The following is a 57,298-nucleotide window of genomic DNA, read 5'->3' on the forward strand; positions in this document are numbered from 1 at the left end:
CTTCGGTGCCGCTGGCGTGATTTACCTGATCGTCAATGGCTTGCTGACGTTGATGATGCGCCTGATCGAACGTAAAGCTCTGGCGTTTGAACACCGGAATTAAGTCGATGGCGCGACGGTTAATGCGCCGATGTCGGCCGGATTAGCTGCCAGCGCCGCCAACCGAAAAATGTGCATAAAGCAAAAATATAAAGACGGACAACATTCTAAATTGTCCGTCTTTTTTTATGCCAACAAAAATATTTAATCATTTTTATTGCATATAAATTCATTAAATGGCATTGTAAATCCACGCCGCAGACACGGTAAATAATCATAAGATTGACAGACGGGAGTTCCACCATGAAAAAGTTAGTACTGGCCGCATTACTTGCTACTTTCGCCGCTGGCGCCGCAGCTGCTGATAAGATTAGTTTCGGTGTATCCGCAACCTACCCGCCATTCGAATCACTGGACGCCAGCAATAAAATTGTCGGTTTTGATATCGATCTGGCAACAGCATTGTGCAAACAAATGCAGGCTGAATGTACTTTTACTAATCATGCTTTCGACAGCCTGATCCCCGCGCTGAAATTCAAAAAATATGATGCGGTGATTTCCGGTATGGACATCACGCCTGAACGTAGCAAGCAGGTTTCCTTCACCCAGCCGTACTATGCCAACTCAGCGCTGGTGATTGCGAAGAAAGACACCTATAAGAGCTTTGATAATCTGAAAGGCAAACGTATCGGGATGGAAAACGGCACCACGCACCAGAAGTACCTGCAGGACAAACATCCTGAAGTGAAAACCGTGGCCTACGACAGCTATCAGAATGCGATTATCGACCTGAAAAATGGCCGTATTGATGGCGTATTTGGCGATACCGCCGTTGTTAACGAGTGGCTGAAAACTAACCCGCAGTTAGGCGTGGCTACCGACAAAGTGACCGATCCACAATACTTCGGTACTGGTCTTGGCATTGCGGTTCGCCCGGATAACAAAGCCCTGCTGGAAAAACTGAACAGTGCGCTGGCCGCCATCAAAGCTGACGGCACGTACCAGAAAATCAGTGACCAGTGGTTCCCACAGTAATCTCTGTCTTGTTTAAAAAGCCGCTACCCGCGGCTTTTTTATTGCTATTTTCCCATGTGGGATACAACGTGAACACCTGACCTCACCAACAATGTCGGCCACGCCATCAGTCCGTTGTGCTCACAGGGATACCAAAAACAAAGCCCGGTTTCCCGGGCCTTGAAGACGCAAAACAGATCAGTTGTAAGCATTGAGCGTCCGCTGACACAGTGCCGAGCGAACGCAATCATCTTTGTTGAATCGAACGATCCCAACCATGTCATCTTCTTCGAAACGGGCCAGCGCATCGCTTAGCCCTGAACGAACATGAGCAGGGAGATCGCACTGGGTAATGTCCCCATTCACAATCACCGTCACATTCTCTCCGAGGCGAGTCAAAAACATCTTCATTTGCGCAGCAGTCACATTCTGAGCCTCGTCCAGAATGACAACGGCATTTTCAAATGTACGTCCCCGCATATACGCGAACGGCGCGATTTCTACCTTACCAATCTCAGGTCGCAGGCAATATTGCATAAAGGAGGCTCCCAGACGTTTTACCAGCACGTCATAAACCGGACGAAAATAGGGAGCGAACTTCTCAGAGACATCCCCAGGTAAGAAGCCGAGATCTTCATCAGCTTGCAGAACTGGACGGGTTACAATGATCCTGTCCACATCTTTGTGGATCAGGGCTTCTGCTGCTTTCGCCGCGCTGATCCAGGTTTTACCACACCCTGCTTCACCCGTGGCGAAGATCAGCTGCTTACTCTCGATAGCATTCAGGTAGTGCGCCTGAGCTTCATTTCGCGCCGTGATCGGTGAGGCATCGCGGCTATCACGCGCCATACCAATCGCTTCAACACCGCCCATCTGCACAAGCGAGGTGACCGATTCATCTTCGCGCTGTTTATGGCTACGCGAATCCCGCCTCAGCACACGTTTTGCTTCGCGACGAGCTTTGATCACTGCTTTTTGTCTTCCCATGGATAGCACCTTGAGTTGTAGGTATACATCACACGCGCCGTTGGCGGCACGATTATGCGCACGAACATCTGAGGGTTGGCTTCCTTGTAAGCCATTACCTGCCTTCGGATAAGACGCCATACACGGCTACGCGCACCGTACAGGGTGTCAGTTACAAGGATAAGAAGTGAAAGGGAGAGAGATTTAACGGTGACGAGATGGCTACCGGAAGAGAAACGTCCGCGTAAGGGACTGCAATAACTTTGAAAAACGTGTCCAGTACAGGACTTTTCCATTCGCGATCTCCATAGTGAATGACTATCACCGCCGGGAACTACCGCTATTACTTATAATTACATCATAACCTTTCGTTAATGCAACAATATTTTTACTTGTTGTTAACTTAATTTCATCTTATCGCCAGCAACAGTCTCTTGCAGAGAGATGACAGAATTATTTCAGTCGCCGCCGATCATGAAAAATAATTTTTTCATTCATCAGAGTGTCAGGAAATGCCCCGCAGCACTGCGGGGCACAATCATCATGCTTCGAGCAGGGCTTGCCCCAGATAGTGGTCGGCGGTTTTGACACCAGGCAAAGCAAAAAAGTAGCCCCCACCAATAGGTTTGACATACTCCTCAAGCGCTTCACCGTTCAGGCGTTTCTGAACCGTCAAAAACCCTTTTTCCAGGTCGTGCTGATAGCAAACGAACAACAATCCCATATCCAATTGCCCGGAATTGGTCACGCCAAGCGAATAGCTGTAGCCACGACGCATCATCAGGCTGGTCTCCGTTTCTTTCGTGCGCGGGTTCGCCAGACGAATATGGCTGTCGAGTGCAATCACCTCGCCTTCGGGATCGTTGGCGTAATCCGGAACATCATGCTCGTGCTGCATTCCCAACGGTGCGCCGGTATGTTTATCGCGGCCGAAAATCGTTTGCTGCTCTTTTAGCGGCGTACGGTCCCAGAATTCCACGCGGAACTGGATGAGCCTGACGGCCTGATAGCTACCATCTTGTGCCCATGCCGGTTCTCCCTGCTCCGCAGTGACCCACACCACGTTTTGCATCAGCGCGGCATTGGCAGCGTCGGGATTCGCGGTTCCATCCTTAAATCCCAGCAAATTGACGGGAGTCTCTTTACCTTTACTGCGTGCGGCATGATCAGAGATAAACCCTTCACGTTTCCAGCGTACGCTGAGCAGATCCGGCGTGTGCTTAATGATATCGCGCAGCGCATGGATAACGGTGTCCTGCGTATTGGCGCAAATCTGCAACAGCAAATCGCCATGACATAGCGCCGCATCCAGTGAATCATTCGGAAAACGGGTCATTTTTTGCAGTTTTTTCGGCATCTGTGCTTTCAGACCATAACGATCATCAAACAGTGAAGATCCAACCGACAGCGTCATCGTCAGATTATCCGGCGCTATGTATGTCCCAAGAATACCGGAATCCATTGGCGGTAAACGTGGATTCGGCGTTTCTGGTGCCGGCCCTCCGGTTGTCAAAAATGCAAACCGGCGGGTCAGTAAACGAAACAGACGCTCAAGGTCAGCTTTATCGCTGGCGAGCACATCAAACGCCACCAGCATCATTGAGGCTTGCTGCGGCGTCAGGATACCGGCCTGGTGCTGGCCATAAAACGGTTGTTTCTCACTGCGTGCATCAGGTGACAGTGTTCCCGGCGCACTTTGCGTTTTTTGCGCGTGAGCGACCGGGCATCCGCCCGCCAGCGCCAGTGCCCCACCCAGCGCCCCCATCCCTTTCAGTAAACGTCGGCGTGACGGTTCGCTCACGCCGTTTTCATTATCGTGCTGCATAGTGCTTAATCCAGACCCAAAACACCGCGTAATTGCGACAAGTCTTCCGCCAGCGTCGTGATTGGCCCTTTTAGCGCATTACGATCGGCATCGGTCAGTTTGTCATAGGTTTCAAAGCCGTCTTTGGTACGGTACTTGCTCAGAATGGTATCGACTTTTTTGAAGTTCGCGTCCACCTTCGCCAACAGATCAGCATTGGATTTTTGTAACTGAGGACGCAGGAGATCGACAATTTTCTGCGCGCCATCGACGTTGGCCTGGAAATCCCACAGATCGGTATGGCTGTAGCGATCTTCTTCCCCACTGATTTTGCTGGCAGCAACTTCTTCAATCAGCCCTGCTGCCCCGCCAACCACTTTAGACGGCGGGAAAGCCAGCTCGCTAATACGCGTTTGCAGGTCAAGAACATCGCTGTTTAATTGGTCGGCGTACTTGTCCATACCTTTGGTGGTATTGTCGCCAAACAGCGCTTTCTCCAGGCGGTGGAAGCCGGTGAATTTAGGATCGGCGGCTTTTTGCTCATAATCATCTTCACGCGCATCTATGCTGCCGTCGAGATCGGAGAACAGTTCAGCAATCGGTTCAATACGCTCATAATGCTGACGGGTTGGCGCATACAGCGATTTCGCTTTTTCCAGATCGCCCGCTTTAATGGCATCCGTGAAGGCTTTAGTGCCCGTCACCAGTTGCGCTGTTTCTGCCGTTACATAAGCTTTGTATTCAGTAATTGCACCACTCAGGCTCAGCAGAGCATCGCTGTGCGTGGCATCTGCCGTTGCCGTCCCCTTGACGATCAGCTTGCCTTTCGGGTTGGTCAGCAGACCGCAGGTCATATCATATTCACCTGGCTGCAAGTTAGCCGTCATTTTCTGGCTAAAACCGGGCGCAATGTTTTCACGCTCTTCGACCACCATCACGCCTTTGAGGATCTCCCACTCCAGCGCTTTTTGACTGTGGTTCTGAATGATGAACTGAGTCTTCCCGGCATTCACCGTGATTGTCATCGGTTCACACTGTTTGTCATTTACCGTGACTTTTACCTGCGGGATATCAGCAGCGTGAGCGGTAAAAGCAGAAGCAAACAGCGCGGCAATACCCAACTGCAGCGCACTACGGCGGAAATTAATCGTCATGACCCATCCCTATAAAAAGTATGTTGTAACTAAATGATATTCTTGCATCACGTTTTATCAGGGTGCAGTCCGTGATGCCGTAGTGCCTGAACGAGGTGGCAGTGCAAACATAATCAATGCCGGAATCAGATAGATAAACCAGACAGCAACTTCACTAACACTTGGCGCTTCCTGATAACCGAAGATCCCTTCCATCAATGTGCCAAACAGCGAATGCGTTGACAGAACGCTGCTCATATCAAACGCCACGTCCTGAAAATGATTCCATAACCCGGCTTCGTGGAATGCACGAATGGCCCCCGCAGCAAGACCTGCGGCAACCAACAAAATGAACAGACTGGTCCATTTAAAGAAAGCCCCGAGATTGAGGCGGATCCCACCGAGATAAATCAGATAACCCAGTACCACCGCGGTTGCCAGTCCCAGCATCGCACCTAGCGGTGGCCAAATACCCACATCCTGCTGAAATGCCGCCAGCAGAAAGAAGACAGACTCCAGCCCTTCACGAGCGACGGCAAAAAAGACCATCATCACCAGCGCCCAGCCATGATGATTGCCTTTCTGTAACGCGTTATCGACAGCCTGTTCCAGTTGAACTTTGACGTTGCGCGATACTTTACGCATCCAGAAGACCATCCAGGTCAGGATCACCACGGCAATAAGCGCCACGATACCTTCAAAGAGCTCCTGCTGTTTTTGCGGGAATTCGCCCGTGGTTTCATTGATGAAAATTCCCAGCGAGAGGCACAGTGCCGCCGCCAGCAACACACCAATCCACATCACGCCAATCCAGCGACCACGCTGAGTTCGTTTCAGGTAGCTGGCAATCAGGCTGACAATCAGCGCGGCCTCTAACCCTTCGCGCAACATAATTAGAAATGGAACAAACATGCGAAGTACCCTTTAACGTTATTCTCAGTCAACTGATGCAAAGAAAAGTAAATTACAGTGATAGTGATTATCATTACAGCAAAGAAAAACTCAAGCAGAATGTTTTGAGAATGATGACTTAATGTAAACAGTTAGGTGGGTAACAGTTATTCCACGTTGGATCGAAGTGCGGGAGACATAAAAAAGCCCGCTCACGGCGGGCTTTAAAAACAATACGGCGATTATTCTTCCTGCAAACGCGACGGCGGTGCTGAATGGTAATGAGCATCAGCCTCGGCAAAACGTTTCTGCATTGCTGCTGATGGCGCTTTCCCCCACAGACTGAAGACCACAATCCCGATACTGCCGAACACGAAGCCCGGGATGATTTCATACAGACCCAACCAGGCAAACTGCTTCCAGACGATAACCGTCACTGCGCCAATGACCATCCCTGCCAGCGCGCCGTTACGGGTCATACGCGACCACATTACGGAGAACAGAACAACCGGACCAAAGGCAGCACCAAAGCCAGCCCAGGCGTAGCTCACCAGACCGAGTACACGGTTCTCTGGGTTTGCCGCCAGCGCGATGGACACCAGCGCCACGACCAGCACCATGATACGCCCAATCCATACCAGCTCTTTCTGGCTGGCATTTTTACGCAGGAACGCTTTGTACAAATCTTCGGTAATCGCACTGGAGCATACCAGCAGTTGGCAGCTCAGCGTCGACATCACCGCTGCAAGGATCGCAGACAACAGAATACCGGCAATCCACGGGTTGAACAGGATCTGCGCCAGTTCAATAAACACGCGCTCGGCGTTCTGGTTCACGGCACCCGCCAACGACGGGTTGTTATTGAAGTAAGCAATGCCGAAGAAACCAACGGCAACAGCGCCAGCCAGACACAGGATCATCCAGGTCATACTGATGCGACGTGCGTGGACAATACTATGGTGGGAATCGGCAGCCATAAAGCGTGCCAGGATATGCGGCTGACCGAAATACCCCAGTCCCCATCCCATCAGGGAAATGATGGCAACAAAGTTAAGCCCTTTGAACATATCGACGTTTTCAATGCTCTTTTGCTTAATCACTTCCAGCGAGTCTTCAAATCCGCCGACACCAATAATCACCATCACCGGTGTCAGGATCAGTGCGAAGATCATCAGGCTGGCCTGTACGGTATCGGTCCAACTCACCGCCAGGAAGCCACCAATAAAGGTATAAATGATCGTCGCGGCCGCTCCCGCCCACAGCGCGGTTTCGTAGCTCATACCAAAGGTGCTTTCGAATAAACGCGCCCCTGCCACAATACCTGAAGCACAATAGATGGTGAAAAACAGCAGAATAACCAGTGCGGAAATAATACGCAGCACGCGACTTTTATCTTCAAAACGGCCGGTAAAGTAATCCGGCAACGTCAGCGCATTGTTATTATATTCGGTGTGTACACGTAAACGCCCGGCCACCAGTTTCCAGTTGATCCAGGCCCCTAATACCAGACCGATAGCGATCCAACTTTCTGAAATCCCCGACAGGAAAATCGCACCTGGCAGCCCCATCAGCAGCCAGCCGCTCATGTCGGATGCCCCAGCGGATAACGCCGTTACGAACGGACCCAGACTGCGTCCACCCAGAATATAATCATCAAAGTTTTTGGTCGAACGCCATGCAATAAACCCTATCAATATCATGCCAAAAATATAGACACAGAATGTGACTAACATCGGTGTGCTAATAGCCATCAAAACTCTCCAAAATTATGTATCGGCAATGCCGTGGCTTGCCGTTTTATTACCCTGCCGGAACGTGGCAAAGATATCTGTATTGACCAGGGCGACCGTATCCTGCCGGAAGCCATGGCCATTCACAATCGATTTAACACACCATTTACATCAATTTTGATCCAGAGTAGATAGCATTTTTCTGTAGGTTGCACTCTCTCACATTTTTTCTGGTTGCACCTTTAAAAAGTGTTAACTACCGCAGAGAAAAAGATTCTGCGTTTTTTACAGCCCTTGTTATAAACATCATCTTTATTAACATTTCATTCATTTTCAAGCTTGCAAACCAAGTCACATTTAACATGGTTGCACAAAGTTGCAACATGGTGGATATTTCTCGGTAACTATCAGCCCCGTATTTCAGTACAACAGGAGTAAATGGCATGGGAACCACCACGATGGGGGTTAAACTGGACGACGCCACGCGCGAGCGGATTAAAACAGCAGCATCACGAATCGATCGCACGCCGCACTGGCTTATCAAGCAGGCCATCTTTAATTATCTCGAAAGACTGGAAAATGACGATGCGCTTCCGGAGCTGCCTGCCCTGCTGGCGGGTGCAGCAAATGAGAGCGAGGAATCCACTGCGCAACAAAATGAAGCGCACCAGCCTTTCCTTGAATTTGCAGAGCAGATCCTGCCGCAGTCTGTTTCCCGTGCGGCCATTACCGCGGCATATCGCCGTGCTGAAACCGATGCGGTGCCAATGTTGATGGAGCAGGCTCGTCTGCCGCAACCTATCGCAGAGCAGGCCCATAAACTGGCCTATCAGTTGGCCGATAAACTGCGCAACCAAAAGACGGCCAGCGGGCGTGCCGGCATGGTCCAGGGACTGCTGCAGGAATTCTCCCTTTCCTCACAGGAAGGCGTCGCGCTGATGTGTCTGGCTGAAGCACTGCTGCGTATTCCCGACAAAGCCACTCGCGATGCGCTGATCCGCGACAAAATCAGCAACGGCAACTGGCAATCACACATCGGACGCAGCCCGTCTCTGTTCGTTAACGCTGCAACGTGGGGATTGTTGTTTACCGGTCGTCTTGTCTCCACTCATAACGAAGCCAGCCTCTCACGCTCGCTGAACCGCATCATCGGCAAGAGTGGTGAACCGCTGGTGCGTAAAGGCGTCGACATGGCAATGCGCTTGATGGGTGAGCAATTCGTCACTGGAGAAACCATTGCCGAAGCACTGGCTAACGCGCGTAAACTGGAAGAGAAAGGTTTCCGCTATTCCTATGACATGCTGGGTGAGGCCGCGCTGACCGCCGCCGATGCCCAGGCCTATATGGTCTCCTATCAGCAGGCGATCCATGCCATTGGTAAAGCCTCAAACGGGCGCGGTATTTATGAAGGCCCGGGGATCTCCATCAAACTGTCTGCACTGCACCCACGCTACAGCCGTGCGCAGTATGACCGCGTGATGGATGAGCTTTATCCACGCCTGAAGTCGCTGACCCTGCTGGCGCGTCAGTACGACATCGGCATTAACATCGATGCCGAAGAGGCTGACCGACTGGAGATCTCCCTCGATCTGCTGGAAAAACTGTGCTTTGAACCCGAACTGGCAGGCTGGAACGGGATTGGTTTTGTTATTCAGGCCTACCAGAAGCGCTGCCCGTACGTCATCGACTACCTGATCGACCTGGCAACCCGTAGCCGCCGTCGCCTGATGATCCGTCTGGTTAAAGGTGCGTACTGGGATAGTGAAATCAAACGTGCCCAGATGGACGGTCTGGAAGGTTATCCGGTCTACACCCGCAAGGTGTACACCGACGTTTCCTATCTGGCCTGTGCGAAAAAACTGCTTGCGGTACCGAACCTGATCTACCCGCAGTTCGCCACCCACAACGCGCATACGCTGGCGGCAATTTATCAGTTAGCAGGCCAAAACTACTATCCGGGCCAGTACGAATTCCAGTGCCTGCACGGCATGGGTGAACCGCTGTACGAGCAGGTCACCGGCAAAGTCGCAGACGGTAAACTCAACCGCCCATGCCGTATTTATGCACCGGTCGGCACACATGAAACGCTTCTGGCTTACCTGGTTCGTCGCCTGCTGGAAAATGGCGCCAACACCTCGTTCGTCAACCGTATTGCGGATACCACCCTGCCACTGGATGAACTGGTCGCCGATCCCGTTGAAGCGGTCGAGAAACTGGCGCAGCAGGAAGGTCAGGCCGGGCTGCCGCATCCGAAGATTGCGCTCCCGCGTTCCCTGTATGGCAAAGGCCGCGAAAACTCCGCAGGGCTGGATTTAGCGAATGAACACCGCCTGGCCTCGCTGTCTTCTGCCCTGCTCAATAGCGCGCTGCAAAAATGGCACGCCAAACCGATGCTCGAACATCCGGTCGCTGACGGTGAAATGACGCCGGTCGTCAACCCGGCTGAGCCGAAAGACATTGTGGGCTACGTGCGAGAAGCGACTCACGCTGAAGTGGAGCAGGCGCTACAGAACGCCGTCAATAATGCCCCTATCTGGTTTGCTACACCGCCACAAGAACGCGCCGCCATTTTGCATCGCGCCGCTATTTTGATGGAGGGCCAGATGCAGCAACTGATTGGCATTCTGGTGCGTGAAGCGGGCAAAACCTTCAGCAATGCCATTGCGGAAGTGCGCGAAGCCGTTGACTTCCTGCACTACTATGCCGGCCAGGTTCGTGATGATTTCGACAACGAAACGCATCGTCCGCTCGGTCCGGTGGTCTGTATCAGCCCGTGGAACTTCCCACTGGCCATTTTCAGCGGACAAATTGCGGCTGCGCTGGCAGCAGGTAACAGCGTGCTGGCCAAACCTGCGGAGCAAACCCCGCTGATTGCCGCTCAAGGCATCGCTATTTTGCTGGAAGCCGGTGTACCGCCAGGCGTAGTACAACTGTTGCCAGGTCAAGGGGAAACCGTCGGCGCGCAACTCACCTCCGATGAACGCGTACGCGGCGTCATGTTCACCGGTTCAACGGAAGTCGCCACACTGTTGCAGCGAAATATTGCGACCCGTCTGGATGCTCAGGGTCGTCCAATTCCGCTCATCGCTGAAACAGGCGGGATGAACGCCATGATCGTCGACTCCTCCGCGTTAACAGAACAGGTTGTGGTGGACGTGCTGGCCTCTGCGTTTGACAGCGCCGGACAGCGTTGCTCGGCACTGCGCGTCCTGTGCCTGCAGGATGATATTGCCGACCATACGCTGAAAATGCTGCGCGGCGCGATGGCAGAATGTCGTATGGGTAACCCTGGCCGTCTGACCACCGATATTGGGCCAGTTATTGATGAAGAAGCCAAAGCCAATATTGAACGTCATATTCAGGCCATGCGTGCCAAAGGACGTCCGGTATTCCAGGCCGTACGTGAGAACAGCGATGATGCGCGTGAATGGCAAACCGGGACCTTTATTGCACCAACGTTGATTGAGCTGGAAAGCTTTGATGAACTACAAAAAGAGGTGTTCGGCCCGGTGTTGCACGTCGTGCGTTACACCCGTAATAACCTCGGCAATTTGATTGAGCAAATCAATGCCTCCGGTTACGGCCTGACGCTTGGCGTACATACTCGTATTGATGAAACCATCGCGCAGGTCACCGGGTCCGCGCACGTTGGTAACTTGTACGTTAACCGTAATATGGTCGGTGCGGTGGTCGGCGTGCAGCCATTTGGTGGCGAAGGATTGTCAGGAACCGGCCCCAAAGCCGGTGGCCCACTGTATCTGTACCGTTTGCTGGCAAACCGTCCGGAAAATGCACTGGCCGTCACGCTGGCCCGCCAGGATGCAGACTACCCTGTCGATGCACAGCTTAAATCAGCGCTGATTCAACCGCTGGAGGCGCTCACCGCATGGGCAAGCGATCGTCCGTCGCTGCATGCGCTCTGCCAGCAGTTTGCCGAACTGGCACAAGCCGGAACCCAGCGTTTGCTGCCAGGGCCAACCGGTGAGCGCAATACCTGGACGCTGTTGCCACGTGAACGCGTGCTGTGTATGGCCGATAACGAGCAGGATGCGCTGGTGCAGGTTGCTGCCGTGGCCTCGGTTGGCAGTCTTATCCTGTGGCAAGATGATGCTTTCCATCGCGAACTGGCAAAACGTCTGCCTGCGGCCCTCTGTGAGCGCATTCAGTTTGCCAAAGCAGACACCCTCACCGCGCAGCCGTTCGATGCCGTTATCTTCCACGGCGATTCCGACCAGCTACGCGCACTGTGCGAATCGGTAGCGGCACGGGAAGGTGCGATTGTTTCGGTACAAGGATTTGCCCGCGGCGAGAGCAATATCCTGCTGGAGAGGCTGTATATTGAACGTTCGTTGAGCGTGAATACCGCCGCGGCGGGTGGGAACGCCAGCCTGATGACAATCGGCTAAGGTTATGGTTAATTAAGGCTCCGGTTACGGGGCCTTTTTTTATTAAGCCAGAGGGAAGCATGAAACGAATTGTACTGACCTGTGCAGCACTGCTGCTAAGCAGTCACGCACTGGCGGATGACTGCGCAAACGCAAACAACCAGCTTGAAATGAATACCTGCGCCGCTGAGCAGTATAAGACGGCCGACACAAAGCTAAATGAGACTTATCAGAATGCGCTGAAACGCGCAGCACCCACCCAACGTGATTTACTGAAAAAAGCACAGATCGCATGGATTACCCTGCGCGATGCAGACTGCGCATTGATCAGTTCAGGCACGGAAGGCGGCAGCATACAGTCGATGATCACCAGCCAGTGTTTAACGGACAAAACCAACGAGCGTGAAGCATTTCTCGCCTCCCTCTTGCAATGTGAAGAGGGCGACTTAAGTTGCCCGTTGCCCCCCGCCAACTAACGTACACGGATCCCTTCAATAATCATTCGCTGTACGCTCTCCACCGTTTGGTTAAAAAAGGCTTCATCACGCAGCGTTGCGCCCGTCACTGCCTCTACCTGTGGGGCAAAGTCAGCGTAATGTTGCGTTGAAGCCCAAATCATAAAAATCAGATGATGCGGGTCAACCGGCGCCAGTTTTCCACTGCTGACCCATCCGGCAATCAATGCGGATTTCTCGTCAATCAACGTTTTAAGATCGCCCGTTAATTCCGTCATCAACAAAGGTGCGCCTGCCAGCATTTCCATACAAAACAGTCGCGATGCCTGAGGATAATCGCGGGACACTTCCAGTTTGAGTCGGATGTACTCTTTAATCGCCAGCAGCGGTGCAAAGTCCTCGCGAAAGGCCTTCAGCGGCGCCAGCCAGATATCGAGGATCTGGCGTAATACGGCAATATAGAGCACCTCTTTAGAAGGGTAGTAATAAAGCAGATTCGTTTTAGACACCCCCGCCAGTTCCGCAATCTGCTCCAGACGCGTGCCATGAATGCCATACTGGGAAAAGACATTTAATGCCGCGGTTAAGATAGCCTGGCGTTTTGCACTCACGGCCTGCGAGCGTTTACCTGTTTTTTTCTCTGCGCCTTGAGCCATGCACCCTCTCCTTGTTCTGAGGGCGCCAGCATAACAAATCGCACACTGAAACGTTAAATTAAAGCGACTCGGGCGGAGCCTCCTGCTGAACGGTTTTCTTCCTTTTGAACTTCAGTTCGCTGACCAGTACGCCAATGATAATGAATGCCGCCCCCAACAGAGCAAGCAGCGGCAGGCGTTCCCCTGCGAGCCGACCAAAAATCCCCGCCCATACAGGCTCACCGGTATAGATTACCGTTGCGCGTGTCGGCGAAACGCTGCGCTGCGCCCAGTTCATGGTAACCTGGATAATCGCGCTAAAAATACCCAATCCTAATGCCACGACCAGCAAGCCTGTCGACATGGGAGGAACCGACTCACCTGCGGGCCCCATCGCAATAAACGCCACCACCGAAGCGGTTGCCAGTTGCACCACCGTGACCCGACGTACATCCACTTTTCCAGCCCATGCGCTGATCAGGATAATTTCTGCCGCTATCGCCACCGCACCCACCAGCGTGATCCACTCCCCTTCACCAAGCGCCAGTAAATTGCCATCCGGCCCGGCAAGAAAGATCAGTCCGATAAAGGCCAACACGATACCGACGCACGGCATCACCCCTGGCATTCGTCCCAGACACAACCACTGCAGCAGCGGTACCAGTGGTACATACATCGCAGTAATGAATGCCGACTTGCTGCTGGGAATAGACTGTAATCCCCAGGTTTGCAGGCTATAGCCCAGCGCAATCGCTACGCCAATCGCCACTCCGGCTTTGACTTCCAGCCATGTCAGCCCACGCAATGTACGCAATGACAGCAACGCCACCGCCAGTGCCGCTGTCGCAAAGCGCACGCCGACAAAGAAAAAGGGACCGCTCAGCGTGACAGCATATTGCACAGCCAAAAACGTTCCGCCCCAGAACATGGTGATCACAATGAGGATCGCCTCCTGGGGTTTAACAGAGAAGGAATAACGAGAAAGTAATGACATGAGACACCCGATTAGCTGAATGTCATTAGTCTGCGTTGCGTTTTGTTACAGTTCAACCTTGCAGACAAAAAAAACCGCCGGAACGACCCGGCGGCGGTGGCGACGTAACGTCTGTCTCTGAACACTCAGCCGTCACGATATCTCTAACAGACAGCCCGACAATTACGATTTGTTATTGCCGTGGCTATTCTTGCCCCCTTTTTTGCCTGCTTCTGAAGCGCGTTGCGGGTCATTCTTGAAGTTGCCCCCGCTGTGCTGGCCACCTTTTCGACCTGCTTCTGATGCTCTTTCACGGTCTTCCGCAAAGTTGCCGGAACCGCCCCGATGGTTTGCCATTACTGACCTCCGTCATTGATTAGCCATCATATTGCATAGGTACTGAGGAGTGATACCTCACGCAGCGCATGGGCCGTGCCCTGATGTTTACTGCGTGGGATTAAGCATAGTGAAGAGTAACCGGATGACTGACGAACTGTAATATTCTGCAACAGGAATGGCCGCAAGATGTTAATAATCGCGGCGTGAAATCAATAAGTCTTTCTTATGGCTACCAAATTCCGCCCGGTTAAAAATGTATCATTTTGCAACAAAAAGGATTGTTATAAAAATTGTTATAAATCAAAGAAGTGATTGTGAAATTTGCACTCCTGGCCGTACGTCATATCTTTAAAGGGAGGTAGCGAATCGCTACGGACACGGTTAACTCGAGGAGTAGTGTAAAATGGCAAAAGTTCTGGTGCTTTATTATTCCATGTACGGACACATTGAAACCATGGCCCATGCAGTCGCAGAAGGCGCAAATAAGGTAGATGGCGCGGAAGTCATTATTAAGCGTGTGCCAGAGACAATGCAGCCTGAAATCTTCCTGAAAGCAGGCGGTAAAACACAAAACGCACCAGTCGCAACCCCGCAGGAACTGGCTGATTACGACGCCATTATTTTTGGTACTCCCACGCGCTTTGGCAACATGTCAGGTCAGATGCGTACCTTCCTGGATCAGACCGGAGGACTGTGGGCATCTGGCGGCCTTTACGGCAAACTCGCCAGCGTATTCAGCTCAACAGGCACTGGCGGCGGTCAGGAACAAACCATTACATCGACCTGGACAACGCTTGCCCACCACGGGATGGTGATTGTTCCCATTGGTTATGCGGCGCAAGAGCTGTTTGATGTCTCACAAGTTCGTGGCGGTACGCCGTACGGCGCAACCACCATTGCCGGGGGTGACGGCTCCCGACAACCAAGTCAGGAAGAGTTATCTATCGCCCGCTATCAGGGTGAATATGTCGCAGGTCTGGCAGTAAAACTCAACGGCTAATCTTCAACAGGAGGATTCGAATGCCAACTCAAGAAGCGAAAGCCCATCGCGTCGGCGAATGGGCAAGTCTGCGCAACACATCGCCAGAAATAGCCGAAGCCATTTTTGAAGTCGCTCACTATGACGAGAAACTGGCGGAAAAGATTTGGGAAGAAGGTAGCGATGAGGTACTGATCAAAGCCTTTGAGAAAACTGACAAAGATTCACTCTTTTGGGGTGAACAGACAATCGAACGCAAAAACGTTTAGCATTCTGACTCCCCCGTTTACACGGGGGAGTTTTCCTGGCTTACTTCGCAGCCTCATTCAGTACGCTATCGAATTTATCAACAGGGCAAAAGCCATTGGCATCAATCGGACAGCCTTTCAGTTCCAGCGTCACACGTTGGGCCGGGGATTTGAGCGTCAGAACCTCCGCATTTCGCAGCTGCTGCGCGCTCTGATACACATACTCAATTTTCATCAGATCGCGATTTGTGTTGCTGTCATGCCAGCGCTGGAAGACAATTTTACCGCCAATCGGCGTGCGTTCGTTCTGGTCATGGAGCTGGTACGGTTTAAAATCCAGTGCCGTGAGCAATGAAGCAATGTTCGAGTCATGTCCCACCAGCAGCGTAATTTTCGGCGCTTTCGCCCGCTCAGTCACCAACGCATTGTCGATATATTTGACCAACGGTTTGGCGACGTTTTGCGCCACTTCTGCAGAGGTGAACAGGCTGTCCTGATAACCATTTTTCAGCTTCGACAGCACCTTCCACTGTTGATCAGATTTGATCTCCCCCCAGGCGACCTTGTCCATCGGGAAGCCCTCGTAATATTGCAAGGTGAAGGCATCAACCAGCGAATTCCCCACCTTCAGTGGCCCGGAAACACCAGGCTCCTGCTGATACTTCGCACTGAATGTGTCTTTCGCATCAGTCAGGGAACACTGCTGTTTTTCTTTACACGACGGCGAGTCTTTGTAGTTTGTGATTTGCTCAAGCAGTTGGTAGCTCTCGTCAAGCTGCATCTGGCCGCGCTCTTTCTCCATCGCCTGAACAGCCTGCTGACTGAATGCCGCAGAATCATCAGTGATCACCGGGTTAAAAGTGGGGTCCATGGTACCCATTTTTTCCTGATGATGGACCGGAACGTCACACCCCGGGAAAGCCCCCGTGACAAAAAACTGCGCCGTCGCCACTGTCCGCTGCAGGCTGTTAGCATAGGTGTAAACCGTGCCCGGTGCCGGACATTCACCGGATTTCACCATGCCCTGTTCTGCCAGCCATTCACGCATGTAATGGCCCATATAAATTTCCAGCACGCCGCCCTTCGTGGTGAGTTGTCCGCCCGGGACATCCCACTCCGGCCATTGTTTGGGGGTCGACTGCTCGAGAACGCTGCCATTATTGGCTAAAGGTGCACGTAAGTTATGCCGACTCATCATCAATACTTGTTGAAGCTGATACCCTTCCGGCGCGATCTGCGCCTGCGCGGCGGTTGACAATAATACAGCCCCTGCCACGGCTGCGGCGATTAACGATTTTTTCATCCCTACGACCTCTTGTTGTTATCAATCACCACAGAGTGTGACAGATATATGACATTTTTCCGGGAACGCTTTCGCAAAAATGAGGGATCTACCGTGTCGTTTTAATGCCAAACTCCGTCTGAAGTTTGCGCACACCAAGGGGGGTAAAGGTGACGTGGCGGCTACCTGTCTGCGTTTTAATCCACTTCTGTTCGCTAAACCAGCTCAGCAATGTAGCACCGAGCACGCCGCCAGGATGATAACGTCGCTCACTCCAGTCCAGACAGCCGCAGCTTACTTTTCGTCGGGTAACTCCGGCACAAAGAACAATCCCCATTTCTGCCAGTTTTTGCTGCCCCAGCTCGGTCAGCGTTTCGCCATCCGCGGTTAACCATTGCCGGGCAACCAGGGTATCAAAAAGCCTCACTGCCACTTCGCCCGCAAGGTGGTCATAGCAGGTTCGCGCATGCCGCAGGTTTATCGGGGTGGTGATTTTTCGCGACGTTGATGCAGACCATGCCACCCCCATCAGGCGCTCCAGGAGGCCGGCTATCTCCGTACTTGCCAGGCGAAAATAACGGTGTCGCCCCTGGGCTAACGCCACAACAAATCGTTGTTCACACAGACGCGCCAGATGCGCGCTGGCCGTCGAGGCTGACACGTCCGCCACCGCGCTAAGTTCGGTTGCGGTCCAGGCGCGCCCATCCATCAAGGCACACAGCATACGCGAACGCGATTTATCCGCCATCACTGCCGCAGTGAGCGCCATTTGCGACTCCAGTTCACCCTCTTCTTCGTGCAGTATCACCGATGCCATAGCACCTCCTTTGGCGTTAACCCTCAGAATTAACGATGGCATGAAACGGGCGTAAAGTCACAGCGAGACTTACGCGGCGCGCAGCATCATCTCCACGCCCAACCCCACCAGGCAGAACAGAAAACAGCGTTTAAACACCACTGGAGAAATCACTCGCCGCACACGAGTCCCTAGCCACTGTCCCAGTAGCGCAGGAAGAATGGCAAAAGCCGATAAACTCAGGGACTGAACAGGTAACGCATTGTGCCACCACAAGCCCAGTGCTAACGCCAGCGTCGAAAACGTGAACGAAATGCCAAGCGCCTGCACCAATTCATCCTTTTCAAAGCCCAAAGACTGGATCCATGGCACGGCGGGCATGACAAATACCCCCGTTCCTCCCGTCAATAAACCGGTCACCAGTCCAATGACAAGGGAAAAGGGTTTTTCACGCTGCGGCTCCACGGTTATTTTTTTTCCCATCAGCGTCCAGATGGCATAGGCCACCAGTGCCATGCCAAGCGCAAACTGGGTCCGGGTTGTGTCGCCCCCGGTGATCCAGACACTGGCAAGCAAAGTGGCAATCACCACCGCCAGCAGCATAGGCCACAATCGTTGCAGCAATCGGCCGGTATTACCACCACCGCCAAACTGAAACAGATTGCTAATCAGAGAAGGTAACAGCAGCATCGCCGCCGCCGCGACCGGAGAAATAAGCGATCCGAGTATCCCCATCGCCACCGTGGGCAAGCCCATGCCCGTTACGCCTTTCACCATCCCTGCCAGCACAAAGGTTGCGGCAATCATTATCACCAGGGAGGGGTCGAGCGCGAAAGAAGTTGCCATCATGTACGTTCCAGGAAAAAAGAGGATGACCTATTCTGGACGTCAATCGCCAGGTTTGCTTCGTCGGGAAACGAAATATGCCCTCCTGGTGTACTGCAGCAGAAAAAATGCCGGGTTTCCCCGGCATCAGAATCAGACAGTTTTTGCCCACCAGAGGCGTAGCTTCATTCCCCAGTAACTGGTCCAGCCGCTGGTTGTCGACACTACGCGACCGTGCGACATCACAACCAGCGTTGGCGTGACGCTGATGTCCCAACTGCGGGAGATGGCCCCGTCAGCATCGTTGATGACGGGAAAGTCTACGCCTTTACGTACCAGCCAGCGCGTCACCTCCGCCTCATTACCAGAACGCAGCGCAATGGTTATCACGTTCTCACCTTCTGAGTGCAGTCTGGCGACGTCCGGTGTCGTGAACCGACACACGCCGCACCAGCTCGCCCAGAAATAGATCAGCACCGGTTCCTCTTTGCTGAGCGCGGCCAGCGTAACGTTTTCACCATCCAGCGTCTGCAAAGGCGTACTGTCAAACGCTGCGGGAAGCTGGGGCGCTCGCCAGGCATCCATCAACAACATCGCCCCGGCGAATAACACCAGTAAGATCAGTCCTTCGCGCAGCCAGCGGCGCAGTTTACTGACCATTTGCGGCCGCCAGTTTTTCTTTGACCACCTCTTCCAGTGTTTCCCATGGTACTGCCCCAGGGATGAGCTCATCGCCAATAATCGTTGCCGGCGTGCCTCGCACACCAACCAGACGTGCCAGTTGCAGGTTGGTGCTCAGCGTCTCTTCACTTTGCGCATCCAGCGTCACCGGGCTGGCAGCGGCTTTCTCCTGTGCCTGTTTGATACTCACTGCCGTGTGGTAGCCCTTCTTCTGCATCAGTTTCTCATGTAACGCCAGAAACTGCTGCGGATGCTCACGCCAGGTCGTCAGCGCAGTTCGCGCCGACAGAACCGAACTCTCCCCTTTAAACGGCAGCGGTTTAATCACCACCGCCACCTCAGGATACTTCTGTACAATTTTTTCCAGCATCGGGTCCAACTGCTTGCAATACGGGCAGTTGTAATCGGTGAAATTAATCAGCGTCAGTTTAGCCTGCCGGGCACCAATACGCGGGCTATTGGGATCGTTAAACAGCGCTTCCTGAATCAGCGCTTCAATTTGCTTCTCCTGCTCAGGCGTAAATGGCGCAGGTTCTTTCGCCACGCTGACGGCAGAAAACAAGGTTAACAGCAGGACAATCATCATTTTCATGGGTTCACTCCTTTGGCGTCGGCCAGTGTATTCAGCACCGCATCGCGGGTTAACAACGTCGGCAATGCCTGGCCTTGCGGCAAACCGGGGCCATAAATTTGGTTGAACGGCACAGCAACCTGGCCGCGTTTTTTCAGGAATTCGGTGATCGCTTCAGAGGGCAGCGTCCAGTCACCCCGCAGAGCCACCACATCGGGTTGTTGCAGCGCAGTCTGAATATCTTCTTTTTGTAGAACATTGAATTTATTGACTTTACAGGTAATACACCAGTCAGCTGTCACATCTACAAATACGCGCTTATGCTGGGCCAGTGCCTCTTCGATGGCCTGCTCGCTCAGCGGTTGCCAGTTCACACTCTCTTTGGCTGTACTTTGGTTTGCGAACCCCAGATGCGGGAACAGCAATGTTGCCAGCCAGATAGCCGAGCCAAGCATCATCACGCCGAGAAGACGCCGCAAGATGTTCATCCAACGCCCCGGACGCGGCAGACGCAGCGCCAGACCCGGACGCAGTGCCACCAGCAACCATGGCAAACTCATCCCCAACCCGAGCGCAAGGAACAGCCCCCATAGCGTCGGCAGCGAAGCAGTCAACGCCACCGCCACTGCCGTCCCCAGGAACGGCGCACTGCACGGTGTGGCAAGCAACGTCGCAAACGCGCCCTGCCAGAAATGCCCTGACAAGCCGTTACCGCCGCGAGTTGCCAGTATGGTGGTCATTGCTGAAGGAAGGCGGAATTCAAACAGCCCAAACAGGCTGGCGCTGAACGTCAGCATCACCAGCAGCATAACGCCGATAAACCACGGGCTCTGGAACTGGATCCCCCAACCAAGCGCCTGATTGGTCAGGCGCAGCACCGTCATCAGCAGCGCGAGGGCCATAAAAGAGACCAGGATACCAGCCACCGAGGCCAGAAACTGGCGGCGAACCTGAAGACGGCTTTTCTCCTCAACCAGTAAAATCGAGCCCAGCTTCATGCCCAGCACCGGAAGCACGCAGGGCATTAAGTTAAGGATCAACCCGCCTGACAGCGCCATCAGCACCACCTGCCACAGCGGGATCGCTGCATTCTGCACCACTGGCGCATCGCCAATGGCAAGACGACTTTCCTGCGCAACGCCGTTATCAGCCAGAACCAGTGTCAGTTGCTTACCACGAAGGTTCGGTGCCCCTTCCCCCCAGCTGTCATGAACCGGAACCGTTGCCCGTAGTGTTTCGCCCTCGACGCGGATTTGCGGCATACCAAAATCCGCATCATCAACGGTGTCCAGGTACAGACCCGGCGCAGACCAGCCACCCGTACGACGCGCCTCAACCACCAGCTCTCCGGCTCGCGCCCCGGCACTAAGCGACTCGGTCAGGCCGCTGGCCAGCGGTATCTGCCCCTTCGCTTGCGCATAGTCATGAGCAAAAGACGGGTCCTGGACGCTCGGCGTCACGGAAAAGGGAAAATCCGTTAACAGGCAAACATTGCTGCAGGTTGATAGGGTCAATACACCGTTAAGGGTGGCTGGCGTTGTGCCGCGTACGACCATCGGGAAGGTGACATTACCGTGATATCCCTGGGTGGTGATATTGGCGACCTCAAAACGCGCGGGTGTCGGCCAGTACCAATCAACAGCAGGCATTTTATCTTTCCAGACGATGGACGGTGCTACACCGCCCTCACCCGGCGATCGCCAGTAGGTTTTCCAGCCATCCTCCAGTTTAACATCGAGCAGCAGTCGGGTTTCACCGCCTGCGGCTGTATCGGCACGTAACCGCACACTGGCGTGATTGTTATCGGGTGAACGCAGCCAGCCGATATCAGCCGCCCAGGATACGGGCAGCCATAGCAATAACAGGCAGAGCAGCGCCTGCCTGAAAACAGTCTTCATATTTTTTCTCCGTGAATAATTATCTAACAGTCAGCAACGGCTGCGCTGTCATTCACGGAAGACACAAAATCGGAGATGAACCCTAAGTGTGGGCGGCGAGATGGCGCGCGGAGGGAAAAAAGGCAGGCGAAATGCCCGCACAGGTGCCAACAGCGACAGGAGCAAACATAGCACCAAAATCGCGCCTTCAAACAATACTGGCGGCGCAGCCAGCAATGATTTTGCGCTCAGTTCACAAGGCGTAACGGGCGAAGCTTCATCGGTATCGACCTGGGCGCTCACGACAACAGCAGCGGTCGCGGTGTTCATCTGCAACGCGTGCAGACCCGCCATGCGCTGCGCGGTGCATACCATCACCACAACACATGCCAGGCAGAGGAACCACCATCCCATCCGTTGACGTTTCGCCATTATACCCTCGCTGATTGACGCGAGTTATCTTAGTCACTGGCGAGTTTTTGGCAACCTTTACCCTGTAAAGTTATGTCGGCAGAGGCCGGTCAATTCTCATTCCTCCCCAGCGCGCTGTTCAGAAATGATAATTAATATTGTTAATTAATTTCATTATTGCAAAATAATAGCGCTAATAAAACAAAGCTGGAAATATCACAGGGTTTATTATCTATCATTCCCAAAGCGTTTCAACAGATATTTAACCACTGACGATAAAAATGAATGAGAAGCCCGTCAGTGGATATTCCTACGTAAATGAAAGTAAGGGTCAGCACATTTCTGGATGAATATTGTATTATCACTTGCCGCAATGAACGTTATGTTCATCATCAAAACAATTGTTTGTTAAATGTTATTTAGAGTATATGAAAATGAAAAAAATCTTACTTCCTCTTCTAGGCCTGTTTTTTACGGTGAGCGTTCAGGCAGCAACATTTACCGATGGCAAAGAATATATTTCACTTGAAAAGCCCGTTGCGTCAGCGCCCGCTGCGCTTAAGTTTTTTTCATTTTATTGCCCTTCATGCTACCAGTATGATGAAGTTCTGGAAGTCACTGATAACGTGAAAAAAGCATTACCTACTGATGTCAAACTCACTGAGTATCACGTCGATTTCTTAGGTCCGTTGGGGCCGGAGATGACACACGCCTGGTCTGTCGCTATGCTGTTAAACGTGGAAGATAAAGTAAAACCTTTACTGTTTGATGCCGTGCAGAAAAAACAAACTGTTAAAACAGCAGATGATATTCGCAATGTATTTATCCGCGCTGGCGTCAGTGCAAGCGACTATGATGCCGCATGGAATAGCTTTGCCGTAAAATCATTAACGGCGAAGCAACAGGAGCTGGCTAAAGCGGTAGACCTGAAAGGTGTACCGGCTATCTTTATCAAGGGTAAATATATGATTAACCCGAAAGGGTTAAAATCAGATAACGTTAACGCTTTTGTCGAGAACTACGCTGATACCGTGCGTTTTCTTTTTTCCAGACCTTGATAAGCCGTTAATATTCCTGACGCACCATCAACAGGAGCCAGAGCTTGTTCTGGCTCCTGCTGCTACAGGCGGTCATTATTGACTGTTAACTGCCATATACGCTGGCAGAACCTTTTTCAGAGGCATAATCCTTCAAAACAGATGCAACACGTATTCGGTAATATGAAAAAATCAACTGCTTACCCTCCTGTTGTGCGGCCTGATGCCTGACGTTGCATTTCCACCTGAGCACTGCATCCTCATCCTCCCACCATGAAAGTGACAGCATTTTCCCGGGCGTATTAATGCTGTGAAATCGTTCGATAGAAATAAACCCTGGGATCTCTGCCAACAACGGCTTCAGCTCTGAGGCCAGTTGAAGATATCGCTCCCTCCCCTGAGGGGGCACATCTGCTTCAAAAATAACGGCGATCATTCAGCATCTCTCCCTGGTTAATTTCAGCCATTCTATTGCCGGATTAAATGCGATGCTTCGCTCAACAACGAACAGTCTGGTGAAAAGGGAAATTTGAGTGTGATAGGTAAATCAACAAGCAGGCTCACCACATTAACCGGTGACCCTTTTATGACCTGCGCCCCCCTTTTTCATGGTTGGCATTCGCGCCTATCAGGATTACCCTAAACTTAACGGTGATACCTTTCGAGAGGAATTGCCTTCTTCATGTGTTGATTTACACGAGAGAACGCTATGGAATTAAAGGATTATTACGCCATTATGGGCGTGAAGCCGACAGACGATCTCAAGACAATCAAGACCGCCTACCGTCGTCTCGCGCGAAAATACCATCCCGATGTCAGCAAAGAACCCGACGCTGAAGCCCGTTTTAAAGAAGTTGCCGAAGCCTGGGAAGTACTGAGCGATGAACAGCGACGCGCCGAATACGACCAGCTGTGGCAGCATCGCAACGACCCGCAGTTTAATCGTCAGTTCCAGCAAGGAGAAGGTCAAAGCTACAGCGCTGAAGATTTCAACGATATCTTCTCTTCAATTTTTGGCCAGCACGCACATCAGTCACGGCAGCGCCACGCCAGTCGCGGACATGATATTGAAATCGAGGTCGCCGTTTTCCTCGAAGAAACCCTTGCTGAGCATAGCCGCACCATCAGTTACAACCTGCCGGTATACAATGCGTTTGGCATGATCGAGCGGGAAATCCCCAAAACCCTCAACGTTAAGATCCCGGCCGGTGTCGGCAATGGGCAGCGCATTCGCCTGAAAGGTCAGGGAACCCCTGGTGAAAACGGTGGCCCGAACGGTGATTTGTGGCTGGTGATTCATATCGCGCCGCATCCGCTGTTTGATATTGTTAATCAGGATCTGGAAGTTGTCGTTCCGCTTGCCCCATGGGAAGCCGCATTGGGCGCAAAAGTGACTGTACCAACACTCAAAGAGAGTATTTTGCTGACCATCCCCGCAGGAAGCCAGGCTGGACAGCGATTACGTATCAAAGGCAAAGGTCTGGTCGGTAAAAAACATACTGGCGACCTGTACGCGGTCATCAAAATCGTGATGCCGCCGAAACCTGACGACAACAGCGCCGCCTTGTGGCAACAGCTGGCGGATGCGCAGAAGTCCTTTGATCCGCGTAAAGAGTGGGGGAAAGCATAATGGCTAACGTGACCGTTACCTTTACCATTACCGAGTTTTGTCTGCATACCGGTGTTTCTGCAGAGGAACTGAATGAAATTGTCGGTTTAGGGGTAATCGAACCCCGTGAAGATGAGACCTTTGATGACCATGCGCTGACCGTGGTGCAACGTGCACTACGTCTGCGCCATGAACTGGCGCTTGACTGGCCAGGCATTGCCGTCGCACTGACGCTGCTCGAGGAGAACGCACAACTGCGGCAGGAAAACCGCCTTTTGCGCCAACGCCTGTCCCGATTTATTAGCCATCCGTGAATATGTTAAAGGTGCGGCGATGAGCTGCACCTACAGGTCAGCAGAGCATCGAGTTGCTGATGATCTGAACTTGCCTCCCCCAGGGAAACACTACTGGACTGACCTGGATTCAGTTAAGGCTTTTACAGGTCATGAATACATCATGGCCATGCCATCAGCCACACCAATGTGGGAAGACTTTAGATATGCAGTTAAATTGCAGCGTATAGCACGACAAGGAAAAAGCCTGGGATCGGGGTAAGCAAGTGTTCGAATGTGACATGAGGGGATGGGCGAATATTGCCAGGCGATTCTAATGCTTCAAAAGCAAAAAGGGGTCACCTTTCGGTAACCCCTTTTCATGTTTGGCGGAAGCGTAGAGATTCGAACTCTAGAACCCTTTCGGGTCGCCGGTTTTCAAGACCGGTGCCTTCAACCGCTCGGCCACGCTTCCAATGAGGCGCACTATAAACATCCCGAACGGACCTGTAAAGCACCAATGTGTTCGTTTGCCTGAAAAACAGCCAAAATGTTGTTAATCGACTTAAATAACAACAAATTGACCGTTTATTCAGCACAAATCCGGGCTACTGCTGTTTAATGTTTTTTGATGTACATATCTTTGGTGAAGTAATTACCGCGGTTATCCGGTGCAAATCCGCCTACCCACGGCTTTACCAGGTGTGTGCGGACATAGTGGTAAACCGGAATCGCTGGGACATCCTCGCCTAACACGTCTTCCGCCTGCTGGTAGTATTTCCCGCGTTCTGGCAAAGAACGGGCTTTTGCCGCATTACGCATCGCTTCATCGTAGGCTGGATTACTGTATCGGGCGGTGTTTTCACTATCGCCAGTACGGAAAATGTTGAGGAAGCTCGACGCATCGTCGTAATCCGCTATCCATGCATAGCGTACGACGTCAAAATTGCCGGTGTGCATGGTATCCAGCATAGTTTTCCATTCCTGGTTCTGCAGCTTTACCTCAACGCCAAGATTTTTCTTCCACATTGACGAGGCGGCGATCGCGATTCGCTGATGCGTTTCGAAAGTGTTGTAGAGCAGATTTAAGCTAAGCGGATGCTCCGGACCGTAGCCTGCTTCCGCCAGCAGTTTTTTTGCCTCAGCAATGCGTTTGTCGAGTGGCCATGATGCGTAGTCCGGCGCGTGTAATTTTACCCCGCCAATTTCAGGCTGGCTGATAACCCACGCCGCACGCTGTCCCTGTCCCATCACCTTTTGTGCGATGATGTCTTTATCCAGCGCCATATTCAACGCCCGACGCACGCGCGGGTCGTTAAACGGCGCACGCGTGGTATTAAACTGATAATAATAGGTTGAAAGCTGAGGTGAGACATGGAGTTCATCCCCCATCGTCTTTTTCAATTGAGCGAACTGATTGACCGGAACACTAAAAACAATATCGATTTCCCCGGCTTTGTAACGGTTAACGTCTGCAGCCTCTGAACTGATGGGCAAGTACGTCACTTTATTAATGACCGTGTGCCGATCGTCCCAGTAATGCGGGTTGCGCACGGCAACAATCCGCTCATTGACGACCCACTGCGACAACTTATACGCACCACTGCTGACAAAGTGCTCCGGACGAGTCCACTTATCGCCAAAGCGGCCAATCAGCACTTTATCCAGCGGGACCAGTGATGGGTGCGCCAGCATCGCTAAAAATGCCGCTGTCGGCTGCGTCAGGGTAATTTCCAGCGTGGTGTCATTCAGCGCCTTGACCCCAAGCGTAGCGGGATCTTTTTTCCCCTGAGCAATATCAACCGCATTTGCGACATGCATATTGCCCAGATAAGAGGCATAAGGTGAGGTAGTTTGCGGTGAAACCAGGCGCTGCCAGCTCCAGACGACATCCTGTGCAGTAATAGCCGATCCATCTGACCAGGTTATGCCTGGACGTAAATGAAAGGTCCAGACAGTGTTATCTTTATTCTCCCAGGAGGCCGCAAGACGGGGCGCAATAGTGCCATCCAGGTTTACGGCCACCAGTCCATCGAACATATCGCTGATTAAATTAAACTCAACGTTGCTTTCAACTTTATGCGGATCCAGTGAGGCTGGCTCACTGCCGTTATTTCTGACCAGTTCTTGTTGAGCTGCCAGTTCTGTGCCCGCGGGAACAGTCGCGGCGCTCGCCACACCGTTGATAGACATCAAACAGACAGCCAACAGCATAGATGTAAATACCTTCGATTTATGTTGCGTCATTCCCTTTACCTTATTGCTCTGTTTTATGTTGACACCGCTGTCACTCTTAAAGGCATGTAGGGAATAACGCAATATTTTTCAGTTACCTATCAGATATCGATCTGACATTTTTGCATAAACAGTGGTAACATCTAATCCAGAAGCTTTTGCTGAAATAATATGCTTAAGCCTGGCGGGTTAAAATGCGTAAAGATGGGTAAAACCGCTGGGTCGTTTCCGGTGATTTCATTATCCTCCATCATTAATTACATCTGTCATAAGAGAGTGACTCATGGATCGTATTATTAGTTCTTCGCGCGATCGTACATCGCTACTCAGCACGCATAAGGTGCTGCGTAATACCTATTTCCTGCTCAGCCTGACGCTGGCGTTTTCAGCGATCACCGCAACTGCCAGTACAGTACTGATGTTGCCGTCTCCGGGTCTGATTCTGACGCTGGTTGGTATGTATGGTCTGATGTTCCTGACCTACAAAACAGCAGATAAACCTGTAGGTATTCTGTCTGCTTTCGCTTTCACCGGTTTCCTGGGTTACATCCTGGGGCCGATTCTGAACACTTACCTGTCGGCAGGTATGGGTGACGTGATCGGTATGGCGCTGGGTGGTACGGCGCTGGTCTTCTTCAGCTGTTCTGCGTATGTTCTGACCACGCGTAAAGACATGTCCTTCCTCGGCGGTATGCTGATGGCAGGTATCGTGGTAGTGCTGATTGGTATGGTTGCGAATATTTTCCTGCAACTGCCAGCGCTGCATCTGGCGATTAGCGCGGTGTTTATCCTGATTTCTTCAGGCGCAATCCTGTTTGAAACCAGCAATATCATCCGCGGCGGTGAAACCAACTATATTCGTGCCACCGTTAGCCTGTATGTTTCGTTGTACAACATCTTCGTCAGCCTGTTGAGCATTCTGGGCTTTGCCAGCCGCGATTAAGATGTCCACACGCATTATCCAGCCCCGCTTATGCGGGGCTTTCTTTTTTGGTAAACTGCCGCCAGTTTGACTAACGCAGTGAAGAATTATGTTGATCTTTGAAGGTAAAGAAATCAGTACCGATAGCGAAGGCTATCTGAAAGATACCACGCTGTGGAGCGAGCCACTGGCAGTTGCCATTGCTGAAAACGAAGGCATTACGCTCTCCGCGGAACACTGGGAAGTGGTGCGTTTCGTACGCGAGTTTTATCTGGAGTTTAATACCTCCCCCGCTATCCGCATGCTGGTCAAAGCGATGGCCAACAAATTTGGCGAAGAGAAAGGCAATAGCCGTTATCTCTACCGCCTGTTCCCGAAAGGTCCGGCCAAGCAGGCAACTAAAATTGCCGGCCTGCCGAAACCGGTGAAATGTATTTAATAGCGGATACTAAATCCCTTTAGCTCGTCGCCAGGACGATGGGGTTCACTGAGAACCCGGTCAACCCTGGCGCTGCTCGGCCCCCCGGCTTTCAACCACTTCATCAGTTGTTCCACCCGGTCGCTTTCACCGCAGGCGACAACCTCTACGCTGCCGTCATCCATATTCTTCGCGTAGCCAGTCAATCCCAGCCGTTGTGCTTCATGCTGGGTGGTGTAGCGAAATCCAACCCCCTGAACCCGGCCATAGACCCAGGCGATTATGCAGACTTTCGACATTGCGGTTCTCCTTATCATCACAGCGCGCGTTGCAAATATGCGTAAAACTCAGGACAATGGCGCCCATTTCTTTGAATTGACAGAATAGTAAATTATGAGTGTACGTTTAGTGTTAGCCAAAGGGCGCGAAAAATCATTACTGCGCCGCCATCCGTGGGTATTTTCCGGTGCCGTCGCACGTATGGAAGGTAAAGCCAACCTCGGTGAAACCATCGATATTGTTGACCATCAGGGTAAATGGTTAGCACGCGGCGCGTACTCACCCGCGTCGCAGATCCGTGCACGTGTCTGGACATTCGACAAGTCTGAATCCATCGATATTGATTTCTTTACCCGCCGTCTGCAACAAGCACAGAAGTGGCGAGACTGGCTGGCGAAAAAGGACGGGCTGGACAGCTATCGACTGATTGCCGGGGAGTCTGATGGCCTGCCGGGCATCACCATTGACCGTTTCGGTAACTTTCTGGTGCTGCAACTGCTCAGCGCAGGCGCCGAGTATCAACGTGCCGCATTAATTAGCGCCCTGCAGATTGTCTTCCCGGAGTGCGCTATTTATGACCGTAGCGATGTTGCCGTGCGTAAAAAAGAAGGCATGGAACTGACTCAGGGCCCCGTCACGGGGGAACTGCCGCCAGCTCTGCTGCCGATTGAAGAGCACGGGATGAAACTGCTGGTTGATATTCAGCACGGACATAAAACCGGTTATTACCTCGATCAGCGTGACAGCCGCCTGGCCACGCGTCGTTATGTGGAAAATCAGCGCGTACTGAACTGTTTCTCCTATACCGGTGGATTCGCCGTCTCTGCATTAATGGGTGGCTGCCGCCAGGTCGTCAGCGTAGATACTTCCCAGGAAGCTCTCGATATCGCCCGCCAAAACGTAGAGCTGAACAAGCTGGATCTGAGCAAAGCCGAATTTGTGCGTGATGACGTGTTCAAGCTGCTGCGCGCCTATCGCGATCGTGGTGAGAAATTTGATGTTATCGTGATGGACCCGCCGAAGTTTGTCGAAAACAAAAGCCAGCTGATGGGCGCCTGTCGTGGCTATAAAGACATCAATATGCTGGCAATTCAGTTGCTGAATCCGGGTGGCGTACTGCTGACATTCTCCTGCTCCGGATTGATGACCACCGATTTATTTCAGAAAATCATCGCCGATGCCGCAATAGATGCCGGGCGTGATGTACAATTTATAGAGCAGTTCCGTCAGGCCGCCGATCATCCCGTGATCGCTACCTACCCGGAAGGGCTGTATCTGAAAGGGTTTGCCTGTCGCATCATGTAACTTGAAAAGTGGAATATTACCCTTACATAGAGGGTATCTATTTCCCGGGAGGTGACTATGATTGCCAGCAAATTCGGTATCGGCCAGCAGGTCCGCCATTCCCTGTTAGGTTACCTCGGAGTGGTCGTGGATATCGACCCGGAATATTCGCTTGATGACCCGTCACCTGATGAGTTGGCGGTAAACGACGAACTTCGCGCCGCTCCCTGGTATCACGTGGTGATGGAAGACGATAATGGCCTGCCAGTACATACGTACCTGGCTGAAGCACAGTTGAGTAGCGAGCTACAGGAAGAACATCCAGAGCAACCGTCGATGGATGAACTGGCACGGACAATCCGCAAACAGCTCCAGGCTCCACGCCTGCGCAACTGACAACATTTCTCCGGCCTACGACAAACACCGTTGTAGGCCGGATATACAATGCGCCATCCGGCAACAGTACAACCTTACTTCGCCAGTCCCAGTCTGGGGATTTCAATCGCCGGGCAACGATCCATCACTACCGCCAGGCCCGCATCGCGCGCCAGCACGGCTGCCTGCTCATTAATCACGCCAAGCTGCATCCACAAGGTCTTCGCGCCAATAGCAATAGCCTCCTGTGCGACTCCCCATGCTGCTTCTGAGTTTCTAAAGACATCCACCATATCCACTTTCTCTGGTACGTCTGCCAGCGTCGCATAGCCCTGCTGCCCCAGCAGCGTTTTCCCGGCAACCTTAGGAGACACGGGGATAACGTGATAACCCTGATCGAGTAAATACTTCATTACCCGATAGCTCGGGCGATCGGGTTTATCGCTTGCTCCTACCAGCGCAATCGTACGGGTAGATGTCAAAATGCCAGCAATATCGGTCTCTTTCATCGTCTTCCTCCAGGCTGTTTTGCAAAGTGTACGACAAACCTGACGTCGCAACCATTCATCCCATACTGGCGCATGAGAGCTAAACTGGAAAATATGTCTATATGTTAGTAAACATGATTGTCGAAAAATTTAGATACATCTTATGCAGATAATTTTCTGGACAGGAGAACCTTATGAAAACCGGCATTGTGACAGCCCTGATTGCTCTGCTTTTGCCGGTAACCGTTTGTGCGACCTCTTTGCGCCTGTCTAATGATATTGACCTTCTGGTGCTGGACGGAAAAAAGGTGTCCAGCTCTTTACTGCGCGGTGCCGACAGTATTGAGCTGGAGAATGGTCGGCATCAGCTTGTCTTTCGCGTTGAGAAAACGATTCGTCTCTCCAGCCATGAAGAACGTCTGTATATTTCTCCTCCGCTGGTCATCAGTTTTGATACTCAGTTGGTTAGCCAGGTCAATTTTCATCTCCCCCGTCTGAACAACGAACGTGACGCAACGCATTTCGATGACGCGCCCCGTGTGGAACTAGTAGATGGCGACTCCATGCCCATTCCGGTCAAGCTGGATATTTTGTCGATTACCTCATCGGCAAAAATCGTGGATTACGAACTCGAGACTGAACGCTATAACAAATCGTCTAAGCATGCTTCACTCCCACAATTTGCCACTATGATGGCAGATGACAGCGCATTGCTCTCAGGGGTCTCTGAACTGGATCGGGTGCCGCCGCAGTCGCAGACACTCACCGAACAGCGTTTGAAATATTGGTTCGGCCAGGCCGATGCGCAAACACGAAGTAATTTTCTGCAATGGGCAGAGAAACAGCCACCCTCATGACGTTTATGTTCGCCTACGCATTTTTTTTGTCTTTCTCTTGCAGCGTCAAGCGCTTCCAGTACTCTGTAATAAGGTTAACTTGGGAGCTGTACTATGGAACTGACGACTCGCACTTTACCGGCGCGTAAGCATATTGCGCTGGTTGCACATGATCACTGTAAACAGATGCTGATGAGCTGGGTGGAACGCCACCAGCCATTGTTAGAAAAGCATGTCCTTTATGCGACAGGCACGACAGGAAATCTCATTCAACGCGCGACCGGCATGGATGTCAACGCCATGCTTAGCGGTCCAATGGGCGGCGATCAGCAGGTCGGTGCACTAATTTCTGAAGGGAAAATTGATGTGCTGATCTTCTTCTGGGATCCACTCAACGCCGTGCCTCACGATCCGGATGTTAAAGCCCTTCTGCGCCTGGCCACAGTTTGGAATATTCCGGTTGCCACCAACGTATCTACCGCCGATTTTATTATCCAGTCACCAAATTTCAGCGATGCGACGGACATCCTGATCCCGGATTACGCCCGGTATCTGGCAGAGCGCCTCAAATAATTGCCAGACAGGCGGCGGCCGCCGCCTGTTCTTCAGGGTTTTCTCGCTACCGGGACATCCAATTGTTTTAATTCATCAACAAAACAGGATGGCGCGTCTTTATTAAACAGCAACCACACCCGATGCCGGGCACGCGTAAGTGCCACGTAAAGCAATCTTCTCTCTTCTGCATCCGGAAAATCCTCGACCATTGGCAGTAATGCTTCTTCCATAATCGACTCACGGGCTGGGGCAGGAAAACCATCGTTGCCGTCATGAAGCCCAACGACAATGACATAATCCGCCTGCTGTCCTTTACTGGCATGAATAGTCATAAAATCCAGCTGTAGTTTGGGCCAACGGGTCGCTGCTTTCTCAAGACTGGCAGGTTTGAGGTGGTGATATCGCGCCAGCACCAGTATGCGTTCTTCTGCTTTCGCAAAGCCGGATAGCTTATCCAACAGCGCATCCAGTTGACTTTCATCGAGCAGAGTGACGGCTTTCCTATCGCCTGCTGTCAGGCTATTGAGCGGTTTCTTAAGCTGATGCGGGTTTTGCTGGATAAACCGATTGGCTATCTCGCCAATACGGCTATTAAAACGGTATGTCGTATCCAGATCGCAGCGATCGCCCTCACCAAAGTGTTGCCGGAAGGCGGTAGTCAACGAAAGTTGTGCACCACTGAAACGGTAAATGGCCTGCCAGTCATCCCCCACGGCAAATAGCGTGGTCTGTGAGTTTTGCTTGCGCAATGCGGCTAACAGGGCGGCGCGCTGCGGGGAGATATCCTGAAATTCATCAACCAGGATATGCTTCCAGGGGCTGATAAAGCGCCCTTTCTCCAGAATGACAATCGCCTGATGGATTAATCCAGAAAAATCGACGGCATTCTCTTCTTTCAGAGCACTCTTCCAGGCTTTAAGCAACGGCGCCATCAGCTTTATACGTTTGCTGAACAGGTCGCGGATCGCCTCCGGCGCATTGGCGATCATCTCCGCCTGTGCTCCACCATGCATACGCATCAGGCTAACCCAGCGATCCAGACGCGAGGCCAGGCGACGTTGTAATTTTTCATCGTCCCAAAAATTACCTTCTGGCACAGACCACTGCATCTCTTCTTCCAGCCACTGTCGCCAGCCTTTAGCCTGTGCTTTTTTCTCGCTGCACTGCTGACGCCAGGTGGCGATAAACAGCTTATTTCTGGCGGCAGTATCATTTTCGAGTTTGCTGACTGTCGGGACTTTTTTGCTACCCTGTTGAATAATATGCAACGCCAGTGAATGGAACGTCCGTGCGGTGACGTCTTGCGTCTGCAGCCGTTCGCGAATGCGCTCATCCATTTCCTGAGCGGCTTTGCGACCAAACGCCAGCAGCAAGATTTGTTCAGCAGCCGCTTCTCCCCGCGCCAGCAACCAGCCCGCACGCGCAACCAGAACGGATGTTTTGCCACTTCCAGCACCCGCAAGCACCAATAGCGACTGCTCGCCATTCACCACCGCACGAGCCTGGGCTGGATTCAGCGGTGAGGACTCAATCTTCTGGAAAAACTCGGTATGCTCCGCCAGCATCGCATCGGTATATGCCTGGTTATGCTGCAAACGACACGCTTCAATGTCCTGTAGCCACGCCTGGCACTGATGCAACGCCTCACGACAATGATCAAATTCTTCCAGCCGACTGACCGGCAGGGGCAACGCGTCAAAAGCACGGCGGATCTGTTGTTGCAATCCGGATGTTTGGCTCCGCGTCAGCCATCTGTTTTCCCCTGTACGCGCGGCAATCGCATCCAGCTGTTCCTGTAGCACCCCTGCTGCGACGTCACTCATCTCCTGGCTCCACTGCTGCCAGAGCATGCTCAGATGATGGTGGAAACGCTGGGTTTCCGCCCATTCAGTGCCGTGAAGGCGTACAACTTTATCATCAGAAAGCACAAATTCCAGCTCGCCCCATACCAGGCCCCTTTTACAATGGATAGCCAGTAACTGATTGAATGGAATAAGATACTCATGACGGTCGCCGGAGACTTTAATGCCGGCATTGAGAATAACGGCCCGATCGTAAGGGTGTTGCGCCAGACGTTTTCCCAGAGAAGTTGCTTTCAGTTCCATAAGACTTACGCGGATCCACACGAAGAGGTTTGCTTATCAGTGTAACCGCCAGAGAAAACGTGCTCCAGCCCAAAAAAACGTTACAATTGCCAAACTCACAGAAAACCAGAGTTAACCGAGGGTTTATGCGTACTGTTCTGAATATTTTAAATTTTGTGCTTGGGGGATTCGCCACCACCTTAGCCTGGTTACTGGCGACGTTAGTCAGTATCGTGCTTATCTTCACACTACCCTTGACCCGCTCCTGCTGGGAAATCACACGCTTGTCGCTGTTCCCTTACGGTAATGAAGCAATTCACGTTGATGAACTCAACCCAGCGGGTAAAAACGTGCTTCTGAATACCGGCGGTACGCTGCTCAACATTTTCTGGCTGATTTTCTTCGGCTGGTGGCTGTGCCTGATGCATATTGTTTCCGGTATTGCCCAGTGCGTTACGATTATTGGTATTCCGGTTGGTATTGCGAACTTTAAAATCGCCGCAATTGCACTCTGGCCCGTTGGTCGTCGTGTGGTTTCAGTCGAAGTTGCCCGTGCCGCACGCGAAGCCAACGCGCGTCGTCGTTTTGAATAATCGGAACTGATGGCCTTTATGTTAAGTCCACTGCTTAAACGCTATACCTGGAACAGCACCTGGCTGTACTACGTGCGAATTTTTATTGCACTTTGCGGCACTACGGCGCTGCCGTGGTGGCTGGGTGACGTCAAACTTACCATCCCGCTAACGCTGGGCATGGTTGCTGCCGCGCTGACCGATCTGGACGATCGGCTCGCGGGTCGTCTGCGCAATTTGATCATTACGCTGATCTGCTTTTTTATTGCCTCGGCCTCCGTCGAATTGCTCTTTCCCTGGCCGTGGCTTTTCGCAATTGGATTAACGCTGTCCACCAGCGGCTTTATTTTGCTGGGGGGCTTAGGTCAGCGTTATGCGACCATCGCCTTTGGTGCATTACTGATCGCCATTTACACCATGCTGGGAACATCACTTTACGATCAGTGGTACCAGCAACCGATCCTGCTGCTTGCAGGCGCCATCTGGTATAACCTTCTGACGCTTATCGGTCACCTTCTGTTCCCGATTCGTCCACTGCAGGACAATCTGGCACGCAGCTACGAACAGTTGGCACACTACCTGGAGCTGAAATCCCGCCTTTTTGATCCCGACATCGAAGATGAAAGCCAGGCCCCCCTGTATGACTTAGCGCTGGCCAATGGGCAACTGATGGCGACGTTGAACCAAACAAAAATATCATTACTGACCCGTCTGCGCGGTGACCGTGGACAACGAGGAACCCGCCGCACACTGCATTATTATTTTGTCGCGCAGGATATCCACGAACGCGCTAGTTCCTCACATATTCAGTACCAGACGCTACGCGACCATTTCCGTCACAGCGATGTGATGTTTCGTTTCCAGCGATTAATGTCGATGCAGGGACAAGCCTGTACGCAACTGTCTCGCTGTATTTTGCTACGCACCCCTTACCAGCACGATCCACACTTTGAGCGCGTCTTTACACATATCGATGCCGCCCTTGAGCGCATGCGTGCAAGCGGTGCCCCTGCAGATTTGCTCAACACGCTGGGATTCTTACTATCAAACCTGCGGGCTATTGATGCGCAACTGGCCACCATTGAGTCTGAACAGGCTCAGGTACTCTCGCGCAATGAGTCAGAAAATCAGCTTGCCGATGACAGTCCGCATGGCTTCAGTGATATCTGGCTGCGCCTGAGTCGCAATTTTACACCGGAGTCGGCGCTGTTTCGCCACGCGGTTCGCATGTCGCTGGTGCTCTGCGTCGGCTACGCCATTATCCAGATAACGGGTATGAACCATGGCTACTGGATCCTGCTGACCAGTCTGTTTGTCTGCCAGCCCAACTACAACGCCACACGACATCGTCTGGCGTTAAGAATTATCGGCACATTAGTCGGGATAGCCATTGGATTGCCCATCCTGTGGTTCGTCCCATCGCTGGAAGGGCAATTAATACTGCTGGTGATCACCGGCGTGCTCTTTTTCGCTTTCCGCAATGTTCAGTACGCGCATGCCACCATGTTTATCACGCTGCTGGTATTGCTGTGCTTTAACCTGCTTGGAGAAGGGTTTGAAGTCGCACTGCCGCGCGTCATCGATACGCTGATAGGTTGCGCCATCGCATGGGCAGCCGTCAGTTTCATCTGGCCTGACTGGCGCTTTCGCAACCTGCCACGGGTGATTGAACGGGCGACCGATGCAAACTGTCGTTACCTTGACGCCATTCTCGAACAATATCATCAGGGGCGAGACAATCGTCTGGCATACCGTATTGCGCGCCGCGATGCGCATAATCGTGATGCGGAGCTGGCATCCGTGGTGTCGAACATGTCGAGTGAACCGGATGTCACCGCCCAAACGCGCGAAACGGCATTCCGCTTGCTGTGCCTCAACCATACCTTTACCAGTTATATCTCGGCGCTTGGCGCACACCGTGAACAGTTAACCAACCCGGACGTTCTGGCATTACTGGACGATGCCGTTTGTTATGTTGATGATGCACTTCATCATCAACCCGCTGACGAGCAGCGCGTATACCAGGCACTAGAAGGACTGAAGCAACGGATTCAGCATCTTGAACCACGCCCGGACAGTAAAGAACCGCTGGTCGTACAGCAAGTTGGCCTATTGATAGCGCTACTACCAGAAATCAGACGATTACAGCAGCAAATTGCCGCATTGCCGTCTAGTACACCGGTTCAGGCGTAAGAGAACTCACCCACTCCACAAGCTCCTGGCGACGAATCGCTGGGAGCGCCGCCTCATGAATCCCTCCGATCGCGCCTTCAAGGGCATAGAGTATTTTCACCGTCAGGGCGGGATTAATCTGTCGCAGTTTCAACCAGCACATTTTTGCCCCCAACATGCGTAATGTGCTTTCATCTTTTATACCAGCTTCATTCAGCAGGGTTTCCAGATGAAATGTCATGTTCGGCAGTCCACGCAGGCGATGCTGTGCAAAACGACTTTGCTTTTCTTTTAACGCCGCATCCAGTGAATACCGTGATAGCGACACCAGTTGTTGCTGGTTTTGCCACAGCGTGTCGTTCACCTGATAATAATTGAGCACCACCGGACGTCCACGTTTTATGAATGTCAGCCAGACAGGGGAATGTTTTACACAGTACTGCGCGCTCTGTTCACAGGCTCGAAGATATAACTCGCCACTGGCGACCATGGCGAATACCGTGTCCTCGACCGTCAGGCTATAACCCCCAAACAGCGATCGATAACGAATAGTCCCCAATGACGCCAGATATTCTTGTGATTTATAGATCCTTGCATAAGAAAGTTTTTTCATAAAAATCCTTTTAAATCATAACGTAATAAAATGATTTGCAGTAGCGGATCCGTTAATGACGAAAATAGGCAACTTATTCGCAAGGGGCAAGATGAATTTTGTTTTTCCCGTAACAACAACCAAAAACTGCGAACCTGTTTCAGAAAATAAGGTTGATCTTTGGGGATAGCAGGGTTACTGTATATCCATACAGTAACTCACAGGGCTGGATTGATTATGTACACTTCAGGCTATGCAAATCGTTCTTCGTCGTTCTCTTCCACATCAAGCAAAATTGCGCGCGTGTCGTCAGAGCACACTACCGCCGGGCTTATCAGTGAAGTGGTCTATCGCGAGGACCAGCCCATGATGACGCAGCTCCTACTGCTTCCCCTGCTTCAGCAATTAGGTCAGCAGTCGCGCTGGCAGCTCTGGCTGACGCCTCAACAAAAACTGAGCCGCGAGTGGGTGCAGTCGGCCGGACTCCCATTGACGAAAGTTATGCAAATCAGCCAACTCTCTCCCTGCCATACGCTGGAATCAATGGTCCGTGCGCTGCGCACTGGGAATTACAGTGTGGTCATCGGCTGGCTGACGGAAGAATTAACAGAAGATGAACATGCAGAACTGGTGAAAGCGGCTGATGAGGGAAACGCAATGGGATTTATCATGCGTCCTGTACGCGCTCAGACACTTGCGGGGAGACACCATTCCGGGCTAAAAATTCACTCGAATTTGTATCATTGAGTGAAATTAGGATTTATCCTGGAATTTTTTTTCACCCTCAAATTCGGCTTTGAGCTTTAACACGTTTTTTGTGAGAACGCCTGTGTGAAGCGGTTTCCACGATAGTAGCTGTGCAATTAATCATCCACAAATGTTAAATATTGTGTATACAAGCCTTTTTTTTTCATATGCCTGACGGACTTCACACTTGTAAGTTTTCGAGTACGTTGTAGACTTTACATCGCCAGGGGTGCTCGGCTTAAGCCGCAGATATCGGTAGAGTAACTATTGAACTGGTCCCCGGGTGAAGGATTTAACCGTGTTATCTCTCTGGAGATATTCATGGCGAATTTTGGATGATAACGAGGCGCATAAAATGAAAAAGACAGCTATCGCAATTGCAGTGGCACTGGCTGGTTTCGCTACCGTGGCGCAGGCCGCTCCGAAAGATAACACCTGGTATACTGGTGCTAAACTGGGTTGGTCCCAGTTCCATGACATCGGCAACAATCAGATCAACAACAACGGACCGACCCACGAAAGCCAACTGGGTGCTGGTGCGTTCGGTGGTTACCAGGTTAACCCGTACGTTGGTTTTGAAATGGGTTACGACTGGTTAGGTCGTATGCCGTACAAAGGCAACACTGAAAATGGCGCATTCAAAGCTCAGGGCGTTCAGCTGACCGCTAAACTGGGTTACCCAATCACTGACGATCTGGACGTTTATACCCGTCTGGGTGGTATGGTTTGGCGTGCAGATGCTAAAAACAACGACGGCTTCAAAGACCACGACACTGGTGTATCCCCAGTATTCGCTGGCGGCGTAGAGTATGCAATTACTCCTGAAATAGCTACCCGTCTGGAATACCAGTGGACTAACAACATCGGTGACGCGAACACCGTTGGTGGTCGTCCAGACAACGGTCTGTTGAGCGTTGGTGTTTCTTACCGTTTCGGCCAGCAGGAAGAAGCAGCTCCGGTAGTTGCTCCGGCTCCGGCTCCGGCTCCAGAAGTACAGACCAAACACTTCACTCTGAAGTCTGACGTTCTGTTCAACTTCAACAAAGCGACTCTGAAACCAGAAGGCCAGCAGGCTCTGGATCAGATGTACAGCCAGCTGAGCAACCTGGATCCGAAAGACGGTTCCGTCGTTGTTCTGGGCTTCACTGACCGCATCGGTTCTGATGCTTACAACCAGGGTCTGTCTGAGAAACGTGCTCAGTCCGTTGTTGATTACCTGATCTCTAAAGGTATCCCTTCTGACAAAATCTCCGCACGTGGTATGGGCGAATCCAACCCGGTTACTGGCAACACCTGTGACAACGTGAAAGCTCGCGCTGCACTGATCGACTGCCTGGCTCCGGATCGTCGTGTTGAGATCGAAGTTAAAGGTATCAAAGACGTTGTAACTCAGCCTCAGGCTTAAGTTATCGTCTTATAAAAAAACCCCGCCTGGCGGGGTTTTTTTTCACCTATTGACCCGTCCTGAATAGCGTTGACACGTTCCAGATTTAATTCCGGAGAACGTGATGATGACTGAGTTCAAACGCACCCAACGCGATTATCCTCTATCCTTTAAAATAGCCGTCGTTGAGCAGGTCGAAAAAGGCGAGATGACCTATAAACAGGCCCAGCAGCGATATGGCATTCAGGGGCGCTCCACCGTACTTGTCTGGCTGCGTAAATATGGCCGGCTTGACTGGAGTCCCGGGCTTCCTGACCTGGTGAAGAGGAAACTGCCTGTGGCTCAGACGACTGTCCCGCTTACACCCGAGCAAAGAATCAGGGAACTTGAAGAACAGCTTGAGCTGGCAAACCAGAAAGCTGAGTTTTTTGAGTCCGTTATCAACGTCCTGAAAAATGATTACGGGGTGAGTGTTGTAAAAAAGCGGCCCGGCAAGTCCTCACGCAAAGTCAGGCCCCAAAAATAACAGTTACGCGTGCATGTCAGTTCCTGGGGCACAGCAGACAGGCGTGGTACCAGTACAACACAAGATGTAATAAACGGCAGGAGCATCATGCTCAGGTTCTTGATTTTGTTGCCCGTACCCGGTGCCGTCAGCCGCGAATAGGTACGCGTAAACTGCACTATCTGCTGAACACCCAGGCCGGTAAAACACTGGCTATAGGGCGGGACCGTTTGTTTAACCTGCTGGGTGAATACCGGCTCCTGGTCCCCGTGAAACGGGCATATCACAAAACAACCAACAGCCATCATCGCTTTTACCGGCATCCTAATCTGCTGAAACCCGGCCCTGAACAGGTTACCGCCCTTGAGCCAGAGCAGGTCTGGGTCGCTGATATAACTTACCTTCCACTACGCAGCGGCACGGCTTATCTGAGTCTGGTCACCGATGCCTGCTCCAGAAAAATCGTGGGTTACCATGTCGGGGAAAACCTGCAGACAGAAAACGTGGTAAAGGCGTTCAGACAGGCTCTGAGGCGGAGAAAAACGACAGGTCCGCTGGTACATCACTCTGACAGAGGACTGCAATACTGTTCGGTACTTTATCAGTCAGTTCATGAGCGAAACGGAATAATCTGTTCAATGACCGATGGTTACGACTGCTACCAGAATGCGCTGGCTGAGAGAATAAACGGGATACTGAAAAATGAGTTTTTACTCTCCCGCCCGGTGGATCTTGCACAAGCCCGAATGATGGTAAAAGAGTCCGTGGCCATTTATAACCATGAACGGCCACATCTGGCCCTGAAATACAAAACGCCCGATGATGTTCATCAGGCGTTTTATAGACAAAAAACTGTCAACCTATATCAGGACTAGTCATATATATCATGCAAAAGCACAGGCACACACCATATTGACGTTACCCGTACCCTACTCTTTACCCAGTAACGCCTGTAGATCCTGCTTCAATGTCGACATCTTGTTCGCATACTTTTCTTTATGCTCCGCATCTTCAATCAACTGCACAATCGTTTCTGAGAGCGTTTTACCACGTCGCTGCGCAAGCCCGGCTAAACGCTGCCAGACCATAAACTCCAGATCGATCGATTTCTTACGCGTATGTTGATGTTCTGCATTAAAGTGCCGCTTACGCCTCGCCCGGATCGTTTGCTTCATACGATTGAGCAGTGCAGGGTTCATGTATTCTTCAATCCAGGCGTTGACCCGAACCGGTTCATTTTCGAGGGTTAGCAACAAATCAACGGCTTCTTTGGCAGCGCTGGCTTCCACATAGCGGGTAATCAACTCCCCCTCACGATGCTTCTTCACCAGGTACTTCCATTTCCATCCGCTTTCAAGATTTTCAAGTTGTTGATATTTCATTGCGATCTCAATGTTACCGTGTAACTCTTATCAGAATATCAGCTTTTTGGGCATCTGAAGAAAAGAATATCCAGCCTGTGAACTGTCGCGCGTCATCACATCCGTTTAGCGGCGCTTTCCACGTGTGCAGTGCTGATGGTTACGGTATAATCTCGTTTTTTACAACAGACTAAAAAACATCAACTTTGACCATTACGAAACTTGCATGGCGTGATCTGGTTCCTGATACCGACAGCTATCAGGAAATATTTGCACAGCCGCACGTCACTGACGACACCGACACCTTACTCAGTGATACTCAGCCACGTTTACAATTCGCGCTAGAGCAGCTTCTTCAGCACTGGGCTACGTCCTCGTTTATGCTGGTGAAAGCGCCCGAAGAGCTGGAGTATCTCAATCTTATTGCAACGGCTGCACGTACCTTGCATGCGGATGCCGATAGGTTAACCGGGGGGCATTACGATGTATCCGGCCACACTATTCGTTACCGCGCAGCGGAGAAAGCAGACGACAACTTTGCAACGTTAACGCAGGTGGTTAATGCTGACTGGGTTGAGGCCGAACAGCTTTTTGGCTGTCTGCGCCAATTCAATGGCGAAATTACGCTGCAACCGGGACTGGTCCATCAGGCCAACGGCGGTGTGCTGGTTATTTCATTGCGCACACTTCTGGCTCAGCCGTTGTTGTGGATGCGCCTGAAAGCCATTGTCAGCCACGAGCGTTTTGACTGGGTGGCCTTCGATGAGTCTCGCCCTCTGCCAGTCTCCGTCCCTTCTATGCCGCTTAAACTGAAAGTGGTGCTGGTCGGCGAACGTGAATCGCTGGCAGACTTCCAGGAAATGGAGCCAGAACTGGCAGAACAGGCTATCTACAGCGAATTTGAAGATAACTTGCAGATAGTGGATGCCGAAACCATGACACAGTGGTGTCAGTGGGTAACGCATACTGCCCGACGCAATAATCTGCCCTATCCCGCTGCCGATGCCTGGCAGGTTCTCATCCGCGAAGCCGTTCGCTATACCGGCGAACAGGATACGTTGCCGCTTAATCCGCTATGGATCACTCGCCAGCTCAAAGAAGTGGCCCCTCTTTGCGACGGTGATACCTGCACTGCGGAGCAATTGAGCCTGATGCTTGCTCAACGTGAGTGGCGAGAAGGATTCCTCTCCGAACGGATGCAGGATGAGATCCTGCAAGAGCAGATCCTCATTGAAACGGAAGGCGAGCGTATTGGGCAAATAAACGCCCTGTCGGTGATCGAATTTCCAGGCCATCCCCGCGCATTTGGTGAACCTTCACGTATCAGTTGCGTCGTGCATATTGGCGATGGCGAATTTACCGATATTGAACGTAAAGCCGAGCTGGGCGGAAATATTCATGCCAAGGGTATGATGATTATGCAGGCGTTCCTGATGTCGGAACTCCAGCTTGAACAGCAAATACCGTTCTCTGCCTCTCTGACATTTGAGCAATCATACAGTGAAGTAGACGGAGACAGCGCCTCTATGGCAGAACTGTGTGCGCTGATCAGCGCCCTCGCTGACGTTCCCGTCAATCAAAGCATCGCAATAACCGGTTCTGTCGATCAGTTTGGTCGTGCTCAACCTGTCGGCGGTCTGAATGAGAAAATTGAAGGCTTCTTTGCCATCTGCCAGCAGCGTGAATTAACGGGGACTCAGGGGGTGATTATCCCTACAGCCAACGTCAGACATCTGAGCCTGCCACCCGCACTGCTGCAGGCAGTTGAAGAAGAAAAATTCACTATCTGGGCAGTAGACGACGTAACCGATGCGCTGCCACTGCTATTAAATTTGGTGTGGGATGGTGAAGGCCAGACGACGCTGATGCAAACTATCCAGGAGCGTATTGCTGCGGCAACGCAACAGGAAGGCCGTCACCGTTTTCCATGGCCGCTACGTTGGCTGAATTGGATTATTCCGAACTGATCGGACTTGTTCAGCGTACACGTGTTAGCTATCCTGCGTGCTTCAATAAAATAAGGCTTACAGAGAACATGGTAGATAAACGCGAATCCTATACAAAAGAAGACCTTCTTGCCTCTGGTCGCGGTGAGCTGTTTGGTGCTAAAGGCCCACAACTGCCTGCACCAAGCATGCTGATGATGGATCGTGTCATCAAGATGACCGAAACCGGCGGCAACTTTGACAAAGGTTATGTGGAAGCTGAACTGGACATCAACCCGGACCTGTGGTTCTTCGGATGCCATTTTATCGGCGATCCGGTAATGCCTGGTTGCCTGGGTCTGGATGCCATGTGGCAGCTGGTTGGATTCTATCTCGGCTGGCTGGGCGGCGAAGGTAAAGGCCGTGCACTGGGCGTGGGCGAAGTGAAATTCACAGGTCAGGTTCTGCCGACCGCGAAGAAAGTCACCTACCGCATTCACTTCAAACGCATCGTTAACCGCCGCCTGATCATGGGTCTGGCTGATGGTGAAGTGCTGGTTGATGGTCGTCTAATCTACACCGCAAATGATCTGAAAGTAGGTCTGTTCCAGGACACCTCGGCGTTCTAATTGCAGACATCTGTAGATCTGGTGGTGCGACATAGCCAAATGGCTGCGTACGTTAATTTGCCGGTCTACAAAAGGCGAAACCTCCGCTCTGCGGAGGTTTCTTTTATCTAAAGAGACAGAATCAGGCCATTAAAACCCTATCCCCCATGGCTTCTCGCCAGCCTCCCAGCCAGTATGACCTCTGATTCAGCGTCTGATAGGGACACATTTCTTTTGAGCGTCCGGCAATGCCGGCCTGATATCCACGTTGATGTGCCCGTTCCAGGCGATCTCGTTTTTGTCTCTTCATGCCTCGTTTCCCTCATTTTTGGGTCTGGTGGAAAAGAAAACAGTGATTACTAAGTGTGCAATCACACTAAACGAATACCCCTAAACATCAGACTCGTCAATGCGCAAAATTCACGCCAGTGTCATATTTGTGAGCTAGCTGGTAAATCATTTGTACAAAAATTCTCTGTCAGAACAGCTACCTCAACCGCTAAGAAAATAAAAAAAACCGCCTCTGGTAATGAACCTGAGGCGGCATAATTTACAATTATTTAAGCTTAGGGAATACGTTTCAGCTCTTGGGCGATTGCCGTCGCTTCCTGACTCCAGGCGCTGGCCAGAACTTTCACCATTTCATCGTAGCCATCCTGCGTCTGTACAACTTCGATATGGAACGGACGCTTGATTAATTGCCCCTGGTGATTCAGCAACCATTCACCGCTGACAATCACTTTGCCATCGTAACGTCCGTGAAAGCCTGTCACCGTCACGTTAAGCGTATCCTGAGTACTTCCCAACGGCTGAGATGCAACCACCCAGCCTGGAAGTTGCATACTCAGATTTGCGACAAGGGTATTACGCAGCTGCTGATCCAGTGGACTGGCCCAGAGATTGTTATTCGCTATCACATACTTCACGTCGCTGGTCTGGTACACCACACCATTCCCCGCCAGGTAATCAGGCACTGCAACCTGTTCAACCCACAGCAGGCGGTTACCCTGATTAGCTGAGCTTTGTACCCCCCCTTGCGCAATGGGGAGCTGATAATAGCTTTTATTCTCTCCGCTGGAGCTACATGACGTTAGCCAGACCGCCATCATCACCACTAGCCACTTTTTCATTGTTTCGCCCTCTTCGGCTCTGGATCTTTTTTGTCCTTCGCTTCAAACACCAGCGCGTTGCTCTTGTCGTTCAGCGTTTTCAGAACCGGCTGCAGTTCACGCAGTACCTGATCAAGACGCTGCATATCTGCCACCATCTTGTTGTAGGCCGCAGAACCCGGCTGGAAGCCCTGCATGCTGCGATTCAGTTCACGCAACGTATTCTGCATATCCGCAGGAAGCTGCTGCATCGACTGGCTGGACGTGATCTTATTCATGTTATCCAGCGTAGTTTGCAGATGTTTCATCGTGCGCTGGCTTTCCGACAGCGTATTGGTTGCCTGCTCAATCATCGGGTTCAGCGGTAGACTATTAATCTTATCCAACGCTTCCATCAGACGCTGCTGAATCTGCGCCAGACCGCCGCTCACTGTCGGAATAATTTGATAACCATTAAACTCGCGTACCCCTGTAATTGGCGGCTCTTTCGGGTAAAAGTCGAGATCGACATACAGCGCGCCGGTCACCAGGTTCCCCGTCTTCAATGACCCTCTCAGTCCACGTTTGAGCAACTCAGCAAGATGAGCACCTACATCGGTGTCTTCACCCAACTGCGCTTTCAGCCGTTCAGGTTCAATACGCACCAGCACCGGAATACGGTAATCATTGTTAAATACCTGGCGCATATTTGGCGCAAAGAAAGGTACTTTGCTTACCGTACCCAAACGGATACCACGGAATTCCAGCGGTGCACCAGGCTGTAGGCCACGAATCGAATCTTTAAAGAACATCAGGTAATCAATATGATCGGTATACAGTGAATCCTGAATACTTTTTTGATCGTCATAAAGATTAAACGCTGACTGTTGTGCGACCGGCTCGCCCTGCTCTAAACCTTCTGGCACATCAAAACTTACACCACCGCCAAACAGCGTGGTGAGCGAGCCCATTTCCACTCGCATACCCGCCGAAGTGAGATCGACGGCAATACCGCTGTCCTTCCAGAAACGGACATTACTGGTTACCAGTCGATCGTTTGGCGCATTGATGAAAAGCTGGTAACTGATCGTGCGTTTTTGCGCATCAAACGTGCTGGTCTCAACCGAGCCCACGCGATATCCACGGAACAGCACCGGGTCACCCGGACTCAACTGACCGGCTTTTTTACTGTCCAGGATCACGCGGATCCCTTTCGCATCAGGCGGCGCCAGCGGTGGAGAATCGAGCAATTGGTAATTTTCCAGCTTGCTGCCTTTATTACCGGGTTGCAGCTCAATATATGCCCCGGACAACAGCGTTCCCAAGCCACTGATACCTTCACGCCCCACTTGCGGCTTCACCACCCAAAAGACCGAGTCTTTATGCAGCAACTTTTCCATACCGGAATTGAGGCGTGCTTTAATTTCCACATGGGTCAAATCATCCGTCAGGGTAGCGCTTTCGACCACACCGACATCCACACTACGGCTTTTAATCGTCGTTTTACCCCCTTCAATACCTTCGGCATTGGTCGTAATCAACGTGACTTCCGGCCCCTGATGGCTGTAGTGGTAAAACAGAACCCATGCGCCAATGAGTGCAGTGACGATCGGGAATATCCACACGGGCGACCAGTTTTTTACCTTCTGCACTTTGGCTTCCCCACTTTTAGATTCCATGCTGTCAGGACTCCTCATGGCCTGGTTCTGGTTCACGGTCCCACGACAGACGTGGATCAAACGTCATCGCAGAAAACATTGTCATAATGACGACTAAAGCAAACATCAAAGCACCCATTGCAGGATAAATGTTCATCAACCCTCCCATACGCACCAGCGCAGAGAGCACCGCAATAACAAAAACGTCGATCATTGACCAGCGACCGACAAATTCCACAACTTCATAAATCAGGTGCATACGTTCACTGTCGCGTTTGCCGTGCCCTTTGGCGTCCCAGCATAGCCAGGCAATAGCGATCATTTTCAACGTCGGCACCAGAATACTGGCGATAAAGATAACCGCAGCCACGGGATAAGAGCCTTCGCTCCAGATTAAAACCACGCCCTCAAGAATGGTTGATGGCAGTTTTGACCCGAGCAAATCGGTGATCATAATCGGCAGAATATTGGCGGGTAGATAGAGCATTATCGACGTAAACAGTAATGCCAGTGTCCATTGCAAACTGTTTTTACGCCGTACATAGCCTTTCGTTTGACAGCGCGGACACACCAGCTCATCAGCCGGAAGAATAGCCGTGCAACAGGAGCAGGAACGCAATCCTTGCCGGATACCGGGTACACCTGGCTTTAAGACCTGTTTGATAGCCGGCATCGGCGCAATATCATCCCACAGCCAGCGACGATCGACACACTGGAATGCGCGTAACTGGAGAAGGCAAAAGAAGCACCACGGGATGAAACTACTGCCCACGCCGATATCACCGTAAGCCATCAGCTTAACGAAGCTGACCAGCACGCCGGCGAGGAAGATTTCCGCCATCCCCCAGCTTTTTAACTGGAACAGGACGCGTGCAAGGCCCGCCTTAAGTCTGGCGGGCATCTGCACCCGATTCACCAGCAACAGAATAGTTAGCAGGCAAAAAGCGGGTACCAGTTGCACGAAAAGCAAAAAGAAAGTGCCGAGACTGGCATAGTCTTCGGAAAAGAGAACGCTGGGGATTTCCAGCAACGTGACTTCGCTGCTCACCCCTGCAACGTTCATATTCACAAAGGGAAACAGGTTTGACAGAAGCAGCATAAACAATGCCGCTAACACATAGGCGGTAGGACGCTGCCGTGGCGCGTCCCACTCAACCGTTAACGTAGTGCCACATCGTGGACATGCCGCTTTCTGACCATGCTCAAGGCGAGGAAGCGCCACCAGCATGTCACACTGCGAGCACAAAATATGCTTCGCGGCATGGTGATGTTCGCACATATGTGCTCCTTTAATTATGCGCCATTCTTTAAAGACTCAAGATACTCCCAGCGCTCAAAGGCTTGCTCAAGTTCTTGTTCCGCTTCGTTCAGACTAGCTAATACCTGCTGCGTTTGCTCATGCGGTTGACTGAAAAATGAGGCATCAGCCACCTGAGCTTGTAATGTTTCCAGCTTAGCTTCCAACGCTTCCAGCAACGCAGGAAGCTGCTCCAGTTCGCGCTGTAGTTTATAGCTTAGTTTGCTTGTGCCGCGTTTTACAATTTCTGCTTTAGGCGCAACAGTTTCCTCAGTTTTTTTCTCAACGGGTTGTTTAAACGCCACATACTGTGACTGCTGCTCACGTGCGTCATGATAACCGCCCACATAACGACCAATTTTGCCGCCGCCTTCAAAAATCCAGCACTCGGTAACCGTATTGTCGACAAACTGACGGTCGTGGCTGACCAGCAATACGGTTCCCTGATAACCGTCAATCAACTCTTCGAGCAGTTCCAGCGTTTCGACGTCGAGATCGTTGGTGGGTTCATCGAGAATCAAGAGGTTGCTGGGTTTCAGGAACAGACGCGCCAGCAGCAGGCGATTGCGTTCCCCGCCAGACAATGCACGTACCGGCGTCATCGCGCGTTTCGGATGGAACAGGAAGTCCTGAAGATAGCCCAGCACATGGCGCGGCTTACCGTTCACCATCACCTCTTGCTTACCTTCAGCAAGGTTATCCATCACGGTTTTATCCGGATCCAGTTCAGCACGGTGCTGGTCGAAATAGGCGACTTCCAGCTTAGTCCCGACGTGGATGCGACCACTGTCAGCCTGCAATTGTCCCAGCATCAGCTTAAGCAGCGTCGTTTTGCCGCAGCCGTTAGGTCCAATTAAGGCAATTTTGTCGCTGCGCTGCACCTGCGCGGAGAAATCTTTTACCAGTTGCTTCCCGTCAACCTGGTAATCAACATTCTCCATTTCGAAGACAATCTTGCCAGAGCGGCTCGCTTCTTCAACCTGCATCTTCGCCGTACCCATCACTTCACGACGCTCACCGCGTTCCCGACGCATGGCCTTCAGCGCACGCACACGACCTTCATTGCGGGTACGACGCGCCTTAATGCCCTGGCGGATCCAGACCTCTTCCTGCGCCAGTTTGCGGTCAAACTCCGCATTCTGTAGCTCTTCTACCCGCAGCGCTTCTTCTTTTTCCAGCAGGTACTGATCGTAATTACCCGGATAGGTCACCAGCTTGCCGCGATCGAGGTCGACAATGCGCGTTGCCATATTGCGAATAAACGAACGGTCGTGGGAGATAAAAATTATCGTGCCGTTAAAGGTTTTCAGGAACCCTTCCAGCCAGTCGATGGTTTCAATATCCAGGTGGTTGGTCGGTTCATCCAGCAGCAATATGCGCGGATTGCTGACTAACGCCCGGCCCAGAGCGGCTTTACGCAGCCAGCCGCCGGAAAGCGATGCCAGCTCCATGTCTGGCTCCAGCCCAAGCTGTTCCAGTACTTCGTTGATACGGCTTTCCAGCTGCCACAGATTGTGGTGATCCAGCTGTTCCTGAACCTTCGCCAGTTCCTGCAGGTTTTTATCACTCGGATCGGTGATCACCAGATGCGAGATATCGTGGTAACGCTTGAGATACACCGCCTGCTCTGCAATGCCTTCGGCAACGAAATCGTAGACGGTACCCTGCACGTTACGTGGTGGATCCTGCTGCAGACGTGCCACAACCAGATCCTGTTCATAAATAATACGTCCGTCGTCAAGACCCTGTTCACGGTTGAGGATCTTCATCAGCGTCGATTTGCCCGCGCCGTTACGGCCTACCAGGCAGACGCGTTCGTTATCTTCGATATGCAGTTCTGCATTATCAAGGAGCGGCGCATCGCTGAACGACAGCCATGCGCCATGCATACTGATCAATGACATTTATTTTTCCTTTCAGGCTGAGGTAATCAGCCAGCAATTGTGGATCTGACGGTTACGGGCGAAGTCCTGGGAAAGCGTTTTTTGGGTAATTTCTTGTGCTTTCAATCCCAGTTCAGCCAGACCGTCGAGGTCCATGCGGAATCCACGTTTGTTGTTGGAGAACATAATCGTGCCGTCTTTGCGTAGCAGACGTTTCAGATCTTTCATTAGCGCCAGATGATCGCGCTGCACATCAAACGAGTCTTCCATACGCTTAGAGTTAGAGAACGTCGGCGGATCAATGAAGATCAGATCAAACTGTTCATTGGCATCACGCAGCCAGCCCAGGCAGTCGGCCTGAATCAAGCGGTGTGCACGTCCGCTTAGCCCGTTCAGTCGCAGGTTACGCTCTGCCCACTCCAGATAGGTACGCGACATATCTACCGTTGTGGTGCTACGTGCGCCGCCCAATCCGGCATGCACGCTCGCGCTGCCGGTGTAGGAGAACAGGTTAAGGAAGTCTTTCCCTTTACTCATCTGCCCCAACATGCGGCGTGCAATACGGTGATCAAGGAACAGGCCAGTATCCAGATAATCGGTCAGGTTGACCCACAGACGCGCGTTATACTCGCTCACCTCAATGAATTCGCCCTTCTCGTTCATCTTCTGGTATTGGTTCTTCCCTTTCTGGCGTTCACGGGTTTTCAGCACCAGTTTGTTTGGTGCGATTTCCAGTACCGACAGCGTAGCGGCAATGATGTCGAACAGGCGCTGACGTGCTTTCTGCGCATCAACCGTCTTCGGCGGCGCATATTCCTGAACCACAACCCAGTCGCCATAGCGATCAACGGCAACGTTATATTCCGGCAGGTCAGCATCGTACAGGCGATAGCATTCAATCCCTTCCTGACGCGCCCATTTTTCCAGCTTCTTAATATTCTTGCGCAGGCGGTTGGCATAATCTTCCGCTACCGTGGCAGGCTTGCTGTCCGCGGTGGTCTCTGCAACGTGATAGTTCTTCTGGACACAATCCAGCGGGCCATTTTTCGCTTTAAACTGTTTATCCGCACGCAATTGCAGGCTGCTGAGCAAATCGGGTGATGCGCTGAACAGCGACAGATACCAGCCGCCAAACTGGTTTTTCATCGTGCGTCCCAGCAGGCTGTGCAGAGCAATCAATGCGGGTTCACTGTCCAGACGCTCGCCGTAGGGTGGGTTGCTGATGACAGTACCGTAAGGTCCTTTCGGCAACGGGTTGCTCAGTTTGGCGACATCTTTGACTTCAAACGTCATCAGATCGGCAATACCGGCGCGGCGGGCGTTACTGCGCGCTTTTTCAATCACGCGGGCATCGCTATCTGATCCATAGAAGTGCGAGGTATAGTCCGCCAGTCCTTTGCGCGCACGCACCTGTGCTTCAGCTTTCACTTCTTGCCACACGGCTTCATCATGCTGCGCCCAACCGCTGAATCCCCAGTATCCGCGGTGCAGACCCGGCGCGCGATCGGTTGCCCACATTGCGGCTTCAATCAGCAACGTACCGGAACCACACATCGGATCGAGCAGCGGCGTACCCGGCTGCCAGCCTGAACGCATCACAATGGCGGCCGCCAGCGTCTCTTTAATCGGCGCCTGACCCGCACGATCACGATAACCACGCTGATGCAGGCCGTCGCCGCTCAGATCGAGCGCGATGCTGGCCGTATCTTTGTTCAGCCAAACGTTAATGCGCAGATCGGGTGATTCACGATCTACGTTCGGACGCGGCAGGTTTTTACGGGTAAAGGCATCGACAATCGCATCCTTTACTTTCAGTGCACCATACTGGCTATTACGAATCGTCTCGTTCAGCCCGCTAAAGTGCACGGCGAAGGTGGCACCAGGATTAAATATCTCTGTCCAGTCGATTGCCTGAACACCGAGGTACAGATCAAGATCGCTATAGACCTTGCACTCTCCCATCGGCAGGATAATGCGCGAGGCCAGGCGGCTCCACATCAGGCTCTGGTAAACAAGCCGCGTGTCGCCCTTAAAATGGACCCCACCCTGAACGACCTGGCACTCCAATGCGCCGAGGTTTTCCAGTTCAGTTTTTAACAGCTCTTCCAGCCCGCGGGCCGTACTGGCAAACAGAGAATTCATAATGTCACTTTTACTCCGAGAAAATTGCTGCGCATTATAGCTAATATGGGCTGTATGTCATAAAGTTGAAGGCTTATTTTCATTCGAGGGGCTGTACAGTGGTCACGTTAACCCGACTTTTTATCCATCCGGTTAAATCAATGCGCGGCATTGGGCTAACGCACGCCCTGGCAGATATCAGCGGCCTTGCCTTTGATCGCATCTTTATGATCACTGAACCTGACGGAACGTTCATCACCGCCCGACAGTTCCCGCAAATGGTCCGTTTTACCCCGTCGCCATTCCATGACGGCCTACACCTTACCGCGCCAGACGGCAGCAGTGCGTTAGTGCGCTTTGCCGACTTCTCCACGCAGGATGCACCTACAGAAGTGTGGGGAAACCATTTTACCGCACGGGTCGCGCCAGCGGATATCAATCGCTGGATCAGCGGTTTTTTTTCCCGTGATGTGCAGTTGCGTTGGGTTGGCCCGCAGTTGACGCGCCGGGTAAAGCGCCACGATGGCGTGCCGTTATCTTTTGCCGATGGTTTTCCCTATCTCCTGACGAACGAGGCCTCTCTGCGCGATCTGCAGCAACGCTGCCCGGCCAGCATCAGAATGGAACAGTTTCGCCCCAACCTGGTAGTTACAGGTGCTAGCGCCTGGGAAGAAGATACCTGGAAAGTGATACGCATCGGCGACGTTATCTTTGACGTGGCTAAACCCTGTAGTCGCTGTATTTTCACTACCGTCAGCCCAGAGAAAGGCCAGAAACATCCATCCGGCGAGCCACTGGCGACGCTGCAAACCTTCCGTACAGCGCCAGACAACGGTGATGTCGATTTCGGCCAGAATCTTATCGCCCGTAATAGCGGCGTAATTCGTGTGGGTGATGAAGTAGAAATACTGGCAACCGGACCCGCCCGGCTGTACGGCGCGGCGGAATCTGATGATACCGCTTTGCAACAACAACCCGATGCAACCGTGGTAATTGACTGGCAGGGTCAAACGTTTCGCGGAAATAATCAGCAGGTATTGTTGGAACAGCTGGAAAACCAGGGGATCCGTGTTCCCTACTCTTGTCGTGCGGGAATTTGCGGCTGCTGCCGGATTCGGCTGGTAGAAGGCGAAGTCAGCCAACTGAAAAAATCAGCGATTGGCGATGACGGAACGATTCTTTGCTGCAGTTGTGTACCCAAAACGGCAATCAGGCTGGAAAGTTAGACCGCCTGCTCAAGGCTGAAACTGTCGACAATTGCCTGCGGTTTCAGTCTGTCATTCATGATTTTAATCGCATCGCCAAGTTGCATGGTGCGACCGGCAATGACCACGCCCGGCTGTGCAAGCAAACACAGTGCGGCATTTTCACCCGGCTCTACCACTAACAGATTTACCTGTTCTTCAGTATCGCTCAAATAAACACAGGCAGCGTCACCGACCACTGGCGACCAGTTCACGCCGTGCGCAACAAAGTGCCAGCTTTTTGGCATTTGCGGTTTAAGATACCGAATCGCCACCAGCGCATTTAGCACCAGTTCCGCTTTTTGTTCTTTAGCTAAATCCAGGTAACGGCATTTTTCTTCGAAGGAGAAATAAAGCGCAGCGTCATCGACACAAAAACCAGACGGAGAAAATGCATCAGGCGTGAGCATTTTACGCGCAAAACGCGAGCGGAATAACATGCCATTGGCTAAATCGAGCATCATTCGATCGTGCTCTTCATCATAATACCAGCGCCAGTTATCGTCGGGTTTAATTCGCATCAGTTTCTCTCCTTTCCTTAATCATCGCCATTACGACACGATCCATTTGCCGCTTCGTTTATTGCCCTAATAATAAAAGCTCAGAATGTTTAAATAAGCAACAGTAAAGGAATATAAAACAACCAGGGCTAGAAATAAAGCCCTGGTTGTCGGATTAAGGCATAGATCAGATATTGCTGACGATTTCTTTAATCAACGGCGGACCTTTAAAAATAAATCCCGAATAAATCTGCACGAGGGTTGCACCGGCAGCCATTTTTTCCCGTGCGGCAATCACCGAGTCGATCCCACCAACACCAATAATTGGCAACTGCCCTTTTAATTCCTGAGACAACTGACGAATAATTTCTGTACTTTTTAATTGCAATGGTCGACCGCTCAGGCCACCCATTTGATCGCAATTTTTCATTCCCTGAACGAGAGAACGATCGAGAGTAGTGTTGGTTGCAATTACGCCATCAATATTATGACGAACTAAACTGTCAGCAACCTGGATCAGTTCTTCCACAGAAAGATCCGGCGCGATCTTTACCGCCACCGGCACATATTTATGGTGGATCGCCTGGAGATCGTTTTGCTTATTTTTAATAGCCGTCAGCAGATCATCCAGCGCCTCGCCGTATTGTAGCGTACGCAGCCCTGGAGTATTTGGTGAAGAGATATTAATCGCAATATAACCGGCATAAGCATAGACTTTTTCCATACAAATCAGATAGTCATCTTTGCCATTCTCTACCGGGGTATCTTTATTCTTACCAATATTAATCCCCAAGATACCGTCAAAATGCGATTTTTTGACGTTCTCCACCAGGTTATCAACGCCCAGGTTATTAAACCCCATACGGTTGATCAAACCTTCTGCATCGACCAGACGGAACAGACGCGGTTTATCGTTACCCGGCTGCGGACGCGGCGTCACGGTACCGATTTCAATTGAGCCGAATCCCATCGCACCAAGTGCATCAATGCACTCCCCGTCTTTATCCAGTCCGGCAGCAAGACCGAGCGGGTTTTTAAACGTCAGCCCCATACAGGTAACCGGTTTTGCGGGTACTTTCTGGCGGACAAGCGCTTCAAGCGGCGTGCCGGTAATGCGACGTAATTGCTGGAATGTCAATTCATGAGCGCGCTCAGGGTCGAGCTGAAAAAGGGCTTTACGAACGAAGGGGTAGTACATGAACTCTCCTGGATTCCCGGTGTGCAAACCGGGGGCGTATTATGTGCGATCGCGAGCAAAAAGGGAATTGACCTGCGGCAATAAATAGCAATCGTTTTCCTCGCCCCTACTTTTTACACCCTAAATAATTCGAGTTGCAGGACAAAACGCATTAGCGTTTTGAACAGCGCTTGCGCTGGTCCCGAAGGGGCGAGGCCAAAGGCCGAGTAAAGCCAACGTACATGCAACTTGAAGTATGACGGGTATATTTATTTTTCAACTTTTCTATCCCGTATAAATCATTTCGATAAACAAAGCCCCTCTGCCAGACTGCACAAATTGTTATCAATGTTAATTAAAAGCAAACAATTAGTTATAAGCGGAGATTGAAACTATGAGCGTCATCACTCTGGCGGGAAGCCCACGCTTTCCCTCTCGCTCCAGCGCGTTACTGGAATATGCCCGAGAAAAACTGAACGGTCAGGATATCGAAGTCTTTCACTGGAACCTGCACAATTTTGCCCCGGAAGATCTGATCTATGCCCGTTTTGATAGTCCGGCGCTGAAGACATTTATTGAGCAACTGCAGGATGCAGACGGGCTGATTGTCGCCACGCCGGTCTACAAAGCCGCATACTCTGGCGCATTGAAAACACTGCTCGATCTACTCCCCGAACGGGCACTGGAAGGAAAAGTGGTGTTGCCGCTGGCAACCGGGGGGACCGTTGCACACTTACTGGCAGTCGATTATGCATTGAAACCGGTACTAAGTGCGTTAAAGGCCCAGGAGATCCTGCACGGTGTGTTTGCCGATGATTCGCAGGTCATTGATTATCAGCATAAACCTCAGTTCACCCCCAACCTGCAATTGCGCCTGGATGGCGCGCTCGAGACGTTCTGGCTGGCATTGCATCGTCGCGATATTCAACGCCCTCAATTGAATGCCCTGCGAGGTGCCGCCCATGCTTAATCTGCTCAAGCGTCACACGTCGTGGTTCGCACTGACTGGGCTGCTGTCACTGTCAACGCTGGCGCATGCCGCAGAACCTGCGCCCGATGCTCTGCGCATTGGTTATCAGAAAGGGAGCGTCAGCATGGTGTTGGCAAAAAGCCATCAGTTGCTGGAGAAACGCTACCCGCAAACTAAAATCTCGTGGGTTGAGTTCCCGGCCGGGCCACAAATGCTGGAAGCGCTCAATATCGGCAGTATTGATCTCGGCAGTACGGGTGATATCCCGCCAATTTTCGCCCAGGCCGCGGGGGCAGATCTGGTTTATGTGGGCGTCGAGCCACCCAAACCGCAAGCCGAAGTGATTCTGGTGTCGAAAAATAGCCCGATCCAAAGTGTCGCACAGCTTAAAGGACATAAAGTCGCCTTCCAGAAAGGTTCCAGCGCCCACAATTTACTGCTCCGTGCACTGCAACAGGCTGGGCTGAAATTTACCGATATTCAACCGACGTATCTGACCCCCGCCGATGCGCGAGCGGCCTTCCAGCAAGGAAACGTTGATGCGTGGGCTATCTGGGACCCCTACTACTCCGCCGCGTTACTACAAGGTGATGTACGCGTGCTCAAAGACGGTTCAGACCTCAAACAGACCGGTTCGTTTTATCTCGCCGCACGTCCTTATGCCGAAAAAAATGGCGCATTTGTTCTTGGCGTGCTGGATACCTTTAGCCAGGCCGATGCGTTAACCCTCAGCCAGCGCCAACCAAGCATCACCCTGCTGGCTAAAACCATGGGCCTGCCCGAGCCGGTAATTGCCTCTTATCTGGATCACCGCCCGCCAACCACCATTACCCCCGTCAGCGCCTCCGTTGCTGCGCTACAGCAACAAACCGCCGATCTGTTTTATGACAACCGGTTGCTGCCGAAAAAAATCGATATTCGCCAGCGTATCTGGCAACCCACTCAGCAGGCTGGAGAAAAATTATGAGTCTGAACACGTTCTGGTTTTTACCCACCCACGGCGACGGTCATTATCTGGGGACGGAGGAAGGTTCACGCCCGGTCGATCACGGCTATCTGCAACAAA

The 57,298-nt window shown here is 51.9% G+C and carries 56 protein-coding genes and 1 tRNA gene (2 of these 57 cut by a window edge); 26 read left to right on the top strand and 31 right to left on the bottom strand.

Going from position 1 to position 57,298, the window contains the following annotated elements:
* Positions 1–103 carry the final stretch of an arginine ABC transporter permease ArtM gene (gene artM, locus HV261_RS17430; RefSeq protein WP_202038978.1) on the top strand. The gene continues 566 nt to the left of window position 1, outside the view, so only the last 103 of its 669 coding nucleotides appear in the window; its start codon lies off the left edge, out of view; its stop codon occupies positions 101–103.
* Positions 104–342: 239 nt separating this feature from the next.
* Positions 343–1,074, top strand: a complete 732-nt coding sequence (gene artJ, locus HV261_RS17435) for an arginine ABC transporter substrate-binding protein ArtJ (RefSeq protein WP_202038979.1) — start codon at positions 343–345, stop codon at positions 1,072–1,074.
* 177 nt (positions 1,075–1,251) lie between these two features.
* On the opposite strand, the gene phoH is transcribed toward artJ, so the two are convergent.
* The 5 genes from phoH to putP form a co-directional block, all read right to left on the bottom strand.
* A complete protein-coding gene (gene phoH, locus HV261_RS17440; RefSeq protein ID WP_170974359.1) occupies positions 1,252–2,040 on the bottom strand; it encodes a phosphate starvation-inducible protein PhoH in 789 nt (262 codons plus the stop codon).
* Between the two features lie 520 nt (positions 2,041–2,560).
* On the bottom strand, positions 2,561–3,844 hold the full coding sequence (gene efeB / locus HV261_RS17445; RefSeq protein ID WP_202038980.1) for an iron uptake transporter deferrochelatase/peroxidase subunit: 1,284 nt from the start codon (positions 3,842–3,844) through the stop codon (positions 2,561–2,563).
* 5 nt (positions 3,845–3,849) lie between these two features.
* Positions 3,850–4,977 (bottom strand): iron uptake system protein EfeO, encoded by a 1,128-nt coding sequence (gene efeO / locus HV261_RS17450; protein WP_202038981.1) that lies wholly within the window; start codon positions 4,975–4,977, stop codon positions 3,850–3,852.
* A 57-nt stretch (positions 4,978–5,034) separates the two neighbouring features.
* The gene (gene efeU, locus HV261_RS17455) at positions 5,035–5,868 is read right to left on the bottom strand and encodes an iron uptake transporter permease EfeU (protein ID WP_202038982.1); all 834 of its coding nucleotides are present in this window, start codon (positions 5,866–5,868) and stop codon (positions 5,035–5,037) included.
* A gap of 221 nt (positions 5,869–6,089) precedes the next feature.
* Positions 6,090–7,598, bottom strand: a complete 1,509-nt coding sequence (gene putP / locus HV261_RS17460) for a sodium/proline symporter PutP (protein WP_202038983.1) — start codon at positions 7,596–7,598, stop codon at positions 6,090–6,092.
* A gap of 422 nt (positions 7,599–8,020) precedes the next feature.
* On the opposite strand from putP, the gene putA reads away from it, so the two are divergent.
* Positions 8,021–11,983: a trifunctional transcriptional regulator/proline dehydrogenase/L-glutamate gamma-semialdehyde dehydrogenase gene (putA, locus tag HV261_RS17465; protein ID WP_202038984.1), complete on the top strand. Its 3,963-nt coding sequence runs from the start codon at positions 8,021–8,023 to the stop codon at positions 11,981–11,983.
* A 59-nt stretch (positions 11,984–12,042) separates the two neighbouring features.
* On the top strand, positions 12,043–12,438 hold the full coding sequence (locus tag HV261_RS17470; RefSeq protein ID WP_202038985.1) for a lysozyme inhibitor LprI family protein: 396 nt from the start codon (positions 12,043–12,045) through the stop codon (positions 12,436–12,438).
* Here HV261_RS17470 and rutR read toward each other — a convergent pair.
* From rutR to HV261_RS17485, 3 genes are all read right to left on the bottom strand, one after another.
* Positions 12,435–13,073, bottom strand: coding sequence for an HTH-type transcriptional regulator RutR (gene rutR, locus HV261_RS17475; protein WP_137382209.1), 639 nt, complete (start codon positions 13,071–13,073; stop codon positions 12,435–12,437). The two genes, HV261_RS17470 and rutR, sit on opposite strands and share 4 nt — an antisense overlap.
* 58 nt (positions 13,074–13,131) lie before the next feature.
* On the bottom strand, positions 13,132–14,046 hold the full coding sequence (locus HV261_RS17480) for a DMT family transporter (protein WP_202038986.1): 915 nt from the start codon (positions 14,044–14,046) through the stop codon (positions 13,132–13,134).
* A 162-nt stretch (positions 14,047–14,208) separates the two neighbouring features.
* A complete protein-coding gene (locus HV261_RS17485; RefSeq protein WP_003036022.1) occupies positions 14,209–14,382 on the bottom strand; it encodes a con-10 family general stress protein in 174 nt (57 codons plus the stop codon).
* A 385-nt stretch (positions 14,383–14,767) separates the two neighbouring features.
* On the opposite strand from HV261_RS17485, the gene wrbA reads away from it, so the two are divergent.
* Together wrbA and HV261_RS17495 are read left to right on the top strand one after the other, a co-directional pair.
* Positions 14,768–15,364 carry an NAD(P)H:quinone oxidoreductase gene (gene wrbA, locus HV261_RS17490; RefSeq protein ID WP_003832057.1) on the top strand — a complete coding sequence of 199 codons (597 nt, stop codon included), beginning with the start codon at positions 14,768–14,770 and terminating at the stop codon, positions 15,362–15,364.
* Positions 15,365–15,384: 20 nt separating this feature from the next.
* Positions 15,385–15,612 carry a YccJ family protein gene (locus HV261_RS17495; protein WP_003036015.1) on the top strand — a complete coding sequence of 76 codons (228 nt, stop codon included), beginning with the start codon at positions 15,385–15,387 and terminating at the stop codon, positions 15,610–15,612.
* 40 nt (positions 15,613–15,652) lie between these two features.
* Here HV261_RS17495 and agp read toward each other — a convergent pair whose 3' ends face one another.
* The 7 genes from agp to HV261_RS17530 all read right to left on the bottom strand — a co-directional run bounded on the left by agp (position 15,653) and on the right by HV261_RS17530 (position 22,055).
* Positions 15,653–16,894: a bifunctional glucose-1-phosphatase/inositol phosphatase gene (gene agp / locus HV261_RS17500; protein ID WP_202038987.1), complete on the bottom strand. Its 1,242-nt coding sequence runs from the start codon at positions 16,892–16,894 to the stop codon at positions 15,653–15,655.
* Positions 16,895–16,982: 88 nt separating this feature from the next.
* The gene (locus tag HV261_RS17505) at positions 16,983–17,690 is read right to left on the bottom strand and encodes an ArsR/SmtB family transcription factor (protein ID WP_202038988.1); all 708 of its coding nucleotides are present in this window, start codon (positions 17,688–17,690) and stop codon (positions 16,983–16,985) included.
* Between the two features lie 69 nt (positions 17,691–17,759).
* On the bottom strand, positions 17,760–18,515 hold the full coding sequence (locus HV261_RS17510; protein WP_202039718.1) for a sulfite exporter TauE/SafE family protein: 756 nt from the start codon (positions 18,513–18,515) through the stop codon (positions 17,760–17,762).
* A gap of 132 nt (positions 18,516–18,647) precedes the next feature.
* Positions 18,648–19,154, bottom strand: a complete 507-nt coding sequence (locus tag HV261_RS17515) for a protein disulfide oxidoreductase (RefSeq protein WP_202038989.1) — start codon at positions 19,152–19,154, stop codon at positions 18,648–18,650.
* Positions 19,144–19,767 (bottom strand): DsbA family protein, encoded by a 624-nt coding sequence (locus HV261_RS17520; RefSeq protein ID WP_202038990.1) that lies wholly within the window; start codon positions 19,765–19,767, stop codon positions 19,144–19,146. Before HV261_RS17520 ends, HV261_RS17515 begins: the two co-directional genes overlap by 11 nt.
* Entirely contained in the window at positions 19,764–21,644 is a 1,881-nt protein-coding gene (locus HV261_RS17525) for a cytochrome c biogenesis protein CcdA (protein ID WP_202038991.1), read from the bottom strand. The genes HV261_RS17520 and HV261_RS17525 overlap by 4 nt, the downstream gene beginning before the upstream one ends.
* Positions 21,645–21,692: 48 nt before the next feature.
* Positions 21,693–22,055 carry a copper resistance protein gene (locus tag HV261_RS17530; RefSeq protein ID WP_202038992.1) on the bottom strand — a complete coding sequence of 121 codons (363 nt, stop codon included), beginning with the start codon at positions 22,053–22,055 and terminating at the stop codon, positions 21,693–21,695.
* Positions 22,056–22,468: 413 nt separating this feature from the next.
* On the opposite strand from HV261_RS17530, the gene dsbA reads away from it, so the two are divergent.
* Positions 22,469–23,092 (top strand): thiol:disulfide interchange protein DsbA, encoded by a 624-nt coding sequence (dsbA, locus tag HV261_RS17535; protein ID WP_202038993.1) that lies wholly within the window; start codon positions 22,469–22,471, stop codon positions 23,090–23,092.
* Positions 23,093–23,177: 85 nt separating this feature from the next.
* Here the strand turns inward: dsbA and HV261_RS17540 are convergent, their stop codons facing one another.
* The gene (locus HV261_RS17540; protein WP_202038994.1) at positions 23,178–23,507 is read right to left on the bottom strand and encodes an antibiotic biosynthesis monooxygenase family protein; all 330 of its coding nucleotides are present in this window, start codon (positions 23,505–23,507) and stop codon (positions 23,178–23,180) included.
* Between the two features lie 273 nt (positions 23,508–23,780).
* Between HV261_RS17540 and cbpA the strand changes: the two genes are divergently transcribed.
* Positions 23,781–24,701 (top strand): curved DNA-binding protein, encoded by a 921-nt coding sequence (gene cbpA / locus HV261_RS17545; protein WP_202038995.1) that lies wholly within the window; start codon positions 23,781–23,783, stop codon positions 24,699–24,701.
* On the top strand, positions 24,701–24,994 hold the full coding sequence (cbpM, locus tag HV261_RS17550) for a chaperone modulator CbpM (protein ID WP_137382861.1): 294 nt from the start codon (positions 24,701–24,703) through the stop codon (positions 24,992–24,994). The genes cbpA and cbpM overlap by 1 nt, the downstream gene beginning before the upstream one ends.
* 345 nt (positions 24,995–25,339) lie before the next feature.
* On the opposite strand, the gene HV261_RS17555 is transcribed toward cbpM, so the two are convergent.
* Both HV261_RS17555 and HV261_RS17560 read right to left on the bottom strand, forming a co-directional pair.
* Positions 25,340–25,427 (bottom strand) — tRNA-Ser (locus HV261_RS17555).
* A 143-nt stretch (positions 25,428–25,570) separates the two neighbouring features.
* Positions 25,571–27,199, bottom strand: coding sequence for an ABC transporter substrate-binding protein (locus HV261_RS17560; protein ID WP_202038996.1), 1,629 nt, complete (start codon positions 27,197–27,199; stop codon positions 25,571–25,573).
* A 271-nt stretch (positions 27,200–27,470) separates the two neighbouring features.
* Between HV261_RS17560 and yccA the strand changes: the two genes are divergently transcribed.
* Positions 27,471–28,130, top strand: a complete 660-nt coding sequence (gene yccA, locus HV261_RS17565) for an FtsH protease modulator YccA (protein WP_003035917.1) — start codon at positions 27,471–27,473, stop codon at positions 28,128–28,130.
* 88 nt (positions 28,131–28,218) lie between these two features.
* Positions 28,219–28,548 carry a sulfurtransferase TusE gene (gene tusE, locus HV261_RS17570; RefSeq protein WP_202038997.1) on the top strand — a complete coding sequence of 110 codons (330 nt, stop codon included), beginning with the start codon at positions 28,219–28,221 and terminating at the stop codon, positions 28,546–28,548.
* Here tusE and yccX read toward each other — a convergent pair.
* Positions 28,545–28,826 carry an acylphosphatase gene (gene yccX, locus HV261_RS17575; protein ID WP_020996508.1) on the bottom strand — a complete coding sequence of 94 codons (282 nt, stop codon included), beginning with the start codon at positions 28,824–28,826 and terminating at the stop codon, positions 28,545–28,547. The two genes, tusE and yccX, sit on opposite strands and share 4 nt — an antisense overlap.
* Before the next feature lie 94 nt (positions 28,827–28,920).
* Here yccX and rlmI point away from each other — a divergent pair, with 94 nt between their 5' ends.
* A complete protein-coding gene (rlmI, locus tag HV261_RS17580; RefSeq protein WP_137382857.1) occupies positions 28,921–30,111 on the top strand; it encodes a 23S rRNA (cytosine(1962)-C(5))-methyltransferase RlmI in 1,191 nt (396 codons plus the stop codon).
* Positions 30,112–30,168: 57 nt separating this feature from the next.
* Positions 30,169–30,486, top strand: coding sequence for a heat shock protein HspQ (gene hspQ / locus HV261_RS17585; protein WP_005123508.1), 318 nt, complete (start codon positions 30,169–30,171; stop codon positions 30,484–30,486).
* Between the two features lie 74 nt (positions 30,487–30,560).
* Here the strand turns inward: hspQ and HV261_RS17590 are convergent, their stop codons facing one another.
* Entirely contained in the window at positions 30,561–30,974 is a 414-nt protein-coding gene (locus HV261_RS17590; RefSeq protein WP_006685217.1) for a CoA-binding protein, read from the bottom strand.
* A gap of 173 nt (positions 30,975–31,147) precedes the next feature.
* Between HV261_RS17590 and csgI the strand changes: the two genes are divergently transcribed.
* Both csgI and mgsA read left to right on the top strand, forming a co-directional pair.
* Positions 31,148–31,810, top strand: coding sequence for a curli synthesis inhibitor (gene csgI, locus HV261_RS17595; RefSeq protein ID WP_202038998.1), 663 nt, complete (start codon positions 31,148–31,150; stop codon positions 31,808–31,810).
* Between the two features lie 93 nt (positions 31,811–31,903).
* Positions 31,904–32,362: a methylglyoxal synthase gene (gene mgsA / locus HV261_RS17600; RefSeq protein WP_137382855.1), complete on the top strand. Its 459-nt coding sequence runs from the start codon at positions 31,904–31,906 to the stop codon at positions 32,360–32,362.
* A gap of 32 nt (positions 32,363–32,394) precedes the next feature.
* On the opposite strand, the gene helD is transcribed toward mgsA, so the two are convergent.
* Positions 32,395–34,449 carry a DNA helicase IV gene (gene helD, locus HV261_RS17605; RefSeq protein WP_202038999.1) on the bottom strand — a complete coding sequence of 685 codons (2,055 nt, stop codon included), beginning with the start codon at positions 34,447–34,449 and terminating at the stop codon, positions 32,395–32,397.
* A 125-nt stretch (positions 34,450–34,574) separates the two neighbouring features.
* Here helD and HV261_RS17610 point away from each other — a divergent pair, with 125 nt between their 5' ends.
* Positions 34,575–35,021, top strand: coding sequence for a YccF domain-containing protein (locus tag HV261_RS17610; RefSeq protein WP_202039000.1), 447 nt, complete (start codon positions 34,575–34,577; stop codon positions 35,019–35,021).
* Positions 35,022–35,039: 18 nt separating this feature from the next.
* The gene (yccS, locus tag HV261_RS17615) at positions 35,040–37,193 is read left to right on the top strand and encodes a YccS family putative transporter (RefSeq protein WP_137382853.1); all 2,154 of its coding nucleotides are present in this window, start codon (positions 35,040–35,042) and stop codon (positions 37,191–37,193) included.
* On the opposite strand, the gene HV261_RS17620 is transcribed toward yccS, so the two are convergent.
* Positions 37,171–37,785 carry a TfoX/Sxy family DNA transformation protein gene (locus HV261_RS17620; protein ID WP_137382852.1) on the bottom strand — a complete coding sequence of 205 codons (615 nt, stop codon included), beginning with the start codon at positions 37,783–37,785 and terminating at the stop codon, positions 37,171–37,173. The two genes, yccS and HV261_RS17620, sit on opposite strands and share 23 nt — an antisense overlap.
* Positions 37,786–38,001: 216 nt before the next feature.
* On the opposite strand from HV261_RS17620, the gene sulA reads away from it, so the two are divergent.
* From sulA to HV261_RS17635, 3 genes are all read left to right on the top strand, one after another.
* The gene (gene sulA / locus HV261_RS17625; protein WP_137382851.1) at positions 38,002–38,511 is read left to right on the top strand and encodes an SOS-induced cell division inhibitor SulA; all 510 of its coding nucleotides are present in this window, start codon (positions 38,002–38,004) and stop codon (positions 38,509–38,511) included.
* Between the two features lie 355 nt (positions 38,512–38,866).
* A complete protein-coding gene (gene ompA / locus HV261_RS17630; RefSeq protein ID WP_048212110.1) occupies positions 38,867–39,916 on the top strand; it encodes a porin OmpA in 1,050 nt (349 codons plus the stop codon).
* 103 nt (positions 39,917–40,019) lie between these two features.
* Positions 40,020–41,275, top strand: a protein-coding gene (locus HV261_RS17635) for an IS3 family transposase (protein WP_202037240.1) whose coding sequence is annotated in 2 segments (ribosomal slippage) — positions 40,020–40,371 and positions 40,371–41,275 — 1,257 coding nt in all. Because the reading frame shifts where the segments join, the coding sequence is not laid out codon by codon here.
* A 54-nt stretch (positions 41,276–41,329) separates the two neighbouring features.
* On the opposite strand, the gene matP is transcribed toward HV261_RS17635, so the two are convergent.
* Positions 41,330–41,782, bottom strand: a complete 453-nt coding sequence (matP, locus tag HV261_RS17640; RefSeq protein WP_005123520.1) for a macrodomain Ter protein MatP — start codon at positions 41,780–41,782, stop codon at positions 41,330–41,332.
* Positions 41,783–41,967: 185 nt separating this feature from the next.
* Here matP and HV261_RS17645 point away from each other — a divergent pair, with 185 nt between their 5' ends.
* Positions 41,968–43,728, top strand: coding sequence for an AAA family ATPase (locus tag HV261_RS17645; protein ID WP_202039001.1), 1,761 nt, complete (start codon positions 41,968–41,970; stop codon positions 43,726–43,728).
* A 68-nt stretch (positions 43,729–43,796) separates the two neighbouring features.
* Positions 43,797–44,315: a bifunctional 3-hydroxydecanoyl-ACP dehydratase/trans-2-decenoyl-ACP isomerase gene (fabA, locus tag HV261_RS17650; protein WP_003035875.1), complete on the top strand. Its 519-nt coding sequence runs from the start codon at positions 43,797–43,799 to the stop codon at positions 44,313–44,315.
* Between the two features lie 121 nt (positions 44,316–44,436).
* Here fabA and rmf read toward each other — a convergent pair whose 3' ends face one another.
* From rmf to rlmKL, 6 genes are all read right to left on the bottom strand, one after another.
* A complete protein-coding gene (gene rmf / locus HV261_RS17655) occupies positions 44,437–44,604 on the bottom strand; it encodes a ribosome modulation factor (RefSeq protein ID WP_003035871.1) in 168 nt (55 codons plus the stop codon).
* 256 nt (positions 44,605–44,860) lie between these two features.
* Complete coding sequence (pqiC, locus tag HV261_RS17660) at positions 44,861–45,424, bottom strand: membrane integrity-associated transporter subunit PqiC (RefSeq protein WP_137382849.1); 564 nt, start codon at positions 45,422–45,424, stop codon at positions 44,861–44,863.
* The gene (gene pqiB / locus HV261_RS17665) at positions 45,421–47,061 is read right to left on the bottom strand and encodes an intermembrane transport protein PqiB (protein WP_202039002.1); all 1,641 of its coding nucleotides are present in this window, start codon (positions 47,059–47,061) and stop codon (positions 45,421–45,423) included. The genes pqiC and pqiB overlap by 4 nt, the downstream gene beginning before the upstream one ends.
* A 4-nt stretch (positions 47,062–47,065) precedes the next feature.
* On the bottom strand, positions 47,066–48,319 hold the full coding sequence (pqiA, locus tag HV261_RS17670) for a membrane integrity-associated transporter subunit PqiA (protein WP_202039003.1): 1,254 nt from the start codon (positions 48,317–48,319) through the stop codon (positions 47,066–47,068).
* A gap of 14 nt (positions 48,320–48,333) precedes the next feature.
* Positions 48,334–50,241: an ABC transporter ATP-binding protein gene (locus HV261_RS17675; protein WP_202039004.1), complete on the bottom strand. Its 1,908-nt coding sequence runs from the start codon at positions 50,239–50,241 to the stop codon at positions 48,334–48,336.
* 12 nt (positions 50,242–50,253) lie between these two features.
* Positions 50,254–52,362: a bifunctional 23S rRNA (guanine(2069)-N(7))-methyltransferase RlmK/23S rRNA (guanine(2445)-N(2))-methyltransferase RlmL gene (gene rlmKL, locus HV261_RS17680; protein ID WP_202039005.1), complete on the bottom strand. Its 2,109-nt coding sequence runs from the start codon at positions 52,360–52,362 to the stop codon at positions 50,254–50,256.
* Between the two features lie 98 nt (positions 52,363–52,460).
* Between rlmKL and HV261_RS17685 the strand changes: the two genes are divergently transcribed.
* Positions 52,461–53,567: a YcbX family protein gene (locus tag HV261_RS17685; RefSeq protein ID WP_202039006.1), complete on the top strand. Its 1,107-nt coding sequence runs from the start codon at positions 52,461–52,463 to the stop codon at positions 53,565–53,567.
* Here HV261_RS17685 and zapC read toward each other — a convergent pair.
* Together zapC and pyrD are read right to left on the bottom strand one after the other, a co-directional pair.
* On the bottom strand, positions 53,564–54,106 hold the full coding sequence (gene zapC / locus HV261_RS17690; protein ID WP_137382843.1) for a cell division protein ZapC: 543 nt from the start codon (positions 54,104–54,106) through the stop codon (positions 53,564–53,566). The genes HV261_RS17685 and zapC overlap by 4 nt on opposite strands.
* A 166-nt stretch (positions 54,107–54,272) precedes the next feature.
* Positions 54,273–55,283 (bottom strand): quinone-dependent dihydroorotate dehydrogenase, encoded by a 1,011-nt coding sequence (gene pyrD / locus HV261_RS17695; RefSeq protein ID WP_137382842.1) that lies wholly within the window; start codon positions 55,281–55,283, stop codon positions 54,273–54,275.
* A gap of 373 nt (positions 55,284–55,656) precedes the next feature.
* On the opposite strand from pyrD, the gene ssuE reads away from it, so the two are divergent.
* The 3 genes in view from ssuE to ssuD are tightly spaced (each overlapping or abutting the next) and all read left to right on the top strand, a layout consistent with a single transcriptional unit that may run on beyond the window.
* Positions 55,657–56,232 carry an NADPH-dependent FMN reductase gene (gene ssuE / locus HV261_RS17700; RefSeq protein WP_202039007.1) on the top strand — a complete coding sequence of 192 codons (576 nt, stop codon included), beginning with the start codon at positions 55,657–55,659 and terminating at the stop codon, positions 56,230–56,232.
* Positions 56,225–57,199, top strand: a complete 975-nt coding sequence (locus HV261_RS17705; protein ID WP_202039008.1) for a sulfonate ABC transporter substrate-binding protein — start codon at positions 56,225–56,227, stop codon at positions 57,197–57,199. Before ssuE ends, HV261_RS17705 begins: the two co-directional genes overlap by 8 nt.
* On the top strand, positions 57,196–57,298 hold the 5' end (the start) of the coding sequence (gene ssuD / locus HV261_RS17710; RefSeq protein ID WP_202039009.1) for an FMNH2-dependent alkanesulfonate monooxygenase. Its footprint extends 1,043 nt past the window's final position; the window shows 103 of its 1,146 coding nt (coding positions 1–103); it begins with the start codon at positions 57,196–57,198; the stop codon falls past the right edge of the window. Before HV261_RS17705 ends, ssuD begins: the two co-directional genes overlap by 4 nt.

It is taken from the genome of Citrobacter sp. RHBSTW-00671 (assembly GCF_014103415.1).
Classification (GTDB): Bacteria; Pseudomonadota; Gammaproteobacteria; order Enterobacterales; family Enterobacteriaceae; genus Citrobacter.

Excerpts from the sequence above, each read along its gene's own strand:
- artJ (WP_202038979.1), top strand. The coding sequence starts at position 343 with ATGAAAAAGTTAGTACTGGCCGCATTACTTGCTACTTTCGCCGCTGGC.
- phoH (WP_170974359.1), bottom strand. The coding sequence starts at position 2,040 with ATGGGAAGACAAAAAGCAGTGATCAAAGCTCGTCGCGAAGCAAAACGT.
- efeB (WP_202038980.1), bottom strand. The coding sequence starts at position 3,844 with ATGCAGCACGATAATGAAAACGGCGTGAGCGAACCGTCACGCCGACGT.
- efeO (WP_202038981.1), bottom strand. The coding sequence starts at position 4,977 with ATGACGATTAATTTCCGCCGTAGTGCGCTGCAGTTGGGTATTGCCGCG.
- efeU (WP_202038982.1), bottom strand. The coding sequence starts at position 5,868 with ATGTTTGTTCCATTTCTAATTATGTTGCGCGAAGGGTTAGAGGCCGCG.
- putP (WP_202038983.1), bottom strand. The coding sequence starts at position 7,598 with ATGGCTATTAGCACACCGATGTTAGTCACATTCTGTGTCTATATTTTT.
- putA (WP_202038984.1), top strand. The coding sequence starts at position 8,021 with ATGGGAACCACCACGATGGGGGTTAAACTGGACGACGCCACGCGCGAG.
- HV261_RS17470 (WP_202038985.1), top strand. The coding sequence starts at position 12,043 with ATGAAACGAATTGTACTGACCTGTGCAGCACTGCTGCTAAGCAGTCAC.
- rutR (WP_137382209.1), bottom strand. The coding sequence starts at position 13,073 with ATGGCTCAAGGCGCAGAGAAAAAAACAGGTAAACGCTCGCAGGCCGTG.
- HV261_RS17480 (WP_202038986.1), bottom strand. The coding sequence starts at position 14,046 with ATGTCATTACTTTCTCGTTATTCCTTCTCTGTTAAACCCCAGGAGGCG.
- HV261_RS17485 (WP_003036022.1), bottom strand. The coding sequence starts at position 14,382 with ATGGCAAACCATCGGGGCGGTTCCGGCAACTTTGCGGAAGACCGTGAA.
- wrbA (WP_003832057.1), top strand. The coding sequence starts at position 14,768 with ATGGCAAAAGTTCTGGTGCTTTATTATTCCATGTACGGACACATTGAA.
- HV261_RS17495 (WP_003036015.1), top strand. The coding sequence starts at position 15,385 with ATGCCAACTCAAGAAGCGAAAGCCCATCGCGTCGGCGAATGGGCAAGT.
- agp (WP_202038987.1), bottom strand. The coding sequence starts at position 16,894 with ATGAAAAAATCGTTAATCGCCGCAGCCGTGGCAGGGGCTGTATTATTG.
- HV261_RS17505 (WP_202038988.1), bottom strand. The coding sequence starts at position 17,690 with ATGGCATCGGTGATACTGCACGAAGAAGAGGGTGAACTGGAGTCGCAA.
- HV261_RS17510 (WP_202039718.1), bottom strand. The coding sequence starts at position 18,515 with ATGGCAACTTCTTTCGCGCTCGACCCCTCCCTGGTGATAATGATTGCC.
- HV261_RS17515 (WP_202038989.1), bottom strand. The coding sequence starts at position 19,154 with ATGGTCAGTAAACTGCGCCGCTGGCTGCGCGAAGGACTGATCTTACTG.
- HV261_RS17520 (WP_202038990.1), bottom strand. The coding sequence starts at position 19,767 with ATGAAAATGATGATTGTCCTGCTGTTAACCTTGTTTTCTGCCGTCAGC.
- HV261_RS17525 (WP_202038991.1), bottom strand. The coding sequence starts at position 21,644 with ATGAAGACTGTTTTCAGGCAGGCGCTGCTCTGCCTGTTATTGCTATGG.
- HV261_RS17530 (WP_202038992.1), bottom strand. The coding sequence starts at position 22,055 with ATGGCGAAACGTCAACGGATGGGATGGTGGTTCCTCTGCCTGGCATGT.
- dsbA (WP_202038993.1), top strand. The coding sequence starts at position 22,469 with ATGAAAAAAATCTTACTTCCTCTTCTAGGCCTGTTTTTTACGGTGAGC.
- HV261_RS17540 (WP_202038994.1), bottom strand. The coding sequence starts at position 23,507 with ATGATCGCCGTTATTTTTGAAGCAGATGTGCCCCCTCAGGGGAGGGAG.
- cbpA (WP_202038995.1), top strand. The coding sequence starts at position 23,781 with ATGGAATTAAAGGATTATTACGCCATTATGGGCGTGAAGCCGACAGAC.
- cbpM (WP_137382861.1), top strand. The coding sequence starts at position 24,701 with ATGGCTAACGTGACCGTTACCTTTACCATTACCGAGTTTTGTCTGCAT.
- HV261_RS17560 (WP_202038996.1), bottom strand. The coding sequence starts at position 27,199 with ATGACGCAACATAAATCGAAGGTATTTACATCTATGCTGTTGGCTGTC.
- yccA (WP_003035917.1), top strand. The coding sequence starts at position 27,471 with ATGGATCGTATTATTAGTTCTTCGCGCGATCGTACATCGCTACTCAGC.
- tusE (WP_202038997.1), top strand. The coding sequence starts at position 28,219 with ATGTTGATCTTTGAAGGTAAAGAAATCAGTACCGATAGCGAAGGCTAT.
- yccX (WP_020996508.1), bottom strand. The coding sequence starts at position 28,826 with ATGTCGAAAGTCTGCATAATCGCCTGGGTCTATGGCCGGGTTCAGGGG.
- rlmI (WP_137382857.1), top strand. The coding sequence starts at position 28,921 with ATGAGTGTACGTTTAGTGTTAGCCAAAGGGCGCGAAAAATCATTACTG.
- hspQ (WP_005123508.1), top strand. The coding sequence starts at position 30,169 with ATGATTGCCAGCAAATTCGGTATCGGCCAGCAGGTCCGCCATTCCCTG.
- HV261_RS17590 (WP_006685217.1), bottom strand. The coding sequence starts at position 30,974 with ATGAAAGAGACCGATATTGCTGGCATTTTGACATCTACCCGTACGATT.
- csgI (WP_202038998.1), top strand. The coding sequence starts at position 31,148 with ATGAAAACCGGCATTGTGACAGCCCTGATTGCTCTGCTTTTGCCGGTA.
- mgsA (WP_137382855.1), top strand. The coding sequence starts at position 31,904 with ATGGAACTGACGACTCGCACTTTACCGGCGCGTAAGCATATTGCGCTG.
- helD (WP_202038999.1), bottom strand. The coding sequence starts at position 34,449 with ATGGAACTGAAAGCAACTTCTCTGGGAAAACGTCTGGCGCAACACCCT.
- HV261_RS17610 (WP_202039000.1), top strand. The coding sequence starts at position 34,575 with ATGCGTACTGTTCTGAATATTTTAAATTTTGTGCTTGGGGGATTCGCC.
- yccS (WP_137382853.1), top strand. The coding sequence starts at position 35,040 with ATGTTAAGTCCACTGCTTAAACGCTATACCTGGAACAGCACCTGGCTG.
- HV261_RS17620 (WP_137382852.1), bottom strand. The coding sequence starts at position 37,785 with ATGAAAAAACTTTCTTATGCAAGGATCTATAAATCACAAGAATATCTG.
- sulA (WP_137382851.1), top strand. The coding sequence starts at position 38,002 with ATGTACACTTCAGGCTATGCAAATCGTTCTTCGTCGTTCTCTTCCACA.
- ompA (WP_048212110.1), top strand. The coding sequence starts at position 38,867 with ATGAAAAAGACAGCTATCGCAATTGCAGTGGCACTGGCTGGTTTCGCT.
- matP (WP_005123520.1), bottom strand. The coding sequence starts at position 41,782 with ATGAAATATCAACAACTTGAAAATCTTGAAAGCGGATGGAAATGGAAG.
- fabA (WP_003035875.1), top strand. The coding sequence starts at position 43,797 with ATGGTAGATAAACGCGAATCCTATACAAAAGAAGACCTTCTTGCCTCT.
- rmf (WP_003035871.1), bottom strand. The coding sequence starts at position 44,604 with ATGAAGAGACAAAAACGAGATCGCCTGGAACGGGCACATCAACGTGGA.
- pqiC (WP_137382849.1), bottom strand. The coding sequence starts at position 45,424 with ATGAAAAAGTGGCTAGTGGTGATGATGGCGGTCTGGCTAACGTCATGT.
- pqiB (WP_202039002.1), bottom strand. The coding sequence starts at position 47,061 with ATGGAATCTAAAAGTGGGGAAGCCAAAGTGCAGAAGGTAAAAAACTGG.
- pqiA (WP_202039003.1), bottom strand. The coding sequence starts at position 48,319 with ATGTGCGAACATCACCATGCCGCGAAGCATATTTTGTGCTCGCAGTGT.
- HV261_RS17675 (WP_202039004.1), bottom strand. The coding sequence starts at position 50,241 with ATGTCATTGATCAGTATGCATGGCGCATGGCTGTCGTTCAGCGATGCG.
- rlmKL (WP_202039005.1), bottom strand. The coding sequence starts at position 52,362 with ATGAATTCTCTGTTTGCCAGTACGGCCCGCGGGCTGGAAGAGCTGTTA.
- zapC (WP_137382843.1), bottom strand. The coding sequence starts at position 54,106 with ATGCGAATTAAACCCGACGATAACTGGCGCTGGTATTATGATGAAGAG.
- pyrD (WP_137382842.1), bottom strand. The coding sequence starts at position 55,283 with ATGTACTACCCCTTCGTTCGTAAAGCCCTTTTTCAGCTCGACCCTGAG.
- ssuE (WP_202039007.1), top strand. The coding sequence starts at position 55,657 with ATGAGCGTCATCACTCTGGCGGGAAGCCCACGCTTTCCCTCTCGCTCC.
- HV261_RS17705 (WP_202039008.1), top strand. The coding sequence starts at position 56,225 with ATGCTTAATCTGCTCAAGCGTCACACGTCGTGGTTCGCACTGACTGGG.